At 63.5% G+C, this 55,555-nt stretch carries 57 protein-coding genes and 2 tRNA genes (2 of these 59 only partly in view); 34 read left to right on the forward strand and 25 right to left on the reverse strand.

Features of this window, described 5'->3' with window-relative positions:
- Positions 1-54, reverse strand: partial view of a DUF2267 domain-containing protein gene (locus AB7C87_RS01070; protein WP_369727551.1) — the 5' portion only. Its footprint begins 336 nt before the window's first position; the window shows 54 of its 390 coding nt (coding positions 1-54); the start codon lies at positions 52-54; the stop codon falls past the left edge of the window.
- A gap of 290 nt (positions 55-344) precedes the next feature.
- On the opposite strand from AB7C87_RS01070, the gene AB7C87_RS01075 reads away from it, so the two are divergent.
- Positions 345-800, forward strand: a complete 456-nt coding sequence (locus AB7C87_RS01075; protein ID WP_369727552.1) for a universal stress protein — start codon at positions 345-347, stop codon at positions 798-800.
- 39 nt (positions 801-839) lie between these two features.
- On the opposite strand, the gene AB7C87_RS01080 is transcribed toward AB7C87_RS01075, so the two are convergent.
- From AB7C87_RS01080 to AB7C87_RS01090, 3 genes are all read right to left on the reverse strand, one after another.
- A complete protein-coding gene (locus AB7C87_RS01080; protein ID WP_369727553.1) occupies positions 840-1,262 on the reverse strand; it encodes a universal stress protein in 423 nt (140 codons plus the stop codon).
- Between the two features lie 160 nt (positions 1,263-1,422).
- On the reverse strand, positions 1,423-1,890 hold the full coding sequence (locus AB7C87_RS01085) for a universal stress protein (RefSeq protein WP_369727554.1): 468 nt from the start codon (positions 1,888-1,890) through the stop codon (positions 1,423-1,425).
- A 138-nt stretch (positions 1,891-2,028) separates the two neighbouring features.
- Positions 2,029-2,454 (reverse strand): universal stress protein, encoded by a 426-nt coding sequence (locus tag AB7C87_RS01090; RefSeq protein ID WP_369727555.1) that lies wholly within the window; start codon positions 2,452-2,454, stop codon positions 2,029-2,031.
- A gap of 167 nt (positions 2,455-2,621) precedes the next feature.
- Here AB7C87_RS01090 and AB7C87_RS01095 point away from each other — a divergent pair, with 167 nt between their 5' ends.
- Positions 2,622-2,873 carry a DUF8015 family protein gene (locus AB7C87_RS01095; protein ID WP_369727556.1) on the forward strand — a complete coding sequence of 84 codons (252 nt, stop codon included), beginning with the start codon at positions 2,622-2,624 and terminating at the stop codon, positions 2,871-2,873.
- Positions 2,874-3,144: 271 nt separating this feature from the next.
- Entirely contained in the window at positions 3,145-3,636 is a 492-nt protein-coding gene (locus AB7C87_RS01100) for a universal stress protein (RefSeq protein ID WP_369727557.1), read from the forward strand.
- A 318-nt stretch (positions 3,637-3,954) separates the two neighbouring features.
- On the opposite strand, the gene AB7C87_RS01105 is transcribed toward AB7C87_RS01100, so the two are convergent.
- From AB7C87_RS01105 to AB7C87_RS01125, 5 genes are all read right to left on the reverse strand, one after another.
- Positions 3,955-4,374 carry a universal stress protein gene (locus AB7C87_RS01105; protein ID WP_369727558.1) on the reverse strand — a complete coding sequence of 140 codons (420 nt, stop codon included), beginning with the start codon at positions 4,372-4,374 and terminating at the stop codon, positions 3,955-3,957.
- Positions 4,375-4,517: 143 nt separating this feature from the next.
- Positions 4,518-4,922, reverse strand: a complete 405-nt coding sequence (locus AB7C87_RS01110) for a universal stress protein (protein ID WP_369727559.1) — start codon at positions 4,920-4,922, stop codon at positions 4,518-4,520.
- Positions 4,923-5,126: 204 nt separating this feature from the next.
- Complete coding sequence (locus AB7C87_RS01115) at positions 5,127-5,552, reverse strand: universal stress protein (RefSeq protein ID WP_369727560.1); 426 nt, start codon at positions 5,550-5,552, stop codon at positions 5,127-5,129.
- A gap of 166 nt (positions 5,553-5,718) precedes the next feature.
- Positions 5,719-7,107, reverse strand: a complete 1,389-nt coding sequence (locus AB7C87_RS01120) for a TIGR00341 family protein (protein ID WP_369727561.1) — start codon at positions 7,105-7,107, stop codon at positions 5,719-5,721.
- A gap of 292 nt (positions 7,108-7,399) precedes the next feature.
- On the reverse strand, positions 7,400-8,269 hold the full coding sequence (locus AB7C87_RS01125) for a universal stress protein (RefSeq protein WP_369727562.1): 870 nt from the start codon (positions 8,267-8,269) through the stop codon (positions 7,400-7,402).
- Positions 8,270-8,416: 147 nt separating this feature from the next.
- On the opposite strand from AB7C87_RS01125, the gene AB7C87_RS01130 reads away from it, so the two are divergent.
- Complete coding sequence (locus AB7C87_RS01130; RefSeq protein ID WP_369727563.1) at positions 8,417-8,869, forward strand: universal stress protein; 453 nt, start codon at positions 8,417-8,419, stop codon at positions 8,867-8,869.
- A gap of 76 nt (positions 8,870-8,945) precedes the next feature.
- Here the strand turns inward: AB7C87_RS01130 and AB7C87_RS01135 are convergent, their stop codons facing one another.
- Both AB7C87_RS01135 and AB7C87_RS01140 read right to left on the reverse strand, forming a co-directional pair.
- Complete coding sequence (locus tag AB7C87_RS01135; RefSeq protein WP_369727564.1) at positions 8,946-9,350, reverse strand: hypothetical protein; 405 nt, start codon at positions 9,348-9,350, stop codon at positions 8,946-8,948.
- Positions 9,351-9,631: 281 nt separating this feature from the next.
- The gene (locus tag AB7C87_RS01140; protein WP_369727565.1) at positions 9,632-10,114 is read right to left on the reverse strand and encodes a pyridoxamine 5'-phosphate oxidase family protein; all 483 of its coding nucleotides are present in this window, start codon (positions 10,112-10,114) and stop codon (positions 9,632-9,634) included.
- A 476-nt stretch (positions 10,115-10,590) separates the two neighbouring features.
- Between AB7C87_RS01140 and AB7C87_RS01145 the strand changes: the two genes are divergently transcribed.
- The 10 genes from AB7C87_RS01145 (at position 10,591) to AB7C87_RS01190 (ending at position 21,486) form a co-directional block, all read left to right on the forward strand.
- Positions 10,591-11,718, forward strand: a complete 1,128-nt coding sequence (locus AB7C87_RS01145; RefSeq protein ID WP_369727566.1) for a YihY/virulence factor BrkB family protein — start codon at positions 10,591-10,593, stop codon at positions 11,716-11,718.
- A 64-nt stretch (positions 11,719-11,782) separates the two neighbouring features.
- Positions 11,783-12,205 carry a DUF7988 family protein gene (locus AB7C87_RS01150; RefSeq protein ID WP_369727567.1) on the forward strand — a complete coding sequence of 141 codons (423 nt, stop codon included), beginning with the start codon at positions 11,783-11,785 and terminating at the stop codon, positions 12,203-12,205.
- Between the two features lie 34 nt (positions 12,206-12,239).
- The gene (locus AB7C87_RS01155) at positions 12,240-12,716 is read left to right on the forward strand and encodes a YbaK/EbsC family protein (protein WP_369727568.1); all 477 of its coding nucleotides are present in this window, start codon (positions 12,240-12,242) and stop codon (positions 12,714-12,716) included.
- Positions 12,717-12,929: 213 nt separating this feature from the next.
- The gene (locus AB7C87_RS01160) at positions 12,930-13,931 is read left to right on the forward strand and encodes a hypothetical protein (RefSeq protein ID WP_369727569.1); all 1,002 of its coding nucleotides are present in this window, start codon (positions 12,930-12,932) and stop codon (positions 13,929-13,931) included.
- Positions 13,932-14,291: 360 nt separating this feature from the next.
- The gene (locus tag AB7C87_RS01165) at positions 14,292-15,710 is read left to right on the forward strand and encodes a metal ABC transporter solute-binding protein, Zn/Mn family (protein WP_369727570.1); all 1,419 of its coding nucleotides are present in this window, start codon (positions 14,292-14,294) and stop codon (positions 15,708-15,710) included.
- A gap of 127 nt (positions 15,711-15,837) precedes the next feature.
- Positions 15,838-16,578, forward strand: coding sequence for a metal ABC transporter ATP-binding protein (locus AB7C87_RS01170; RefSeq protein ID WP_369727571.1), 741 nt, complete (start codon positions 15,838-15,840; stop codon positions 16,576-16,578).
- Between the two features lie 2 nt (positions 16,579-16,580).
- The gene (locus AB7C87_RS01175) at positions 16,581-17,684 is read left to right on the forward strand and encodes a metal ABC transporter permease (protein ID WP_369727572.1); all 1,104 of its coding nucleotides are present in this window, start codon (positions 16,581-16,583) and stop codon (positions 17,682-17,684) included.
- A 91-nt stretch (positions 17,685-17,775) separates the two neighbouring features.
- The gene (locus AB7C87_RS01180; protein WP_369727573.1) at positions 17,776-19,872 is read left to right on the forward strand and encodes an acetate--CoA ligase family protein; all 2,097 of its coding nucleotides are present in this window, start codon (positions 17,776-17,778) and stop codon (positions 19,870-19,872) included.
- A complete protein-coding gene (locus AB7C87_RS01185) occupies positions 19,869-21,008 on the forward strand; it encodes a phosphotransacetylase family protein (protein ID WP_369727574.1) in 1,140 nt (379 codons plus the stop codon). The genes AB7C87_RS01180 and AB7C87_RS01185 overlap by 4 nt, the downstream gene beginning before the upstream one ends.
- 184 nt (positions 21,009-21,192) lie before the next feature.
- Positions 21,193-21,486 (forward strand): PRC-barrel domain-containing protein, encoded by a 294-nt coding sequence (locus AB7C87_RS01190; protein WP_369727575.1) that lies wholly within the window; start codon positions 21,193-21,195, stop codon positions 21,484-21,486.
- Here the strand turns inward: AB7C87_RS01190 and AB7C87_RS01195 are convergent.
- The gene (locus AB7C87_RS01195; protein WP_369727576.1) at positions 21,483-22,931 is read right to left on the reverse strand and encodes a DHH family phosphoesterase; all 1,449 of its coding nucleotides are present in this window, start codon (positions 22,929-22,931) and stop codon (positions 21,483-21,485) included. The genes AB7C87_RS01190 and AB7C87_RS01195 overlap by 4 nt on opposite strands.
- Before the next feature lie 258 nt (positions 22,932-23,189).
- Between AB7C87_RS01195 and AB7C87_RS01200 the strand changes: the two genes are divergently transcribed.
- A tRNA-Lys gene (locus AB7C87_RS01200) sits at positions 23,190-23,263 on the forward strand.
- Between the two features lie 769 nt (positions 23,264-24,032).
- Here AB7C87_RS01200 and AB7C87_RS01205 read toward each other — a convergent pair.
- The 7 genes from AB7C87_RS01205 to AB7C87_RS01235 all read right to left on the reverse strand — a co-directional run bounded on the left by AB7C87_RS01205 (position 24,033) and on the right by AB7C87_RS01235 (position 31,351).
- Positions 24,033-24,539 (reverse strand): toxin-antitoxin system TumE family protein, encoded by a 507-nt coding sequence (locus tag AB7C87_RS01205; protein ID WP_369727577.1) that lies wholly within the window; start codon positions 24,537-24,539, stop codon positions 24,033-24,035.
- Positions 24,540-25,118, reverse strand: coding sequence for a DUF7342 family protein (locus AB7C87_RS01210; RefSeq protein ID WP_369727578.1), 579 nt, complete (start codon positions 25,116-25,118; stop codon positions 24,540-24,542). It abuts the gene before it with no gap.
- A gap of 66 nt (positions 25,119-25,184) precedes the next feature.
- Positions 25,185-26,294, reverse strand: a complete 1,110-nt coding sequence (locus AB7C87_RS01215; protein WP_369727579.1) for a tyrosine-type recombinase/integrase — start codon at positions 26,292-26,294, stop codon at positions 25,185-25,187.
- A 154-nt stretch (positions 26,295-26,448) separates the two neighbouring features.
- A tRNA-Gly gene (locus tag AB7C87_RS01220) sits at positions 26,449-26,519 on the reverse strand.
- 94 nt (positions 26,520-26,613) lie between these two features.
- The gene (locus AB7C87_RS01225) at positions 26,614-27,288 is read right to left on the reverse strand and encodes a class I SAM-dependent methyltransferase (RefSeq protein ID WP_369727580.1); all 675 of its coding nucleotides are present in this window, start codon (positions 27,286-27,288) and stop codon (positions 26,614-26,616) included.
- 89 nt (positions 27,289-27,377) lie between these two features.
- Positions 27,378-29,492, reverse strand: a complete 2,115-nt coding sequence (locus AB7C87_RS01230; protein ID WP_369727581.1) for a type II secretion system F family protein — start codon at positions 29,490-29,492, stop codon at positions 27,378-27,380.
- Positions 29,493-29,497: 5 nt separating this feature from the next.
- Positions 29,498-31,351 (reverse strand): type II/IV secretion system ATPase subunit, encoded by a 1,854-nt coding sequence (locus AB7C87_RS01235; RefSeq protein ID WP_369727582.1) that lies wholly within the window; start codon positions 31,349-31,351, stop codon positions 29,498-29,500.
- Between the two features lie 173 nt (positions 31,352-31,524).
- Between AB7C87_RS01235 and AB7C87_RS01240 the strand changes: the two genes are divergently transcribed.
- The 5 genes from AB7C87_RS01240 to AB7C87_RS01260 all read left to right on the forward strand — a co-directional run bounded on the left by AB7C87_RS01240 (position 31,525) and on the right by AB7C87_RS01260 (position 37,123).
- Positions 31,525-31,995, forward strand: a complete 471-nt coding sequence (locus AB7C87_RS01240) for a DUF5793 family protein (RefSeq protein WP_369727583.1) — start codon at positions 31,525-31,527, stop codon at positions 31,993-31,995.
- Positions 31,996-32,112: 117 nt separating this feature from the next.
- Entirely contained in the window at positions 32,113-33,270 is a 1,158-nt protein-coding gene (locus tag AB7C87_RS01245; protein WP_369727584.1) for an ABC transporter ATP-binding protein, read from the forward strand.
- 212 nt (positions 33,271-33,482) lie between these two features.
- Positions 33,483-34,133, forward strand: coding sequence for a DUF998 domain-containing protein (locus tag AB7C87_RS01250; RefSeq protein ID WP_369727585.1), 651 nt, complete (start codon positions 33,483-33,485; stop codon positions 34,131-34,133).
- A 121-nt stretch (positions 34,134-34,254) separates the two neighbouring features.
- Positions 34,255-34,533, forward strand: a complete 279-nt coding sequence (locus AB7C87_RS01255) for a UPF0058 family protein (protein ID WP_369727586.1) — start codon at positions 34,255-34,257, stop codon at positions 34,531-34,533.
- A 37-nt stretch (positions 34,534-34,570) separates the two neighbouring features.
- Positions 34,571-37,123: a DUF7527 domain-containing protein gene (locus tag AB7C87_RS01260; RefSeq protein WP_369727587.1), complete on the forward strand. Its 2,553-nt coding sequence runs from the start codon at positions 34,571-34,573 to the stop codon at positions 37,121-37,123.
- 7 nt (positions 37,124-37,130) lie between these two features.
- On the opposite strand, the gene AB7C87_RS01265 is transcribed toward AB7C87_RS01260, so the two are convergent.
- Positions 37,131-37,436, reverse strand: coding sequence for a hypothetical protein (locus AB7C87_RS01265; RefSeq protein WP_149079860.1), 306 nt, complete (start codon positions 37,434-37,436; stop codon positions 37,131-37,133).
- Between the two features lie 347 nt (positions 37,437-37,783).
- On the opposite strand from AB7C87_RS01265, the gene AB7C87_RS01270 reads away from it, so the two are divergent.
- The 3 genes from AB7C87_RS01270 to AB7C87_RS01280 all read left to right on the forward strand — a co-directional run bounded on the left by AB7C87_RS01270 (position 37,784) and on the right by AB7C87_RS01280 (position 40,113).
- A complete protein-coding gene (locus AB7C87_RS01270) occupies positions 37,784-39,154 on the forward strand; it encodes an adenylosuccinate synthase (RefSeq protein ID WP_369727588.1) in 1,371 nt (456 codons plus the stop codon).
- Between the two features lie 166 nt (positions 39,155-39,320).
- Positions 39,321-39,521 (forward strand): methytransferase partner Trm112, encoded by a 201-nt coding sequence (locus AB7C87_RS01275; protein ID WP_369727589.1) that lies wholly within the window; start codon positions 39,321-39,323, stop codon positions 39,519-39,521.
- A 13-nt stretch (positions 39,522-39,534) separates the two neighbouring features.
- Positions 39,535-40,113: a DUF7524 family protein gene (locus AB7C87_RS01280; protein WP_369727590.1), complete on the forward strand. Its 579-nt coding sequence runs from the start codon at positions 39,535-39,537 to the stop codon at positions 40,111-40,113.
- A gap of 1 nt (position 40,114) precedes the next feature.
- Here AB7C87_RS01280 and AB7C87_RS01285 read toward each other — a convergent pair whose 3' ends face one another.
- Together AB7C87_RS01285 and AB7C87_RS01290 are read right to left on the reverse strand one after the other, a co-directional pair.
- Positions 40,115-41,338: a DR2241 family protein gene (locus AB7C87_RS01285; protein WP_369727591.1), complete on the reverse strand. Its 1,224-nt coding sequence runs from the start codon at positions 41,336-41,338 to the stop codon at positions 40,115-40,117.
- Positions 41,339-41,340: 2 nt separating this feature from the next.
- The gene (locus tag AB7C87_RS01290; RefSeq protein ID WP_369727592.1) at positions 41,341-42,243 is read right to left on the reverse strand and encodes a CbiX/SirB N-terminal domain-containing protein; all 903 of its coding nucleotides are present in this window, start codon (positions 42,241-42,243) and stop codon (positions 41,341-41,343) included.
- Between the two features lie 322 nt (positions 42,244-42,565).
- On the opposite strand from AB7C87_RS01290, the gene AB7C87_RS01295 reads away from it, so the two are divergent.
- On the forward strand, positions 42,566-44,206 hold the full coding sequence (locus AB7C87_RS01295; RefSeq protein ID WP_369727593.1) for a methyl-accepting chemotaxis protein: 1,641 nt from the start codon (positions 42,566-42,568) through the stop codon (positions 44,204-44,206).
- 1 nt (position 44,207) lies between these two features.
- Positions 44,208-44,936, forward strand: a complete 729-nt coding sequence (locus tag AB7C87_RS01300; protein ID WP_369727594.1) for a hypothetical protein — start codon at positions 44,208-44,210, stop codon at positions 44,934-44,936.
- A 101-nt stretch (positions 44,937-45,037) separates the two neighbouring features.
- Here AB7C87_RS01300 and AB7C87_RS01305 read toward each other — a convergent pair whose 3' ends face one another.
- The gene (locus tag AB7C87_RS01305; protein WP_369727595.1) at positions 45,038-45,388 is read right to left on the reverse strand and encodes a BsuPI-related putative proteinase inhibitor; all 351 of its coding nucleotides are present in this window, start codon (positions 45,386-45,388) and stop codon (positions 45,038-45,040) included.
- Between the two features lie 123 nt (positions 45,389-45,511).
- On the opposite strand from AB7C87_RS01305, the gene AB7C87_RS01310 reads away from it, so the two are divergent.
- The 5 genes from AB7C87_RS01310 to AB7C87_RS01330 all read left to right on the forward strand — a co-directional run bounded on the left by AB7C87_RS01310 (position 45,512) and on the right by AB7C87_RS01330 (position 49,814).
- Complete coding sequence (locus tag AB7C87_RS01310; RefSeq protein WP_369727596.1) at positions 45,512-46,264, forward strand: DUF2797 domain-containing protein; 753 nt, start codon at positions 45,512-45,514, stop codon at positions 46,262-46,264.
- 167 nt (positions 46,265-46,431) lie between these two features.
- Complete coding sequence (locus AB7C87_RS01315; protein ID WP_369727597.1) at positions 46,432-47,523, forward strand: hypothetical protein; 1,092 nt, start codon at positions 46,432-46,434, stop codon at positions 47,521-47,523.
- Positions 47,520-48,032, forward strand: a complete 513-nt coding sequence (locus AB7C87_RS01320) for a hypothetical protein (protein ID WP_369727598.1) — start codon at positions 47,520-47,522, stop codon at positions 48,030-48,032. The genes AB7C87_RS01315 and AB7C87_RS01320 overlap by 4 nt, the downstream gene beginning before the upstream one ends.
- Before the next feature lie 48 nt (positions 48,033-48,080).
- Positions 48,081-48,962, forward strand: a complete 882-nt coding sequence (locus AB7C87_RS01325) for a hypothetical protein (RefSeq protein WP_369727599.1) — start codon at positions 48,081-48,083, stop codon at positions 48,960-48,962.
- A 39-nt stretch (positions 48,963-49,001) separates the two neighbouring features.
- Positions 49,002-49,814: a hypothetical protein gene (locus tag AB7C87_RS01330; RefSeq protein WP_369727600.1), complete on the forward strand. Its 813-nt coding sequence runs from the start codon at positions 49,002-49,004 to the stop codon at positions 49,812-49,814.
- Positions 49,815-49,886: 72 nt separating this feature from the next.
- On the opposite strand, the gene AB7C87_RS01335 is transcribed toward AB7C87_RS01330, so the two are convergent.
- Entirely contained in the window at positions 49,887-50,111 is a 225-nt protein-coding gene (locus AB7C87_RS01335) for a hypothetical protein (protein WP_369727601.1), read from the reverse strand.
- 115 nt (positions 50,112-50,226) lie between these two features.
- Here AB7C87_RS01335 and AB7C87_RS01340 point away from each other — a divergent pair, with 115 nt between their 5' ends.
- Both AB7C87_RS01340 and AB7C87_RS01345 read left to right on the forward strand, forming a co-directional pair.
- Positions 50,227-50,664, forward strand: coding sequence for a universal stress protein (locus tag AB7C87_RS01340; RefSeq protein WP_369727602.1), 438 nt, complete (start codon positions 50,227-50,229; stop codon positions 50,662-50,664).
- 61 nt (positions 50,665-50,725) lie between these two features.
- Complete coding sequence (locus tag AB7C87_RS01345; protein WP_369727603.1) at positions 50,726-51,220, forward strand: universal stress protein; 495 nt, start codon at positions 50,726-50,728, stop codon at positions 51,218-51,220.
- Between the two features lie 94 nt (positions 51,221-51,314).
- On the opposite strand, the gene AB7C87_RS01350 is transcribed toward AB7C87_RS01345, so the two are convergent.
- A complete protein-coding gene (locus AB7C87_RS01350) occupies positions 51,315-52,097 on the reverse strand; it encodes a methyltransferase domain-containing protein (protein WP_369727604.1) in 783 nt (260 codons plus the stop codon).
- 310 nt (positions 52,098-52,407) lie between these two features.
- Between AB7C87_RS01350 and AB7C87_RS01355 the strand changes: the two genes are divergently transcribed.
- Both AB7C87_RS01355 and acs read left to right on the forward strand, forming a co-directional pair.
- Positions 52,408-54,465, forward strand: coding sequence for a cation:proton antiporter domain-containing protein (locus AB7C87_RS01355; protein WP_369727605.1), 2,058 nt, complete (start codon positions 52,408-52,410; stop codon positions 54,463-54,465).
- A 148-nt stretch (positions 54,466-54,613) separates the two neighbouring features.
- On the forward strand, positions 54,614-55,555 hold the 5' portion of the coding sequence (gene acs, locus AB7C87_RS01360; protein ID WP_369727606.1) for an acetate--CoA ligase. 1,035 nt of this gene lie beyond the right edge of the window; 942 of the gene's 1,977 nt are visible here — the first part of the coding sequence; the start codon lies at positions 54,614-54,616; its stop codon lies off the right edge, out of view.

Here is a 55,555-nt window from a genome sequence, read left to right on the forward strand (position 1 = left end):
CTGTGCGTACTCGAGTCTGTGCTGAACCTGACCGACGAATTCCTTGTAGTTCATATCGATCGTGTACCGTGTCAGTATTCGGCTGGATCAGTTCCCACACAACACCTGTGTCACACCAACCGATCGCGGTGGGGCTACGCCCCGGGTGGTTCCGATACAGGAGCGCTACCTCGAAGAACGATATAAATCTCGGGGTGGGGGTCGCCGGACTCGCTCGATCGCTTCGTTCCGGAGCTGAGGGTCGAACTGAGCGGAAGACCAAAGCTGGAGACGTTTTCCTGGTCGCTGTTTCGCCAGACAGATGACGGATACTATTTTGGTCCGGTGGGAGGTAGAGCCCCCCGATGTCCAGAACGCTACTGGTCCCAATCGACGATTCGCCGATGTCCTGGCGCGCCCTCGAACACGCCTTCGAGACCGACGATGCCCGCGTCGTCGCGCTCCACGTCGTCGATCCGTGGGACCCGGGATACAGCGTGGCGACCGACGTCGACGTGCGAACGGAGCCACCACACGGCTCCGACGCGTGGTACGAGCGTGCGGACGCAGAGGAAAATCGGGTCTTCGAGCGGGCCCGCGAGATCGCGGACGGCTACGACGCCGAACTCGAGACCGACCACAGGTCCGGCGATCCCGCACGCGAGATCGTCGACTACGTCGAGGAGAACGACGTCGACCACGTCGTTATGGGGAGTCACGGACGGACGGGACCGACCCGACTGCTCCTCGGAAGCGTCGCGGAACTGGTCGTTCGTCGCGCCCCAGTTCCGGTCACTGTGGTCCGGGATACCGGCGGGTGACGGCGCCGTTTCGACGCGGTCTTCGTCGTCCCGAAACTGCTATCGGACGACCGTGACCGGGACGTCCGCGCGCCTGACGACGAGTTCCGCCGTACTCCCCATCCGCGCCTTGGCGACGTTTCCGCGGCCGCGAGTACCGACGACTATCTGATCGGCGTCGACGTCATCGACGGCCGCGACGATCGTCTGGCCCGGGGATCCGACCGCAGTTTCCGTTTCGACCGTTGTGTCTCCCACCTCGAGGTCGGCGAGCGCCTCGTCGAACAACTCCGCTGTGTCTTCCCGTCGATCGTCGAGCCACTGCTCGGTCAACGGCGAGAACTCGGTTTCGTCAGCCACGTCGAACGGATCGATCGCGTGAAACAGGACGATCCTGGCCCGTGGGAAGGTCTCCAGTGCGTACTCGAGGGCGCCCTGGGCGTGTGACGAGCCGTCGTGTGGGACGAGAATCGTGGGTGACATCTCGTCGTATCGGTCGGCGACGAACGGAATAAAACCATCCCAGAATCGCCGTTCGTGGGAACGATCGAGCGGCGGCTTCAATTCGGACTCAATCGTGAGCCGTACACTACTCCCAGCTCGACCGCGAGTGTCGACGGGTACAGCGGTGTAGCCGTCCGTATCAGTCGGCCGTCTCGTCAGTTTCCGGGTCGGGGACAACGATGACCGGAACCGACGCGGTTCGGACGACGCGGTCCGCCGTGCTCCCGAGCAACGCCGCCGCGGTCCTCGACTCCCCGGTTCGACCGACGACGATCAGATCCGCGTCGATCTCCGACGCGTAGTCGACGATCGTCGAAGCGGGACGCCCGCGGCGAACGGCACCGGAGACCTCCACCTGCCTCCCGTCGACTGCCTCGAGGACGTCTTCGACGAGTTCGTTCTTCGCGTCTTCTATGTCGGCGACGAGACCGGAGTCGAATCGCAAGGGATCGGTCGTCGTGTCGACGACTGCGAGGACGTGAACAGTCCCATCCACGTCGGCCGCAAGCGCCACCGCCCGATCGAGGGCGGCGTTGGCGACGTCGCTTCCGTCTGTCGGAACGAGGATCGAACGCACGGGTTCGCTCGCATGCTCGGTCGGAACCATGTAATACTCCTACGCCAACGTAGGAACGAGCGGCGGTTAACAGTTCGGCCATCGGGAACGAGCGGCGGTTAACAGTTCGGCCATCGGTGGGCGTCGATCGGTCAGAACGCTCGAGTCGACGCCGTCGATTCCGACCGATCACCGGACGACGAGGACCGGGACCGCGGATCGACGGAGGACCTTCTCCGCGACGCTTCCCAGGAGGACCCGTGAGACGCCGTCTCGGCCGTGACTGCCGATGACGATCGTGTCGAAATCCTCCGTTTCGGCGATTCGTGCGATCTCGCGGTCCGGGCTCCCCGTGGTGAGTTCCGTCGCTATCTCGTGGTCGTGTTCGGCCGCGAGTGCCGCCGCATCGTCGAGGACACTCCGTCCTCGATCCTTCGCCTTCTCGCCGCCCGGAACTCGATCGTCAGTCGATTCGAACACCGCCCAGTAGCCTTCGGGTGCAGGGACGACGTACTGGACGGTCACTGCGGGATCGGGAAACGTCTCGAGTGCGTACTCGAGGGCCTGTTTCGACGGCTCCGAACCGTCGTAGGGAACGAGGATTCGCTCGCTCATAGCCGACTGTACGTCGACAAGTGGCATAATAGTACCACCGTTGCCACGATAGAGACTGTCAGATTTGGACGAACGTCGTCGCCACTCGTTCCAGAACTTCCTGGGCGACGGGAACTTCCGAAAGCGTTCTGGTGATCGGGAACCTACCGTTCAGTAGGGTGAGCCGTATGCTCAGCTACTATGACAAGATCCTCGTCGGAATCGGGGTGAGCCTCGTCGGCGGGTTACTCATCAGTGTGTTTACCGTGGTGACGCTTAACACGGGAGTTCTGCTCGGAGCGCTCGCCGCGAGCGGCTTCGTCTATCACGCGATGTTCGAAAACCCGCCGCTTCCGACCTCGGACCCGAGGGTCGCGGCGACGGCGATCGTCTGGCATGCCGTGTTGTTCGTCCTCGTGCTCTCCGTGTTTCTCGAGTAGCGCGGCTGAAGTTACAACTGCCATCGTGAGGCCAGATTCGTGAGCACGATCGTCCGGAAGGGTACTGCACGACTCATACCACATGTTGTACCGGTGTGTTGGCGAGACCACAGGATGGGGCACGAGCACACCGGAACCGATGGATAGCGAGCCGTCTCACCGGTCCAGGCCGCTGTCGTCCAAATCGAGTGTCTGCGCCGGGAGTGACGTTCTCGGCCGTTCGAACTGGTCTCCCCTCGACGTTATTGATCGGCGGGTGGAAAGGATGTGTATGACGTTCGTCGTTCCGTTCGACGGTTCGGAACTCGCCGAAGCGGCCCTCGTGAGGGCTGTCGAGTTCGCCACCGCGCTCGAGGAAGAGGTGACGGCTGTCACGGTCGTCCCCGAGCGAAACCGCTACGCGCGTGAGAAGGGGTGGATCGAGGAAGGAGAATCGTACGACATCGACGAGGTGATCGAAACGCTTCGTACCCAGGTGAACGACCTCGCACCGGAGGCCACGTTCGACGTCGAGCGAATCCGAGAGTTTCCGCCGGAAGCCCAGATCGCCGAACGAATCGAGAGGCTGGTACGAGAACACGATCCGAGCCTCGTCTTCCTCGGGAGCGAGAACGTGGGTCGCGTCGTAACGCCGCTGACGAGCGTCGGCGTCCACGTCGCCGGCGATAGATCGTACGACGTTTACGTCGTCCGTCAGCCCCATCCGCTCGCGGTCGACGCGATCGAGTCACACGCCGACTTCTATCCGGAGGATGCCCCGTAGTCCTCTCGAACGACGATCGGCCGTCGACTCGCCGAAGCCGACGCGAACGGATCTTCCGACAGTTGTCGGAAAATTCGTGTACGGTCGTCGCCGCTCTCCGAAGACGCTACCCGGGAGTTCGTCTCGTACGGATCGCTGTCCGCCAGCACCACACGACCGTATGACGGATCGCTGTCCGCCAGCACCACACGACCGTATGACGGATCGCTGTCCGCCAGAAGATGGGATAGCGACTCGTCTCGTAGGGACCGTTGTAACTCATTGTCGGTGTAACCGCGATCCGTCTACGGTCCCGGTAAACCGCTCCAACGACCCCTATCAGACCGTCAGAACCGGTCGATCCGACGTCCGAAGGACCCGCTCGGCCACGCTCCCAATCTTGCCCGGGAGCGAGCGACTCTGTCCCTGAAAACCGATTACGACCAGGTCGGCATCCAGATCGCCCGCTTTCTCACGAACTTCGTCCCACGGACGGCCGTGACACACGTTCGACGTACACTGGATTCCGTGATCGTCGGCTTGCTCGTGTATTCCCTGGAGCAGTTCGGCGCCCGCATCCTCGAGTCGGTCCAGAACGAGTTCGGTGCTGCTCAGGGCGGGTTCCCCGTAGCGGTGGGTTTCGACGCAGTACATCGCGTGGACGGACGCGTCGTATCGCTTCGCGAGTTCGAACGCGTGTTCGACCGCACTGTCCGCCGAATCGCTTCCGTCGGTCGGGATGAGTATCGTCTCGTACATCGGTCCGACAGTATCCACACTGACCGCGTCCAAATAGTTCACACCCGCGTCGCCCGCACCCGTTCGTCAAGGGGAGTTGTACATCGTTTTCGACGCACTCGCGGCTGGGTTGTGGAACGTCGGGGCATCGACATCACCCCCAATCAAGCCGTCAGTACCGGCCGGTCGACGTCTCTGACGACGCGTTCGGCGACGCTTCCGATGTGATCTCCCGAACCACGGCCGCGATGGCCGAGCACGAGCAGATCGGCGTCGACCGATTCGGCGTAGTCGCCGATCGCTTTCGGTGGATGACCGCGACGCAGTTCGGTCGTCACGTCGACGTCTGCACGTGAGCGGACATCGTTCAGTAACTCGGTCGCGTACTCGCTCATATCGCCGACGACGTCGGCCGAATCGGTGAGCATGGAATCGCCGTATCGCCGCGTATCGACGACGGCAATCGCGTGAAGTTCGGCGTCGAACGTCGACGCCAGATCGAGCGCCTGCTCGAGTGCGCGACTCGCGGCTTCACTTCCATCCGTAGCGACGAGGATCCGTTCGTACATCACGAGGAGTGGACCACAAACGAACACTAATACCTTTCATACGGACTACTGTACGTCATTGGCGGTGCAACCGCGAGTCGTCCTGCGGTTGCACCGGTAAATCGGTACAGCAGACCGTATCATACGGTTCGCTGTACGAGTTCCGACACTCGTCGTCAGCGGTTGTCCAGACGAACTGGATAGCGGGCCGTACCGCAGTTCCTGTTAGCGCACGACGACGACTGGGATCGGAGCTCTCCGAACGACGTTTTCGGCGACGCTCCCGAGGACCAGCCGTGAAACGCCCTCTCGGCCGTGGCTCCCGACGACGATCGCATCGGAGGCGTGGTCGTCGGCGTACTCTACGAGAGCCCGGTCCGGCTTTCCCGAAACGACGTCGGTGTCGATCGCCCGGCCGTGTTCGGCCGCGACGGCCGTCGCGCCGTCGAGTACGTCCTCCGCGTGTTCGAGCGCCCGATCGCTGATGGGAAGGTCGATAGACGGACCGTCGAACACTCCCAGCTGTCCCTCCGGAATCTGGATGACGTACGCCGCCGTGACGTCAGCGTCCGGAAAGTTCTCGAGGGCAAATCCGAGAGCGGCGTCCGCGAGGGGTGTCCCGTCGTATCCGACGAGTATTCGGTCACTCATGGCTATGGGCGTCGTCTCGGTATCGATCGTTCCACGACGAGCGACTCGAGGAGGCGTCCATAGGCGGTCTTCGCCCGGCAAATACGTATACTTCACCCCCAGTCTCGAGCGATCGTCGTTCAGGTCTCGAGCCTGCCAGGGGACGACGAATCGAGGACGAGGATAATCAAGGCTCGCCGACCGGTACGTACTGCCGGTCCAGCGGTTCGATTTCCTCCTGTCCAGCCATCCACTCCTGGTCGTCGGTCTCTTCCCAGTTGGCAGGGTATCGCTCGTCCGCCACGGCGTAGCGTACTTCCACGATCGGCGGGTCGTCGACGTCCGCTGCGACGGCGTCGAAGATCAGCTCACCGAGGGTGGGGTCCGGCGAGAGTTCGTCGCTTCGGACCGTCACCACGACGCGGTCGATCGATCGAAACGGGTAGTTGTCGTCGAGCACCACCTCGACCGATTCTGCCTCGAGGTGGTCGTACCGCGGCTCCGCGAGCACAGCCTCGACCTCCTCGTCCGCGGCCGACGCCACCTGCGTCGTCTGGAACTCGATCAGCGTTATGGCGCCAAGCGGTGCCGCAAGCACCAGCAACGCTACGGCGAACACCGCGAGGTAGGTCGCAGTCTGGCGACGTGTCGGAGACACCTCGAACAGCCCCTGCGGTCGGTAGCCGGCCACCCAGAGCGTGACCAGCGCGGCGAGGTTGATCGACAGGACGTTGACGACGACGAGGGCGAACGCACCGAGGGCCGCACCGTACATCCCCCAGGCGGTCGTAATTCCGACGGCCGCGGCCGGGGGGATGAGCGCTGCCGCGATCATCACGCCGACGATTGCCTCCGAAAACCCCCGCGTGAGACTCAGAATGCCGGCGACACCGGCACCGAGTGCGACGGCGAGCGAAAAGAGGTTCGGCGATACCCGCTCTTGGAGTTCGGCGACGACCACGATGTCGACGCCCCCGGGCTCGAACCCAGCGAGCCGAGCGAGCCACGCGAGTCCGATCGATGCGACGACGACGACGGCGACGCCGACCAGCTGGTACCGAAATCCGGTCGACCGAAGGCCATCGTTGCCGGTGACGATACCGACGCTCGCGGCGAGCGCCGGCCCGAGCAACGGTGCGATGACCATCGAGCCGACGACCACTGCCGGCGAATCCGAGAGCAGTCCCGACGTCGCGACGATGGCGCTGATCAGCAACATGACGACGTAGATTCTGAACGCTGGCGTGAGTTCGTCGGCTTTCGTCTCGAGCACCTGTCTCGAGGTCCGTTCACCCCTGGTTCCGCCGTGGCTGTGGCGTTCACGTAACTCGTCGAACTCCTCGGAGACGACGGTCTCCGCGTCGATGACGACGACGCGTGCGTTAGAGAGGTCCGCCTCGGAAAGTCTGTCGAGCACTCCCTCGACTGCCCGCGTCGGAAGTGGGAATCTAACTACGGCGTCGTGTTCCTGGCGGCCGACCTCGTCGCTGACGATGTAATCGACACCTTCCTCCTCGAGAACGTCGAGGACTGCCCGGCGCTGTCCGTCCGGAATCGTGATTTCGATGTACCGCACACCCCGTCGGACCACGGACAGACGGATAGAACTACGTCGTGACGGACGGACCTGTCTCGTCGCCGCTTCCAACCCGTCTGATACGGATTACTGTCCCGATGTCCCGGCGGTGAGTCGAACCGTTTGAGACGAGTCTCGGTAGAGGAGTGCAGCGAGTCCACCGTTGCAACCGCCGCCCGGGTCGCGGTTGTGCCGGAACTGACTGACAGTAACCCGTATGAGTACTCGAGAGGCGTCAGCGAAGCGGCTCACCGTCCGATTTCGAGAGCCCCCATCCGACAATCTCGAGAGGTCAGCGGAACAGCCGTCGGACCCTTGACGGAACGGGGTCGTAACGTTTCGCCAGAATGACCGTTCCGGCGGCGTGTCTCCCGACCGCTTCGGAGATCGACCCGAGAAGTCGTCGTTGGATGAGGCCGCCTCGAGAGACGCCGAGTACCGTCAGATCGTGATGGGCGGTCTGATCCGTGATCGTCCCGGCGACGTCGGCCGACTCGAGAACGGTTCGCTCGACCGAGTCGACGCGGGCAAACGAGTCGGCGGTATCCTCGAGCACCCCCTGTGCTTCGTCTCCTGGGAGATCGGTGTCGTCGGGATCGACGACGTGGAGCAAGGTGACCGACGCGTCGTTTCGTCGTGCGATCGCGCCTGCGGCTTCGGCTGCGTACCCGTCGTGTGGTCCGCCGGCGACCGCGACGAGCACCGAGTCGATCGCCGGCGTCGGCGTCTTGACCCGTTTGACGAGTACGTCACAGGGGGCGTTTCGGAGGACCGTATCGAGGTAGCTTCCGAGGATTACGTCTTCCCGGGGCGGGCGACCCCGCCACCCCAGAAGAATTGCGTTGGCGTCGTACGCCTCCGCGCCACCGACGATGCCCGTCGCGACGTCACGGGCGATTCGAATTCGGCTCTCGACGGGAACGCCGGCCGATTCGACGCGACCTGCGGCGTCCGCCAGCAGTTGCTCGGTCTCGTCCTCGAGGAGGTACCGACGCCCGTCCTGGAGCGACAGTTGTGGCGGAACCTCGAGCACGTAGAGGAGCAAAATCCGGTAGGAGCGGTCGGTGGCGAGGTCGATCGCCGTATCCAACTGGCGAGTTGCGGTCTCGGCGTTCGCGACGGGGACGAGTAGCGTCCCGTCCGCGTTCATCGTATCGTCCATACTCTCGAGACGTCCCCCGGTTTGTTATCAGTTGCTCCGACTCTCGAGCCGACGGACACGTCGATCCGTCTAGCGATCGGTGTGTCAATCCTTTCAGTTGTTCCTATAGGCGTCCGCCTTTATACGCCGTGAGGGACAACTCCACGTATGTACGATCGAATACTCGTTCCCACCGACGGGAGCGGTCACGCCGACGCGGCGGCAGAGACCGCAATCGAACTTGCGATCGCGCTGGACGCCGCCGTCGACGTTCTCTGCGTCGTCGAGACGGGACCGCTCGGCTCGGTTTCCCTGCCCGGCGAGAACGGGAACGCCAAGGACGTCTTCGGCGAACGAGCTGGGGAGTACGTCGACGAAATCGCCGAGCGTGCTCGAGCACGCGATGTGACGGTCACGACCGAGGTCAGAGAGGGGATTCCGGTCCGCGAGATCCTCGCGTACGCCGACGAGATCGATGCCGACGCCGTGGTCATGGGGTCGAGAGGTCGCGGCGGAATAAGCCGGATGATGCTGGGAAGCGTCACGGAGGGAGTTACCAGACACAGCGAGCGGGACGTCCTCGTCGTCGGCGACGACGCTACTGCCGTCTCGGGGTCGTAATCCCCAACAGGGTTGCGGTCTCCCACAGCATCACAGTTCCCTCGAATTCGCCGTCAGTTCCGTGGCTCGAGGCGGCTTACGTCCCCTCGGAGAGCGCGTTCGAGCGCCGGCCGAGCCCCCACCCGAGAAGTGCGAGGCCGACGAAGATCGCGACGGCCTGCAGGGCGTGTGCGGCGGGGACGAACTCCGGAGTAAACCCCCAGGCGTCGAGACCGAGGCTCGCGAGAAGCGAAAGTAAAACCAGAGCCACGCCGACGTCTGCGGTTCGCATACTCGGAAGCGGCCCTGGCGAGGAGCGAAGCCGACCGATCAGGTAAAACGTACACACGTAGGGAACCCAGCCGACGACGAGGTATCGAACCGCTCGAGCGGATTCGCCGGCGAGAATCTGGCGGGGTATCACTCCGAGATAGACGATCCCGGTCACGACGACGGCCACGATCAGGAGCAGGTATCCGCTGGCGTTGTGGCGTGCTGTCATGACGTGTAAATCGAGATTCGTTCCGACGATCAATATATGGGTAGGGTACGGACCCGGGTTCCGGTACGACTGGCGTGGTTCTCACGTCCCGATGGTCAAAACCCATCTATAGTAACAACTGCACCGATTGACACACTGATCGTCGACGCGTCTGGCGAGCAGGTGTGCAATGGCGTGCAGTGGCGACGATAGTTCCTGCCACGTTTTTCACTCCCTCGACACGGGCCCCGTCCCATCGTATCGCATTCGCGTGGAGACGAGACCACCCAACCCACGACCTGCTACTCGTCCGCCGCCGCGGGATCGAGACCGGGCGGGAGCCCCTGATGTTTGACGCCGGATTGCCCCTCGATCCGAAATTCGTAGACGGCGACGTCACCGGAGAGCGACGCGGACTCGAAAATCTCCGGCTTCCACACGTCGGTCAGAACGTCCTCGAGGTCGTCCCACTCGGTTTCGGGAACGCCCCTGAGTCGGCCCGAAAGGAGGACGCTCTCCCAATTGTAGATCGTATCCACGGCGAAGACGAGAAACCTCGCCGATTCAGCCTCGTCTGATAGCGTCTTCTTCTGGCTACTCGAGCCAACGAGGTACGTAAAGTAGAGCCGGTCGCCCCCGTCGAATCCGTACGAAATCGGGAGCAGGTACGGGATCGTCTCTCCGGGAAGCCCGAGGACGCCAATCCGTCGTGCGGCCAGAAAGTTTCGGATCTCGTCGTCGGTCATTTCGTCCACCCCATACGTCCGGAGTTCGTCGATCGACATGCATACCCACTGTCCGTACCGATACGGAAAAACTCTCTCTCGAGACTCGAGACTGTTCGCTTCGCGAGTCGGTTTCGATGCGTCGATCCGACGAACCGGATCGACCGGTATCGTGCTGACACGGATAGTGGTAGAGTAACAACTGCAACGATTGACACACTGATCGCCGAGCTCACGGGTCACTGCGTTCCCCGCTCGCTATTTCGCGGTTCTCACTCATGGTTCGAAAATCGAAGATGTTCGTCATCACGAACGACCGCTGGTCGTTCGAACGACTCCGTTCGCTCACGGGTCACTGGGTTCCCCGTTCGCTTTTCCGCGGTTCTCGCTCGTTTCACTCGCTCCGAACCGCGCACGCTCCGAACCGCACTTTTCGTCTGGCGATCAGGTGTGTAATGACGTGCAGGGGCCACTGTATACTGCCTCGTTCGCCGTGCAAGGCGACTGCCTATTGGATCGGGAACCGTTCGCTCGGTATGGGTGTCGACGTACGAAACGCGATTCCGTTCGGAAAGCAAGTCGTGGCGGGAGTTCAGGAGAAAAACGTCCCGTTCATGGCCGCGAGCATCGCCTACCAGGCGTTCATCTCGTTGATCCCGCTTTTGATTCTGGTGTTCTTTCTCGTGACGATTCTCGGCGACGAGGGACTCGCCGCGGAGGTCAGCGCCGCGACCGCCGGGTTTCTCCCCGAAAGCGGCCAGCTCATGATCGAAAACGCGATCGAAGAATCACCCGCGACTGCCGGGTCGACCATCGTCGGACTCGTCATCTTGCTGTGGGGTTCGCTCAAGATCTTTCGCGGGCTCGATACCGCCTTTTCGGAGATCTACGATACCGCGGGCGAGGGTTCGTTCGTCGACCAGATTCGGGACGCGGTAATCGCACTCGGTGCGATCGGGCTCGCGTTGGTCGCGGCTGGAGTGACGAGTCTGGTTCTGGCGGTCTTTCCCGACATTCCGTTTCTCGGCCTGTTGGCCCCGTTCGCGCTCGTCGTCGGCCTGACGATCGCCTTCTTTCCGATGTACTACTACTTTCCCGACGCCGACGTCTCGGCCCGATCGGTCCTTCCCGGCGTTCTCGTCGCCGCCGTCGGCTGGACGGCGCTCCAGTCGCTGTTTCAGGTGTACGTCTCCTTCGCCGCCGACTCGGAGTCAGCCGGCCCTATCGGGGCGATTTTGCTGTTGTTGACCTGGCTCTATTTCGGGGGACTCGTGTTGCTGGCTGGTGCGGTCGTCAACGCCGTCGGCTCCGGCCGACTCGAGCCGGAGGACGTGCCGTTTTCGGTGTCCGACGACGCAGACGCCGATCGGAAACCGTTCGTCGATCGAGAACGTCGCGAACGGAGGCGACTCGACGAGCGAATCGACGCCATTGAGCGCGAGCGCGATCAGCTTCGAAACGACCTGGCGTCTCAGCGTCGCCGCCGATACCGGCTCGAGGACCGGGTGAAACGACTCGACGTGACCGCACGAGATCTCGAGGCGGAGAACCGCCGACTCCGACGCCGTCTCGAGGACGGCCGGGATCGAGAGTGGCGGAACACGGCGCGTCGGTTACTGTCGCGAGTCACCAGCGTTCGGTTCGGAACGATATCACGTCGGTAGCGAGCCGACGGGACCCGCCCGCGAATCCGGAGTTTCTTTGCCGGTCGCCGTCCCATCCCTTCCCGTGTCGCATCCGATACGGGACGTCCGACGGCGGATCCAAAGCGAACACTCGGACGTCGTCGCCGCCATCGACGACTGCGCCGACCGCGTCGCCGATCCGTGGGATACCTCACGGACGACCGATAGGTCAGCGATCGTCGACTCGTTGCGGAGCGAGCTCGAGGGCAAGGGGGTGTCCGATCGGCTCTCGGCGGTGCTCGAAGACGTCGTCGGTGCGGCCGGGTACGAACTCCCGGCCGATCCGATCGCGGCACCGCCGTACGTCGTCGTGACGAGTCGCGGACCGATGCTCCGGGCGACGATCGATCCCGGTCGGCTGGTGATCGGCTTCGACGTCTTCGAGGTCGTTCGCAACGACTCGCCCGATCGCTTGCCAACGTACCGGCGTTTGGACGGGACACGGGTGACGATCGCACTCGAGTGAACCTTTTAGGAGTGGGGCCGAAACGACTGCACCGATGCACGAACGCGCAGTGACGTTTTCCGAGCGGGCTCGCGAGCGATACGGGTTCGAACCCGAGGTGGAGGAGTTTCCTGAAGGTACGAAAACGGCGGCTGACGCCGCCGAGGCGGTCGGCTGTGACGTCGCACAGATTGCCAGTTCACTCGTCTTCGACGTCGATGGATCGCTCGTGGTCTCGGTGACGAGCGGTGCAAACCGCGTCAGCGAGGGCGCACTCGGGAACGCGTTCGACGTTCCCGCCGCGAACGTCTCGATGGCCGATCCAGACCGAATCAGAGACGAAATCGGGTGGTCGATCGGGGGCGTTCCGCCGTTCTGTCACGACCGATCGGTTCCGGTCCTCGTCGACGAGACGTTACTCGAGTACGAGACGGTGTGGGCGGCTGCGGGAACGCCGGAGGCGGTCTTTCCGATCGATCCCGAGACGCTAAAAGCGAACGCGGACGGCGAGGTGACGTCCGTCGTCGAGTGAGACGGTCTCGGGTCCGTAGCGGTGCAACCGAGAGCCGCCCCGCAGTCTCTGGAGACGATTACAGCGCACCTATCCACGGCTTCAGGCTGTGTTCCGACGGATGCGGTATCGGGAACTGTAACGATTGTTACGCGAGGAAATGGCGTTATAAGGCATTAATAATACCGTTACCTTCATTACTAACCCCTCGCAACGGAGCGATGGTGACTACGCATGACTGACAAGCCACGCCTGGCTTCCCGTCGACGCCTGCTTGCGACGACCGGTACGTTCGCTGCACTCGGTATCGCCGGCTGTCTCGGCGACGAAGAGGGCGACGAATCGGGAACCGACGACCACGACGACGATCACGACCACGATGACGATCATGATCACGACGACGATCATGACGATCATGACCACGACGACGACCACGATCACGATGATGATCACGATCACGACCACGATCACGACGGTCCCGTCTCCGAGTTCGAAGTGCTAGACCGGGATCACGACGAAGAGGTTCTCGTCTACGTTCACGGAGACCACTGGCACGACGATCCGCTCGTCGTCCCCCACGACGACAACCTCTCGCTCGGTGCCTACGTCGAGGACGACCACGGCGACGAGATGGAACTCGGTGACGGGATCGAACTCGAGGCCGCGGTCGTCGACGGCGCGAACGAGATCGTCGAGTTCGACTTCCACGGCGACCACATCCACGTCCACGGTGAGGAAGACGGCTTTACCGACATCGTCTTCAAGCTGGTCGAAGACGGCGACGTCATCTACGAGACGCCCGAACTCGAGACGGAGGTCAGCGACCACGACGACCACGACCACGGTCACGATCACGGCGACGTCGAGGAGCTGAAGATCCTCGACCGCTCCGAGGACCCCCACGAGGAGGTCGCGGAGTACCACGACGGTCACTGGCACGGCGAACTCCCACACGTCCACGTCGACGACAACGTCTCGCTCGGCGGCGAGTTCTACGACGACCACGGCGACGAGATCCACATCGGTGGCGGCGAGGAGTACGAACTGGCCGTAACGCTCGCCGACGGCGCGGAGGAGGGAATCGTCGAAATCGATCCCGACGAGCACTGGCACGGCGACCACGTCCACATCTACGGCGAATCCGAGGGTGAGACCGAAGTCATCTTCCAGCTCTGGCACGACGATCACGCCGACTGGGAGACCGAACCGATCACGATCGAAGTCGAAGATCACTAACCCGCTTCGCTGAACAGACGAATCAGACACGAGGTACACTGATTCCAGTCTCGGACGGGGTGGTCCTCGGCAACCGACGACCGCCCTCCGATGGCTGGGCCACAGCTGACTGGAGAGGACGTTGAACGGATTCAACTCGCTCGCACTCGAGCGGTCAACGCTGGTCGAACTGACCGCTGATTCGCGATCGTGAGTGCAGTGACGTTCGACGACCGCTGTCGCTCACGCAAGACGTACCGTCCGTAGCCGTGACACGCCCTCCACATCCTATTACTAACATCCTGTCACTCGCTACCACGTGTTAACAATCGAACGGGATTGGATAATAACTCTTTTAGTCGCGAGCACCTAGTGGCGGACATGGATCTCTCACGTCGTTCGATACTGAAAACCACCGGAGGTGCGCTAGCGGGGGCGGCGTTCGCCGGTTGTCTGAGCGAACCGGAGGAGGGAGACTCTGGAAACGGGGATGGCGACGGTGGCGCCTCGTACAACGGATATGCCGCGTTTTTCGCCCTCTGGGATTGGGCCGAACACGTCGGGGGCGACGCGATGACGTTCGAGAACCCGATCGAAGCCGGCGAGATGGGACACGGCTGGGAGCCGCCGGCCGACATCCAGCGCGATATCGCCGAATCGGACGTCTTCATCTACCTCGACACCGCGGAGTTCTCGTGGGCACAGAACGTCGCGACCGACCTCGAGACCGATTACGACGACGTAACGATCATCGACGCCATGGCGGGCCTCGAGGCGCAGTTGCTGGCGATCGACAGGGACCCGGAGGACGACCGCGAACCGGCGAGAGACCACGATTTCGACCCGAACGACGTCGAGGTCGCCGGTTTCGACGTCTACGACGGCCAGTCCGGGGAAGAAGTTGCCTACTGGCACGGCGACCACTGGCACGGGGAACTCCCGGAAGTGCCCCTCGAGGGCTCAGCGACCGTCGAGGGTGTCTTCGAGGACGACGAGGGGCGGGTGCTTCCGCTCGGCGACGACGAGCAGTTTCAGATCGACGCCCGGATCATCGACGGCGCGAACGAGGACGTCCTCGAGATCGAGTCCCACGGCGATCACGTCGAGTTTCACGCGCTCGACGTCGGGCGAACGCGAGTCGTCTTCGAACTCGTTGCGGACGGGGAGGTACTCTGGGATACCAGTGCCGACAACATGACGGCCGAAGTCGTCGAGGAGCTCTCCGAATCCGACGCGCCGGAGTTTTACGACCCACACGTCTGGGTCGATCCGATCATCGCCCAGGACGTCGTCGAGACGATCGCGGACGGCCTCGGCGAGGTCGATCCCGACAACGCCGAGACGTACGCCGAGAACGCCGCCGCGTACAACGAGCGCCTCGACGAGGTCGACCGCCAGTTCGAGGAACTCGCCGCGGAAGCCGACCGCGACGTCGCCGTTCTGGCGGGACACGATTCGTTTCAGTACATCGAACATCGGTACGGATTCGAAATCTACACGCCGGTCGGCATCTCCCCCGACGCGGCCGAGACGGAGTCGGACATCTCGGAGGCGATTTCGATCGTCGAAGAACACGACATCGACACCATCCTCTACGATCCGTTCGAGACACCGAACCCGGACGAAGACGTCCCGCAGATGGTCGAGGTGCTCCTCGAGAACACCGACGCCGAGGGGTACGCACCGCTCTCACCGGCCGAGGGAACTACCGAGGAGTGGAACGAACAGGAGTGGGGATGGATCGAACAGATGGAGGAGATGAACATCCCGTCGTTACGACTGGCCCTCGGCGCAGAATGAGTTCGCCCTCGAGTGTTCCCGACGACGATGTTCGTGGCGGTGGTATCCCCGATAATCGGATTCCGCGCCGACGATCGGAAGTGGAAGAACTAAGCACGCTCACCGCCGAGAACGGAGTGAGTTCACAGTGAGTTCGATCGTCGACGTCCGAAACGTGACGTTCTCCTACGGCGAGAAGATCGCACTCGACGACGTCTCGTTGACCGTCGAAGAGGGCGATTTCCTGGGGTTGATCGGCCCGAACGGGTCGGGGAAGACGACGCTGTTACACATCATGCTCGGGCTGATCGATCCCGACCACGGCTCGGTCGAACTATTTGGCCAGCCGGTCGAGGAGTTCGATCAGGGCGAGCGCATCGGCTACGTCTCCCAGCAGGCGACCAGCCGCGGCGGCACGATGCCGGTCACCGTCCGCGAGTGCGTTCGAATGGGCCGATTCGCCCACGTCGGCCACTCGAGGCTCTCCGACGAGGATCGCCAAATTGCCGAGGACGCACTCGAGACGGTCGACATCGCGGATCTGGCCGACCAGCGAATCAACCAGCTCTCGGGCGGCCAGCGCCAGCGGGCGTACATCGCTCGAGCGATCGCCTCCGAGGCCGATCTACTCGCGCTGGACGAGCCGACCGTCGGCGTCGACGCCGAGTCGCGTGATGCCTTCTATCGGTTGCTCGACTCGCTCAACGAGTCGGGGATTACGATCATCCTGATCGAACACGACATCGGCGTCGTCACCGATCGGGCGAATCGCATCGCCTGTATCAACACCGAACTGTACCACCACGGCGATACGGAATCGTTCGTCGAAAGCGACGCCCTTGGCGAGGCCTACGGCGCGACGGGAACCGTCGTCCACCACCACCACTGACGATGAGCGGACCGGACGAACACGCGACGGAGACAGCCCACCTCTCGGAGGAGCGATCGCGATCCGTCGACTCGATCGACCCGAGACGAGCCGTCGAACTCCTCGGCGTCACACTCGTCGGCATTTTGGGGGCGCTCATGATCGGATTCGTCGCACTCGACTGGCTTCGCCACTATCCTTCGCTTGGTACACTACCGACGACGGCGTTCGAGCAGTTTCTGATCGCGGGAATGTGGGCCGACTACGTTCTCGGAACCAACGTCTTCCAGCATCCGTTTATGTGGCGCTCGATCGCGACGGGCGTCCTCGTCGGCATCGTCGGGCCGCTCGTCGGGACCTACCTCGTCCACCGCCAGATGGCGTTGATCGGCGAGACGCTCGCCCACACCGCCTTCGCGGGCGTCGCGATCGGGCTCCTCGTCATCGGTCTCACCGGATTCGATGGCTCGCTGTTGTTCGTCGCACTCCTCGTGAGCGTCGTCGGCGCCCTCGCAGTCCAGTGGCTTACGGAACGAACCAGTACGTTCGGCGACGTCCCGATCGCGATCATGCTCACCGGGAGCTTCGCCGTCGGGACGTTGCTCATCAGCTGGGGTCGCGGCCACGTCCCGGTCACGATCGACATCGAGGACTTCCTGTTCGGCAGTATGGCGGTCGTCACCGCCGACGGCGCGCGGATGATGGCGATCCTGAGCGTCGCCGTCGTCGCCATCGTGGCGGTCACGTACAAACAGCTCCTCTTTATCACGTTCGACGAGCAGGCGGCTCGAGTCGCACAGCTCAACGTCTCGGGGTACAACACGTTACTCGTCGTGATGACCGCGGTCGTCGTCGTCGGCGCGATGCAGGTCCTCGGCGTGATCCTCGTCGCGGGAATGCTCGTCATCCCCGTCGCGGCCGCCTCGCAGATCGCCCGGAGCTTCCGCGAGACGCTGTATCTCTCGATCCTGATCGGCCAAATTTCGGTCCTCGGCGGCTTCGCGTTCGCGATCGGCTCAAGTCTACCCTCCGGCGGATCGATCATCGTCGTCGCAATCACCTTCTACCTGGTCGCCGTCGCCACCTCGTTGCTCGCGGGACGGTCGGCGGCGATCTCGATGCATTGACGGCCGGTTGCGTTCCGATACGCGGTTCGCGGAGCCGTGTCACGGGAATGAGGGGACGGTTTTAATTCGCCCGGGCACGACCGCTCGAACGATGGGACGGTTATCCGAGTTATTCGAACCCGAGACCGTCGGCGTGATCGGCGCGACCGACCGCGAGGGTGCGGTTGGCCGAGCGATTACGGCGAACTTACGCGAGGAGTTCGCGGGCGAGGTCGTCCCGGTCAACCCCTCACGCGATGAGGTCCTCGGGCTCGAGTGTTATCCGGACGCGACGAGTGCGCCGCCGATCGATGTCGCCGTCGTCGTCGTTCCCCCACCGGCCGTCGTCGAAGCGATCCGCGAGGTCGCCGAAGCCGGGACGGAGAACGTCGTCGTCATTACGGCCGGCTTCTCCGAGACCGGCAGTGAGGGAGCAACGCGGGAACGCCAGTTACGCGAGGTTGCCGCCGAGTACGACCTGAACGTCGTCGGGCCGAACAGCCTGGGCGTGATGGCGACCGACGTCGGCATGAACGCGACGTTCGGCCCAGAAAGCGCCCGACGAGGATCGATCTCGTTTATGAGCCAGTCCGGAGCGTTCATCACCGCCGTCCTCGACTGGGCAAACGAGCAGGGAATCGGCTTCCAGGACGTCGTCTCACTCGGGAACAAGAGCGTCCTCGACGAGACGGATTTCGTCCGCGAGTGGGGCGAGGACCCCGACACCGACGTCGTCATCGGCTACCTCGAGGGGATCGACGACGGCGACGAGTTCGTCGAGGTCGCCCGCGAGGTGACCGACGAGACGCCGATCGTCCTCGTCAAGTCCGGCCGAACCGACGCCGGCGCACAGGCCGCATCCTCCCATACGGGCGCGATCGCCGGAAGCGAACGCGCCTACGAGGCAGGCCTCGAGCAGGCGGGCGTTATTCGCGCGAACTCCGTCCAAGAGCTGTTCGACTACGCCCGGGCGCTCTCCGGGCTCCCCCAGCCGGAATCGGACGGCGTCGCCGTCGTCACCAACGCCGGCGGTCCGGGCGTGTTGACGACCGACGCGGTCGGCGACTCGAGTCTCGGGATGGCCGACTTCACGGACGAGACGATCGATCAGCTCGCCGAGGCGATGCCCGAGGAGGCAAACGTCTACAACCCGATCGACGCCATCGGCGACGCGGACGTCGACCGCTTTGGCGAGGCCGTAGAGATCGCACTCTCCGATCCACACGTCGGGAGCGCGATCGTGGTCAGCGCGCCGACGGCGGTGCTCAAATACGACAAACTCGCCGAGACGGTCATCGAAAAGCGCGAAGAGTTCGACAAACCGGTCGTCACCTGTCTCATGGGTGGTGATCGCGCACGCGCCGCCGAAGAGGTGCTTCGCGAGTTTGGCATTCCGAACTACTTCGATCCGTCGCGGGCGGTCGCCGGACTCGACGCGCTCGCACGCTACCGCGACGTCCGCGAGCGATCGGTCGACGATCCCGAACGGTTCGACGTCGATCGCGAGCGCGCCCGCGAGATCGTCGAGCGAGCGAAAGAACGTGACGACAACCGCCTCGGTGTCGAGTCGATGGACCTCCTCGAGGCCTACGGCATTCCGATCCCGGACGGCGAGATCGTCGACGATCCCGACAGGGCGAGAGCGGTCGCCGGATCGATCGAGGGAGACGTCGTCATGAAGATCGTCAGTCCCGACATCTCCCACAAATCCGACATCGGGGGCGTCAGAGTCGGCGTCAGCGACGAGGACGTCTACGACGCCTACGAGGACGTCGTCGCCCGTGCGCGCAACTACCAGCCAGACGCGACGATCCTCGGCGTCCAGGTCCAGGAGATGCTCGACCTCGAGGCGTCGACCGAGACGATCGTCGGGATGAACCGCGACCCGCAGTTCGGCCCGCTGTTGCTGTTCGGACTCGGCGGGATCTTCGTCGAGATTCTCGAGGATACCTCGGTCCGCGTAGCTCCAATCGGTGAGGGCGAGGCGCGAGCGATGGTCGACGAGATCCGGGCCGCACCGCTGTTGCGGGGTGCACGCGGCCGCGAACCTGCGGACGTCGACGCTGTCGTCGAGACCGTCCAGCGTCTCTCCCAGCTGGTCACCGACTTCCCGGCGATCCTCGAACTCGACGTCAACCCACTCGTTGCCGGACCCGACGGCGTACAGGCGATCGACCTGCGACTCACCGTGGACACGGAGGAACTATGACAGACACCGACACCGATCCAACACCGACGGACGAGAGCGAACGCACCGATAGCCGCGACGACGTCGACTCAGAAACCGAGACGATTCTCGTCGCCTCGCTCGAGGAGAGCACCGGGAAGACGGCGATCACGCTGGCGCTTGCACGCCTCGCACAGGCCAACGGCGAGGACGTCGGCTACATGAAACCGAAGGGAACCCGCCTGCAAAGCAACGTCGGCAAGACGTTAGACGAGGATCCGATGCTCGCACGCGAACTGCTCGATCTCGAGGCGGAGATGCACGACTTAGAGCCCGTGGTCTACTCGCCGACGTTCGTCGAGCAGGCGATCCGCGGGCGCGAGGACCCGGCCGAACTCCACGAGCGCGTCCACGAGGCGTTCGAGAGCCTCGCCGATGGCAAAGACCGGATCTTCCTCGAGGGCGGGGGCCAGTACGACATCGGCGGGATCGTCGACCTGACGGACGTCGACCTCGCCGAGTTGCTCGACGCGCGCGTCCTGGTGGTCGCCCCGTACGAACGCCCGATGGACGTCGACGACGTCCTCGCCGCGGTGGACGCCTTCGGCGACCGACTCGCGGGTGTCGTCTTCAACGACGTCGCCGACGCGGCCTACGACGGCCTCGAGACGGACGTCGTTCCCTTCCTCGAGGGACGGGACGTTCCGGTACTCGGCGTCCTTCCCAGAGAACGGACGCTCTCGGGCGTGACGGTGGCAGATCTCGCCGACGAACTCGGCGCCTCGATGCTCGTCGAGGAGGGGTCCGACGGATACGTCGAGCGGTTTACTGTCGGTGCGATGGGCGCCGACAGCGCGCTCAGACACTTCCGGCGCACGAAAGACGTCGCCGTCATCACCGGCGGCGACAGGGCCGAGATCCACACGGCGGCGCTCGAGGCACCGGGGGTTCGCTGTCTCCTCTTGACCGGCGGCCACCGGCCGTCGGGGGCGATCGTCGGCCAGGCCGCCGAGAGGGGCGTCCCGATCCTGTCGGTGCAGACGGACACGTTGACGACCGTCGACCGCGCCGAAGACGTCGTCCGCAGTGGCCGCACGCGAGACGCACAGACGATCGACCGAATGGAGTCGCTGTTGGCCGACCACGCGACGGTCGATGGGATTCTCGGAACGGAGTAATCGCCGGAATCGAGCGATTGACACCGAGAAACGGTGACTCCGCCTCGAGCACTCGACCGTAATTGGGGGCCGGCCGTCACTCGGAGTCGCCCACCACTCTAAGGGGCTTCTTCCAACACAGTTTGACCCTAGTGACTGTCACGTCTGACCAACAATTAAGAGCCAGCCACGCATGGACCGATACATGGACGACACTCCACAGGAGATCACCTCCCTCGTCGGACGCGAGGTCTACTCGAACAGCGGCGTCTTCGTCGGCGAAGTCGAGGATCTACAGCTAAACTTAAACGGCGAGGCCGTCGTCGGGCTCGCACTCGGCGACCTGAATCCGGAACTGTTTTCCGAAGAAGCCCGGACAGAACAGGGCGTTATCGTCCCCTACCGCTGGGTCCGCGCGGTCGGTGACGTAATTCTGGTCAACGACGTCGTCGAACGCGTCCGCGACCCGGACGAGGAACGCGACGAAGTACTCGCTTAACTCCCGTTCGATCCTTCCGTTCCGTCGACGCCCATCGCGTCGAACAGGGTCCGCTTGACCGCCTCCTCGGTCAACTCGAGCAACGTGTCCCGGGTATCCTCCGAGATCTCGATCCCGGTGAAGATACCGAGCGGAATCTCCGCGCTGGCCTGCGTCGAGTGGCCGGCCGTCTCACCCATCTCGCCGTAGGCGTCGTCGAGCACTTTTCCGATGTTGATCCGGATGTCCTTCGAGCGGCCGGCGAGGAAGATGGTCTCGTCCGCGATGCCGAAGACGGCGGTGGTGGTGACGCCCTCCAGGTTCAGCAGGTGACTCGCCGCCTGCGTCAGCGCTTCGCGGTCGCGGACGAGCCCGGCGTTCGAGACGAGGTGACTCCCCTGGACGTCGCGGTTGGCGATCGCCTCCGCCAAGACGTCGAGCGTTTCGGGGGACATCGACGGTGACTCGACTTGCTCTAGGGTGTCGTGGTTCGCGAACGGATAGAGGTAGGCGGCGGCGGTGAGATCGGCGGGAGTCGTGTCGCGTTTGAAATCGAGCGTCTCCGCGCGGATCCCATAGAGCAATGCGGTCGCGACCTCCTCGGAGACGTTCATGTCGAACTCCTGGATGTACTTCGTGACGATCGTCGACGTCGAGGACATGTTCGGCCGAATGTCGACGAACTCGGGTTCGTACTCCGTGTCGGCCTCGTGGTGGTCGATGACCGCATCGATCGCGAGATCCATCTCGGTCGACGTGGCGTGGTCGACCAACGCGACGGTGTCGTAGATCGATCGATCCTCGAGTTCGTCCCACTGGAGCAGATCGATCCCGAGTAAGTTGACGAACGCTCGATTCTCCTGGTGGCCGACGTCGCCGAGATAGATGATGTCCGACTCGATTCCGAGGTGCGTCGCGATCGCTTGCAACGCCGCCGCGCTCGCGATCGAATCCGGATCCGGACTGTCCTGTGTGACGATCGCCAGCCTGTTCGAGGTCTCTTCCAGAAGCTGGGCTAACTTCCCGGTGTTGTACTCGAGTTCGCCCGACTCGAGTGCACGAAGTGCGGATTCGGCGATCACCGACGACGGGTTGATGACGATGTCGGCGCCGAGGTCGGAGAGTTCGTCACCCGAGACGGGATCGCTCGCTCGAGCGACGACGAACTGGTCGTCGTTCTCGTCGCGGATGTGCGAGACCGCCTGTTTGTTCGACTCGACGTCGGAAGCGAGGATCAACACGACGTCGCGATCGGCGACCAGATCGGCGGCCTCCGGTTCGCGAATGTCGGCGGTCCGCGCGTCCAGGTCTTGATCGCGAAGCGATTCGACGCGACTCTCGTCGCGGTCGACGATGAGCACGTCTTTTCCCTGCTCGACGAGCTCCTCGGCGACGGCGTACCCCACGCTTCCACAGCCGAGAATCGCGTAGTCAGAAATCGACGAAATCGTAACCCCCGTACTCATTAATCGTGTGGTCGGACCGACCACACTTAACGGTCCCGAAGATTGGTACGTCACGAAAATTCTGAACGTCAGTTTGAGAGGGTCTACTCGAAGCTGTTTCCGGGAGGGTCGTTTCGAGACGGCGATCCCACCGGTACACCGTTATAGCAGTCCGTCCGAGAGGACGGGACAGATCGCTCGAAGGAGCGCGTGTCGTGCGTTCCCACGCTGGAACCCAAGGGAAACGTATTTCACTGCCCGTCGAAAATTCGGAGGTGAGGGCCGGTAGCTCAGTTAGGCAGAGCGTCTGACTCTTAATCAGACGGTCGCGTGTTCAAATCGCGCCCGGCCCGTATTCTCGCCGCGAGCAACTCCGCGAGCGGCGAGTATCGGAACCGGCGCGATTTGAACGCAGGGAGGTTGCGCGCAGCGGAGCGAGCACATCCGACCGTGTGTTCAAATCGCGCCCGGCCCATCCCCATAACTCACTTGACCACTCTCGGCAGCAATGGGCGAACCGGGATTTGAACCACGTCCGAGAACCTGCTCACTCCGTTCGCAGAACCTCAGTCTGATTCAAATCCCTCGGACGATTGCTTCGGCTCACGAGTATGTTCGCCGAAGCAATGCGCGGACCGGGATTTGAACCCGGGCCATGAGCTTGGAAGGCTTCTGTCACAATTCGTGTGATTTCACCCATCAAACAGGGGTCAAATCGACGTCGAACGACACAGACTCAACGACCGTTTCGACGGTCACCCCGCCTCCGTGTTGTATTTTCCCTCGTCAGCGTTCCTGGTTTCCTCGACTCGTAATACTATCTAGGATATTATAAAGACCGGTGTCGTGAGCTTCGGGGCTTACATCCGTAACACGTACCATCCAGTCTACCGCTGTTTTCAGTCGATCACGATCTATCATCGCTACGGGAGATTTCAGTGATCGGTCCGAACGATTACCCGAATGTGAAGGCAGACTACGTGATCACTGATTCTGATTTCTCGACCGACGACCACTCGAGGACATGACACCTGATCCGGTTCGTGAGCGAATGCTGCGGTTCATCGGACGACGCGACATGGACCGTCACTGGGAGATATACGACGCGGTAGCCGACGAATCCTAAAACTTCGTATCAGGATCGTACCGAGCCCGGATGATCCTTGGAAGTCGCGTTCGCGTCACTTCCCACAGTAGTCCGATGGGAGTGTCTTCCAGAAAGTCGATGCCCTGGTACTGATAGTCGCTCTCCGGCGAGGCCCGCTGCTGAAAGTGGTCGAACGGGATGTCCGACTCCTCCGGATGCGGTTGTCGGTGCCAGCCACAATCGTAGCCCGTCGACTCGACGTAGTGGAATTTGAACTGGTCGTCGATTCTGGCCGGGTGCGTCCACCAGTTGATCTCGAGTCTGGCTTCGTCCGCGTCGACCAGCCCATCGATCAGGATCTGCGTATCGAAGTGAGCGACGAGTTTCCGATCTTTCTGGTCGCGTGTCGGTCTGACGACTACCGTCTCGGCCGCGGGATGGTGGTTCAGATTAACGCGTAACTGCTCGAAGATCCGACCACGACGACCGGAGAGGCCGATCGGGTCGGATCCGCCATCTGCCAGCAAAGCGCCGAGAGACATTTATACAGCAGAATCTACCGGCGGTTGGTAGTGCTCGCTGAATTTCTCGTATCGCTCGAGCGCTTCCTCTGCTATCGAGACCATATGCAAGTGCGAGTCCCACTCAGAGGCATTTCTGAAGTACTCCCGCGCCTCCGTCGAGGAGGTACCTTCGGCCGTCGCGAGTTTCCGTAGTTCATCCGCGCTCTCGACACCGTACGTTTCCCTGAGCTCCTCGATGTCTTCCTTTGCGGTGACCGCTATCGTCTCGATCTCGCTGCGAGTGTGTTCCTCGATCAACTGTGATACTTCTTTGAACCGCTGGTACGCGGCATCGGGGTAGTACGTCTTCGCACCACGCTGTTCGACTGCACTCAGGATATGCAGATCGACCAACCGCTCGAGGTGACTCCGTGCCGTCGTCGGTGATACCTCCGCTTGCTTCGCGATCCAGTCCGCCGTCCGCGGTTGCTCGATCGTCAACGCGACCGAAATCACGCGGTCGACTCCCGGCATCTCCTCCGTCCATTCGTCGGTGTGTTCTGCCTCGTCCCCGATCTCGATCGCTTCGGGTGGTGCCAGAGATTCGTCGTCAGCCATATCTTGACCGATTATTTGACCTCGAGAACAATAACCTTGTGCGTGCACTAATTATTTGAATGGAGATTACCCCATCTGCTCGAGAGCCGCCTTTCGTTCCTCGATCGGCGCTTGATCGTACCGCACCGTAGATTTGATCGATCGATGGCGCAACTGCGCTGCGGCCGCCTTCACCGTCAATTCGTTCGCCATGTACGTCCCGATGCTGTGACGCATCGAGTACCACGTCAAGTCGCGATCCGTCACTGTGATTCCGGCTTCCGCACAGATCTCTCGAAATATTCGGTTCAATGATCCAGTCGAGTACGGGTTTTCGAACCTGGTGAGCCAGAGTTGCTCCGTGCCCTCGTATTTCTCTCGATATCCGCGCTCTTCGAGCCACCGTTCGACTGCCATCACCGTTCGATCCGACAAGCTACACCGCCAGTGCTCCGTGTTCTTCGCCGAGTCTTCCTTTGGAATCCGTACTACGCTGTTTGCCGCGTCTATCCACGATGTCGTCGCTCGCCGCACTTCGATCGGACGCAGCCCGACGTCCAGCGTCGTCCACAGTAGCGACGGTATCTTCCAGCTGTTTGCGGCTTCCCATTCGTCTACTGTTATATCGTCCTTCGGCTTTCCCAATCGCTGTGCGAGATACCGCCACCAGTGCTCACGCTCATCCGGTGTAACGGTGTTGTAATCGGGAATCCCACGATATTCGAGCGCGGCTTCCCGGACGCGCTCCCGTTCGTCACGCGTGAGGAAATCGCGCGGACCGTGGAGCGATCGCGATGCAAACGATAGTTTCGGTTCCCATTCGACCGCGCTATCGAACTCGTGTCGCTTCCACTTGAACAACGTCTGTACCGATTTCTGACAGCAGTGTTTGTAGCTCTGGGAGTAATCCGTCTCCGCCAACTCTTGCATCCAGGCGTCCGCGTGTGTGGGCGTGATCTTCTCTGTGTATCGATTCTCTGCCTTCCACGTTTTTCGGTAAAGCGTATCGAGGCGGTACGCCCGTTGACGAGTCGTCGAAAGGGCGTAGCCGGTCGATCGCTTCGGATCCTTTCCCTCCGATAGCATCCAATCGACGAGCTTGCGTCGATGGTCTCGGTAGGAAACGCGCTGTCGAGGGTTGAGATGTTTCGCTGACGGTTCGGGTACGAGGACGATGTTCTCGGTTTCTTCACTCATTGGTTGATGGACCGTGTACTATCTACGTGAGGAAACCCGGAAACCACGAGCTACGTCTCGTCCAGTTTTGCGTGAACCCTGTTCGTGGGTCGCTGTCTTACTGCACTGAGATGGTGTTCGCTCGAACCGGCGTTACTGATGCGGAGAACGGGGATGCGCGGACCGGGATTTGAACCCGGGCCATGAGCTTGGAAGGCTCAGGTCCTACCACTAGACCATCCGCGCTCGGTCTTCGATTTCGGCTCCACGTTTAAGGCTCTTCCTCTTCGGAACGAGCGTGGGTCCACTCGAGTCGGGCGGTTTTCATCGCTGGCTCGAGTCACCCGCTCGAGCCGGCGACCGTCGCATAGCAGTTGCCACTCGAGAGCTCCCACTCGAGAAGCTCGAGGTCGCTGTCGGTCACGTCGGCTTCGAACTCTTCGGGTGCGTAAATGTGGTAGAAACGGTCGACGGTGGTGTTCCCGGGGAGCGTCCACTCGACGGTCGTATCGAATCCCTCGGTCTCGTCGAATCGGTCGTGGGCCGTCGACCACGCGCTGACGAGCGCCCGACCGCCGGGAGCGAGTACGCGTGCGAGTTCGTCGAGACTCGCCACGCGCGTTTCGCGAGTCGGAAGGTGATGAAGTGTCGCGACGTAGACGCCGACCGACACGCTGTTGGCGGCCAGCGGGAGCGCCGCCGCGTCGGCCTGACAGAGGTCGACGTGGAACCCGCGGTCGGTCGCGCGTTCTCGGCCGGTCTCGAGCAGTCCGCGGCTGACGTCGACCCCGAGAACCGACTCGACACCCGCGCCGGCGAGTAACTCCGCGTGTCGACAGTTGCCACAGCCGAGGTCGAGACCGGCGCCATCGGCGGAGGAACGGACGTGGTCGTCGACGAACGACTCGACCTCCGGCCAGGCGTATTCGCGCGTGGACGCGAAGTGGGTCGCGATCCGGTCGTAGGTGTCGCGGACGTCGGCTCGTCGCGCTCGCTTGCCGTCGTCGTCGGCCATCGTCGGTGATCGGCGGCCGACTCGCAAAAAGCGTTCGACTGCGGGCGAGCCACCGTCCGGGACGAAAACGGCGGCGGACTCCGAGTCGTTCACACCACGAGCGCGAACAGTGCGAGCGCGAGCGCGGTCATGATCGCGGCGTGTTTCGCTCCCGCCTTGACGTCGCCGGTGCTCAACTGTCCCGCGATCAGCCCGGAGAGCATCCCTTGGACGAGCGCCGCGTGGTAAAACAGCGTCCCGTAGGCGTCGGCCGCGTCCTCGGAGAGGCCGCTGAACGAGCCCGCCGCGCCGCCGCCTGCGACGTCGGCGCCCTCCGTCGGGAGGTTCGGCAACAGGTACGCTCCGAGTACGGCGATGATGAACAGGAAGACGAGAAACGAGACGTAGACGACGACCATGTACTCGACCATCGCCTGGGCGCGTTCGCGCTCGAGTCGCCGATCCGCCGCGGCCTGTCTGGCGGCGATTCGAAGCACCGTGGCGAGATCTCCGCTCGCGTTCATCGATTCGGTGAGCAGGGTGACGACGCGAGAGACCGAACGCGTCCGGACACGGCCCTCGAGACGGCCGAGCGCGGTCTCGAGGTCGGCGCCCCACTGCACGTCCGTCCAGACGTGCTCGAGTTCGGCGCCGAGTGGCCCGAGTTCGGACTCGCGGACGTGACCGATCGCCGAGACGATCGACATGCCGGCTTCGTTGACGCTGGCGAGGCGGTCGAGCAAATCGGGAATCGCCGCCTCGATCGCCCGGATCCGTTGCCGGTGAAGTTCGTAGGCGATCGCGAACGGGACGAGGACGACGAGCAAGCCGATCGCGATCGTGTCGTCGATCGCCCCGGGGTCGAATCCGTCGGCGGCCAACACAGACCAGAGGTGCCAGGCGACCGCACCGCCGGCGAGCGGAACGGTGATCGCGAGCGTTCGAATCGGGCGCTCGAGCAACGCACCGATCGGGTCGCCGAACCGTTCGTCGAGGGCTCGGAATCGACGGTAGTGGCCGAGTCGCTCGACGTTCGCTCGTACCCTCTCGCCACGGTCGGAACCGCCACGATCCGAGTCGAGTGGTGCGCCCACGACGCCGCCGTCGGCTTCCGCCCGGCGTCCGGAGCCCGCGAGTTCCGACCCGCCGTCTGCGGCGCCGTCCGGGGAATCCGCCCCGGGAACGATCGCGTCGGTGACGATGCTCAGATAGATAATGAACGCGAGGTTGCCAAGCGGCAGGATCAGGTAGATCAGTGCCCGTAGCGGATCGAGCGTATCGCCGACGGCGATGCCGATGACGACGAGTATCGTGATGAGAAACAGCGGACCCGCGACGAGTACCGTGACGTACGCCTCCGCCAGGGTACTGAGTGTCTCGAGCGTGCGTTTCTGTTGTGTTTCGGCTTCGTCCCGAAAGTCGTGATACTGGCGCTCGAGGAACTCGGAGAGGCTGTGGCCGCTTTGCATGACGCTGACGAGGTTCTCGGTGAACTCGCTGAACTGCGCGCTCGGCGACCGCCGCCCCATGGTTTGTAAGGCGGTGACGACATCGGTGCCGAACGTGTCCATGTGTCGGACGGCGACGTCGAACTCGGCGGCGGCTTCGCCGTAGGTCTCCTGATGACGAGCGACGATTCGGACGACGGTCGGAAACGACATGCCGCTTCTCGAGAGCGCGTAGATGAACGAGATCGTCGTCGGGAGCGCCGTCTCGATCCGCTGGGCGCGGGCGTCGGCGACGTAGCTCGGATACCACCAGCGAAGCCAGTACGTTCCGGTACCGGCGAGCGTGCCGAGCGTGAGACACGCGAGGACGAACAGGCCGAACAGTTCGACCGGCGACAGCGCCGGCAGACCGCCGAGGTTGGCGAGGAACCCGAGGGCGCCGGGTAGCGCCTCGCGCATCGTCTCGGGGTCGACCGCGAGCACGAGCAAGAGGAGCCAGATGGCGTAGATGCCGACGATCGAGCCGGAAACGGCGAGCACCGCCGCGTACAGCATCGTCTTCGAGCCGTACTCCCGGTAGGTCGTCGGGAACTGCGCCGCCCGGAGCGCCGACTGTCTCGACGGGTGCTCGCGTTTGAACTCGTCGACGTATCGACCGAACAGGCGGATCGCACTCCGGGTGAGCAGGCGATCGACTCGAGCGTGATATCGGGATAGGACGATCGGAAACAGACAGCAAACCGCAATCGCGAGCGGAACGAAGTTCGCGTACACCATGGCGATCAACGACGGTCGCTCCCGATCGGCGAACGGCCCTCGACTTCGCGTTTCGGTCGGTCTCTGTCCCCGTGTTCGGGCTGATCCTGATGCTCTTGTTCTGGCTGATTCTCGGACTCGTGTTCTGCCTTACCCGTGCGCTCCTCGAGTGCGACGTCGGGTTCCTCTTCGGTGCGGGCTCCGTCGGTCCTCTCGTCCGCTCGGGTTCGTTCGGCGGCTGATCCGCCGCCGTCGTCCGTATCGTCGACGGCCGGGGGATCGACGACGTCGATTCGCTCGAGTGCGCCCTCCCGGTCGGCGTAGTACTCGTTGACCAGGGCGGTAAACCGGCGATAGTCGGCGATGTCGTTCTCCTGGAGGTACTCGAGGAAGCGCTCGCGGTTTCGCAACTCCGCGAGCAGTTCGGTTCGGTTCCAGCCCCGTTCGTCGCGAATCTCCGCCAAGAGCTGGCTCCCCTTCGACTGGAAGGAGTCGGTTTCGCCGTCCCACGTGAAGGCGGTCGAGTAGTCGAGTTCGCCCGTCCGCTGGTCGATTCCCTCGATTTCCGCGAGCACCTTGTTTCGACGAACCCGCCCGTCATCGAGGCGAGTGAGCGTCTGGATCGAGAGTACGTCGAGGCTCTGGACCATCGGCCGCGGGACGTTGATTGGCTCGTTCTCTAAGCGATTGATCACCGTCTGGACGGAGTCGGCGTGCATCGTCGAGTAGGTTGTGTGGCCGGTGTTCATCGCCTGGAAGAGCGTGATCGCCTCCTCGCCGCGGACCTCGCCGACGACGATGTACTCCGGGCGATGACGGAGTGCGGATCGCAACAGGTCGTACATCGTCACGTGTTTGCCCTCGTGGGTACTGTCGCGCGTCACCGAGGAGAGCCAGTTGTCGTGATAGAGCTGGAGTTCGCGGGTGTCTTCGATCGTCAACACCTTCGATCGCGGCGGGATGAACATCGAGATGGCGTTCATGCTCGTCGTCTTGCCCGAGGCGGTCCCTCCGGCGAAGATCAGGCTCCGGTTGTGCTCGATGACGAGCCAGAGGTACGCCATCTGCTCGACGCTGAACGTGCCGTACTCGATAAGGTCGATCGGGGTAAACGGCTCGTCTGCGTACTTGCGGACGGTAAAGGCCGACCCTCGTGGCGTGACCTCCTCGCCGAGTGCGAGTTCGGCTCGCGAGCCGTCCGGCAGGGTCGTCTCGACCATCGGATCTCCGATCGAGATGTGTCGGCCGGAGTGTTGAGCGAGGCGGACGACGAACCGATCGAGTGCGGCCTTCTCGAAGGAGACGTTCGTCTCGACGTCCGTGTACTCGTCGTGGTAGACGAAGATCGGGAGACCGTAGCCGTCACACGAGACGTCCTCGACGTGGTGGTCGTGCATGATCGGATCGAGTCGGCCGTACCCACGGAAATCTCGGTAGAGATAGTAGAACAATCGATAAAGCGACCGGGTATCTAGTTCGGCACCGTAGCGCTCGAGGTACTCACAGATCGTCTCGGCCAGCACCCCCTCCACGTCCTCGCGGTCGTCCTCCCGGTAGAGGAGCGGATCCTGGACGTCCTCGAACAGCGTCTCGAGCAACGCTCGCTCGTCGGCTCGTAACGTCGGCTCGATCACGTCGTAGCGGTGATGGTTCGTCTCGGGGTCGTAGCCGATGACGACGAACGAAAACGGCGCGTTGACCCAGTAGCGTTCGACCTCGGTGACGCCGTCGATGCCGTCGAACTCGACGATTGGACCGTGGATCGACGGCTCGTACTCGACGAACTCGACTCGCGACCCGCGAAGCGTCTCGACGAGTCGCCGAACCGTTCGGCGAACGGCCCCGACCGTCGACGCTGAGTCCGCAGTTCGTTCGGACATCGATCTCTCGAGGAACCCGCTCGGTTCTGCCCGATATCGGAACGGACGACTCTTAAATCGGATGGCCGTTTCGGAATCGTCTGCCGGCGTCACGGCTCTCTCCGAATAAGTCAGATATTCGACTTTCCGTGCGTTACGTTCATACGGTGGGAGCGCTAACCGGCGGGTACGGAATGAGGCGCGAGCATTTCACGTTAACTGTCAGCAATATCGACTGGGTCGAAACCGGCGGTGAACCGAGTAAACCCTCGGTATCGATCGACTTTACCGGCCCGGCGACGATGCTTCGTGAGCGCCTTACCGGTCCCGACGGCGACGCACTCGAGGCGACCGAAACCGACGTTGCCCTCCGACTTCAAGAGCCCTTGGAGTCGGACGCGTCGGGCGTCGTGAGCGTTACGAACCGGATCACCGGGGAATTCATCCTCGAACTCAACGAGGAAGCCGGCGACGTCCTGCGATTCATCCGGGCCGCACGCGGCTACGGCGAGGACGCCTCGGAGGACGACGGACGGTACGACGTCGAGATTACTCTCGAGGGCGAACACTTCGTCACCTACGACAAGCGAACGTTTCTGGTGTACGACGACGAAGGGAATCTCCTTCGCCAACACAGTCTGATTCCATCGGGCGTGGAGTTGTAACTCCGGAATCCGTGGGTCGAGCTGTCGTTCCTACCCCTCGGGAACGGACCGGCAATTATAAGTGTTTTAGGCACTCCTAAATCGAATGTACGCCGGCCGACGCCGGGGGGCTCGACAATGGCGAACGGAGACTTACTCACGACGACTGACGAACCAACCCGAGAACCCGATTCGACGTTCGACGACGTCGTTCTCGAACTCGAGAACGTCGCGAAACGCTTTGGAACCGAGGACGTCATCTCGAGTCTCTCGCTGTCGGTTCGTGATGGCGAAATTCTGACGCTCCTTGGTCCGTCCGGCTGTGGAAAGACCACGACGCTCCGGCTGATCGCCGGCCTCGAGCGCCCGAGCGGGGGTCGAATCCGGGTGGACGACAGCGCCGTCGCGGGTGATGGACGGTTCGTCCCACCCGAAGAACGCGGAGTCGGGGTCGTCTTCCAGGAGTTCGCCCTCTTTCCCCACCTCACGGCACGCGAGAACGTCGCGTTCGGCCTCCAGGAGTGGTCCGACGACCAACGCGACGCACGCGTCGAGGAACTGCTCGAGTTGGTCGGCCTCGAGAGCCACGGCGAACATTACCCAGAAGAGCTCTCGGGTGGTCAACAACAGCGGATCGCCCTCGCCAGATCGCTCGCCCCCGAACCGGAGATGCTGTTGCTCGACGAGCCGTTTTCCAACCTCGACGTCGACCTCCGCGTCGAGATGCGCGAGGAGGTTCGTCGGATCATCAAGGAGGCGGACGTCACGGCGATCTCGGTCACGCACGATCAGGAGGAAGCGCTGTCGATCTCCGACCGCGTCGCCGTGATGCACGATGGAAACATCGAACAGATCGACACACCCGAGCGCGTCTTTCAGGACCCCAAATCGCGGTTCGTCGCCGGCTTCCTCGGTCACGCCAGCTTCCTCTCTGGCTCGGTCCACGGCGACCACGTCGACACCGCCCTCGGCCGCGTGCTCCGTGACGACGTCAACGGTCTGGCCCACCAGTACGACGGGACGGACATCGACCTACTCGTCCGACCGGACGACGTCACCGCTTACCCGGCGAACGGACAGAAGGCCAACGGACGCGTAGTCTACCGCCGGTACCTCGGCCCGACCGTCCTCTATCGGGTCGAACTCGACTCCGGGGAGACAATGGAGTGTATGCACAATCACTCAGACCGGATCGACCTCGACGAGCGCGTCGCCGTTCGCGTCACGGCGGACCACGAACTCGCCTGGTTTCCCGGTGGCCAACGCGACGGTGACGTCCGGGTCGCCGCCGACTGATGCGGTTTCCTGTCAGTCAGTTCCGGCGCAACCGCCGCCCGGGTCGCGATTGCAACGGTGGACTCGCTGCACTCCTCCACCGAGACTCGTCTCACACGGTTCGACTCACCGCCGGGACATCGGCACAGGAATCCGTATGAAACGGACTACTGTAGTCGATTACGCCGCCGGTAAACAGTCAGCTTGATGTACGGTTCGGCCGACCTCGCGCTATGGACCGACGGGACTGGAGGGGTTTCGCCGGCGTCTGTGGCTTTGTCGCACCCGTCAGCGTGTTGGGTGCAATCTTCCTCGCGACGGTACTCGCGTCCCCGGAGACGTTTACCTGGCGCGGGCGGGCGCTTTCGCACATGGGCCACTACGAGACGAGAACGTTCTGGCTGTTCAACGGGGGACTGATCGTCGGTGGAGTCATCGGATTACCGTTCACCTGGCGGCTCTGGATCGACGGACAGGACGTGTTCGAACGCCTCGGTATCGTCGTGCTCGTCGTCTCGCTCGTCGGGATGATCGGCGTCGGCATCTTCTTTCTCGGTCACCCCGCCTACTATCTCTCCGTCGGGTTACACAACCACGCCGCGGTGACATACTTCGTCGCCGCGCCGTTTGCCCAGTGGATCTACGGAACCGGGTCGATTCGTACCGGACGGATCACCCTCGGCCTCGCGTCGATCTGGCTCGGCATTGTCCATTCGTTAGCCTGGGTCAGCTGGCTTCTGTACCGCTCCGTCGCACCGGATCCGATGGCTTGGTTCGCCGTCCCCGAGTTTCTCGCGGCGCTTTCGTTCGGCATCTGGATCGTCGTCCTCGCCACAGACGTTCGACGGCGCGAGAGACGTTCGACAGCGCGAGGGCAGTCGTGATCGACACAGCTGATGCGGATTACAGACCGAGATATCGAACGGCGACGCGGATCGATCGTCGGCCTGTAATGAGAGAGGGGTGCACACAATCCTTAAGCCGAGACCGTTCGTACTCGCGTCCATGCACAAAGACGAACTTCTCGAGTTACACGAGGAACTCGTCATCATCATGGAGTACTTCGCAGACCGCGAGGAGGTCGACGAGGAACTCTTCGAACCGTATCGGCAACTGGACGTCGACCCCTCACACGTCCACAAGTCCAAAAGCGAGCACAAACACGCCGTGTTCGTACTCGGCAACGCGCTCGCGTCGGCGATGAGCAAAGACGAGTTCTCGAGTGCGGGTCGGATCGGCAAGCGAATGAAAGAACTCGCCGAAGATGCGGAATCGAAAATCTAGGCGAAACGTATTTGTTGTGCTTCCCGCTTGTTAAACTATGCACTCGCGCACGAAAAAGCGCGTCGAGCAATGGGATTCTCGCCCGTTCAGCGGGGGTTACGATGGCCTTTCTGATCTCGCTGATAGCGGCTTCTCGGGAGCGGTTTCCGGAGCCGGAGCCTGGCTGTTCATGCTCAACGGTAGGATCGTCGGCGCTTTCGACGGCCGCGTCGACGACTTCGAGAACGCCTCCGGAACGATCTACCAGGCACCCCATCCCTCGCTCCCGTTGCTCTGTTCTATGGAAGAACACGGCGGCGAAACGCGTGCCAACTACTACACGAACGAAACGCCCCTCGAGGAGGTCGATTCGACGCTCAAGGAGGGATCGTTCACGGGCTACATCGAACTGAGCGAGAACGTCCTGAGCGGGGACTACTACGCCGTCTACTACGGCGGGCGACGGATGGCCGCCGCGTACATCGGAAACGCCGAGCGACTCATTACCGGCGACGAGGCGTTCGACCGGGCGAGCGACGAGGTCGGCATCTACGAGGTCATCAACGTCGACCTCGAGGTCACCGACGTTCCCGAAACGGACCGCGGAGGAGCGACCTCGGCGGACGCGGGTTCGGATACCTCGTCTTCGGCCGGCGGTGATTCCTCGCTCAACTCCCTGTCGGCCGGCTCGGGCGAGGGCTCCGAAACGGAGGACGATTCGGGATCGGCGATCGATCCGATCGACGTCTCCGGCAGTAGTCCATCCGAGACGGCGAGCGGTTCGTCCGATTCGACCCGTCGCTCCGGAATCGAGGGAATCACCGCTGACGACGGAACGCTGGCGATCGAATCCGAACCCGAGGAACCGGCCGGAATCACCGACGATTCGACTACCGACGACTCGACCACCGATTCGGTGTCGACCGGCGATTCGAGCCCGGAACCCGCGGTCGACCCGTCGGAGAGAGCAGACCCCACACAGTCACACGACCTCGAGTCCGCCCCATCCGCCGGCGAATCCGCGGACGAGACGACGAGCGAAGCCGGTGCCCGCTCGAGCACCGCGTCCGACGGGGTCGACGACGCCGACGACGCTGACGGCGAGTCCGCACTCGACCCCGACGAAGTCGAGGCCGCCGCAGAGGAGTTGGATCGAAACGACATCTCCTGGACCGAAGACGACGTCGACGACGGATCGGCGGACGAGCCGGTGACGATTCGTGACGACGATCCGAGCTCGCCTGCGAAACCGGACAACGACCCGCGTCCTCCCGGGAAATCGGACACCGATCGACCGACCGATCAGGAACCTGCCGAGGAGGGCCTCGAGGAACGCTTCGAGGAAGAACAGCAGTGGCGGTCGACACGACGGATCCCGTCGATCGATCCGGACAACACCGAGGCGGAGGGTTCGAGCGCGGAATCGCCACCGCAGTCCGGACGTTCCGCCTCGAGTGGCGGCCGGGTCGCGGGCGGTCGAGAGTCGAGGGACCCCTCGACTCGGCGATCGAACTCGCGGTCGACCCAGTCGTCGAACGCCGCCTCGAGTTCGAGTAAATCGAGTGTGTCGCGGTCCCAAACCGCGGCGGAATCGTCCTCGACTGCCTCCCAAACGAAGGCGTCCAACTCTTCGAACTCCGCGGGCCAGGCGAGATCGAATCGAGCGACCGCCAAACTCAAAGACCGTCTGGAGGCGCTGGAAGAACGTCGTGACAAACTCGAGGCGAAGATGACCACACTCGAGTCCGAACGCGACGAGCTTCGGTCCGAGAACGAGGAGCTCTCGAAGACCGTCGAACGACTTCGGTCGCGCATCGGCGAACTCGAGGCGGCGCTCGAAACGGCCAGAGAGCAAGAGGATTCCACGGACGCCCCGACCGCGTCGACACAGTTGTCCCCGGGCGAGGCTCTCTCACGGACGAACCTCTTCGTTCGGTACGGTTCGAAGAGCAATCCGACCCTCGAGACGGCCCACGGCGACGGTGCGAACCGCGAGGAGGTAACCTCGAACCTGCGGATCGAACACCACACGGAGTTCGACGCCGCCGACACCGCCGTCGACGGCCAGCCCTACGAGGAGTTTCTCACGTCCACGATGGAGTATCAGTTCGTCGACTGGCTCACCCACGTCCTCCTCTACGAGATCCGCGATACGGGCCACGCGAACGGGCTAACGGACCTCTACGATGCCCTCCCGCGGATCGACCGGGCGGAACTGGACGCGACGATCTCGCTCGAGGACGACGATACGGAGAACGTCCCCGACGAACTCACGTTCGACGTCGTCGCGTTCGACAAGATGGGGAACCCGCTGGTCCTCGTGAGTCTGAACGACTCGCGGGAGCCGGCGACACGGGAGATGCTCGTCCAGATGGAAGAGGCCGCATCGGCTGTCAAAGCCAACTATCCGGATCTCGCCGCGGCGATAGCCGTCACCTCGAGTTACTTCGACCCCGGGGCGCTCGAGGTGACCGAGCAGGCGACGTCCAGCGGGTTCCTCAGTCGTGGCTCGAAACAGAGTTACGTGAACCTCTCGCGAAAACAGGGGTATCACCTGTGTTTGGTGGAATCTCGATCCGAGGGATTCCACATGAACGTTCCCGAACTCTGAGAGAAGATTAACTTTCGATCTCGGCGACGTCTTCGATTTTCATCCCGTCGAGCTTGTCGACGATGTCGTCGAGTTTCTCGTCGAGTTCGTCGACGAACTCGGCGGTGCGCTCGGTCTTGATCGCACCCTGGCTGGAGGGTTCGATCAGGTTCTCCTCTTCGAGGACGCGAAGCGAGTATCGGACTTTGTGATGTGGGTAGCCCGTCTCGTTCGACATCTTGACGATCCCGATCGGTTCGTTCTCGATAACCATCTTCAGGACCTGCAGATGTCGTTCCAACATATCCACTTCCTTCTCAAGTCGGTCTATCATGGCATTTGTTAACTTGTCTTTGGACCTTTTAAAAGTTACTCTCGCAGAGTGAAGGGTTAGCGCCCAACTCGAGGCTCTTTCGTGGCAGTAGTTAACACTTCCGTTCCTGGCGACCAGTTCGGGGAACGCGGTCGCCTCCGAGGAGTCTGGCCTACTGACGGCAGTGTCTGGCGACGAACCGTCGAACTGTCTGGCCCGCTAACAGCAATCTCCGACGGCGAGTCGCCAAACGAATCCGTTCAGCCTGGCCGTTTGCGCCGCGTTCGATTCACCCGGGCGACCGACTCGAGCGACGTCCCGCGGAGACCGTAATCTGTTTATCGACCCGGCAAGAACCGGTCGCTGTTATGACCGTCACAATCGTCGGGTCGCAACTCGGCGACGAAGGCAAGGGTGGCGTCGTCGATCTCTACGGCGACGCCGTCGACGTCGTCGCTCGCTATCAGGGTGGGGACAACGCAGGACATACCGTCGTCCACGACGGTGAGAAGTACAAACTCTCGCTGGTCCCCTCGGGGGCCGTCAGGGGAAAAGTCGGCGTGCTCGGTAACGGCTGCGTCGTCAACCCCGAGACGCTGTTCGACGAGATCGATACACTCCGAGACCGAGACCTCGAGCCCGACGTTCGGGTCGCCGAGCGGGCACACGTCATCCTCCCGTACCACCGCGCGCTCGACGGCATCGAGGAAGACGAGAAAGAAGACCTCGCCGCGGGCACGACAGGGCGAGGGATCGGGCCGACGTACGAGGACAAGGCCGGTCGCCGCGGCGTCCGCGTCGGCGATCTGCTCGATCCAGACGTGCTTCGGGAGCGACTCGAGTACGTCGTTCCCCAGAAGCGGGCGCTCGCCGAGGACGTCTTCGACAAGCGCACGGGCGAGGAGTTCGACGTCGAGCACCTCTATGAAACCTACCGCGAGTACGGCGAGCGCCTCGCCAACGAGGGGATGGTCGTCGACTGCGGAACCTTCCTCCAAGAGCGCATCGACGCCGGCGAGAACGTGATGCTCGAGGGCGCACAGGGGACGTCGATCGACATCGACCACGGGATCTATCCCTACGTCACGTCGTCGAATCCGACTGCCGGTGGCGCGAGCGTCGGAACCGGCCTCGGGCCGACCGTCGTCGGCCAGGGCGAGGTCATCGGCATCGTCAAAGCCTACCTCTCGCGCGTTGGAACCGGCCCGCTCCCGACGGAACTCGGCGGCGTCGAGGGACAGACGCCCGACTACGACCCCGAGGAGGGTTCGGACGACGAGGAAGAACAGCTTGCGACGTACATCCGCGACGAGGGTGGGGAGTACGGCACCGTCACCGGCCGCCCGCGTCGGGTCGGCTGGCTCGACATGCCGATGTTGCGCCACGCCGCCCGCGCGAACGGCTTTACGGGACTGGCGATCAACCACATCGACGTTCTCGCCGGCTTAGAGGAGGTAAACGTCGGCCACGCCTACGAGTTCGACGGCGAGGAGATCCTCACGATGCCGGCGACGACCGAGAAGTGGGGTCGGTGTGAGGCCACGTTCCGCTCGTTCGACGGCTGGCCGGCCGTCGACTGGGAGTCCGTCGCCGAAGATGGCTACGACGCCATCCCGGAGAACGCACGCACGTACCTCGAGTACGTCGCGGCCGAACTCGAGGCGCCAATCTACGCGGTTGGCGTCGGCCCCGGCCGTGAGGAGACCGTCGTCGTCGAGAACCCCTACAGTAACAACTAAACCGAGGTACACGCCGACTGCCGGCCCGCCTGGCGATCAGGTGTACAACGACGTGCAGTGGCGACGAGACGAGTAGCGAGGGGACGCGACGCCGAGACCCGAAGTGTCTCGCGCTCGCTCGTTTCGTTCCCGAAACCTTTTGCTTCATGCGGCCAGCCTACGTACTATGAAGGAGTCGTTACTGGAGATTCTCCGTTGTCCGCTCGATAAACACGAACTGGAACTCGAGGACGCCGAGTACGCCGACGACGGCGAGGACGTGATCTCCGGGACGCTCGTCTGTTCGGAGTGTGGCGAGCGGTACCCGATCGAGGATGGGATTCCGAACCTGTTGCCGCCAGACATGCGCGAGGAGACGCCGGCCTGAGGCGTGATCGACCGTGCGCGACACCGAGATTACCGTCCACGTCAACCGTGGAAATGCGAACACGCTCGAGGCGGATTTCGAGTCCCTCGAGACGCATCGGCGGATCTCGGTCGTCTTACGCGGTCACGAACGCCCCGCTCACGTTCACTGTCGACTCGCTGGTGACCTCGATCGGGCCGCGTCGATCGGTACGCCGAACTACTACATCGAACCGGACGACGTCACCGTCGTCCCGATCGCCGTCGATTCGGACCGCATCGACGAGCCGGTTGCCGGCGAGCTCGAAATCGTGACCGGTTACGGCTCCGAATCGCTCGGGATCGATCTGACGATCACCCCGAGTCCGCCCGACGTCGAGATCGACGACACGCTCACAAAGCCGAATCGTCCCCGGCCGGAGTCGACGGTCGCCACGCGGCTGACGGAGGCGATCGGTCTTCGGGCACCCTCGGGAGCGGTGCTCGCACTCGGTGCCCTCGCGCTGGTCATCGCCGCGACGACGGCGGCGACGATCGGCGGCCCCGTCGCGGTACTCGGCCTCGGGATCGTGGTGGGAGGCGTACTCGTTGCACTCTGGTTGCTTCTACAGTAGTTCACTCCGGGCGCTTTCGCGCCTCGAGGCCGTCGTCGTCGAACCGTTTCGCTCGAAGGTACCGCGCTCGGTACCGGTTCGCGCCGTCTCCCAGGTCGGCCTCCCGAATCTCCTCGATCCGTCCGTCCGCGACGGCGTCGATCAGCTCGCCGAGCTGGTTGAACTCGCTCGTCGTCAACTCGAGTTCGTACGTTCGTTCCGATTCGGACTCGAGGATCGCCCACTTGCGGGCGGCGGCGACGACGAGCGAACAGGGCTCTCGACAGGGGAACGAGCCGTCGCCGGCGGCGACGTCGAGGTCGTCGCCCTCGTCGTACCCCCACTCGCGACGACGGAGACACTGCGAGTCGACACAACACGCGTCGGCCATCCACTCGACGGCGTCGCGAGGGAGTTCGTCGACGACGTCGTAGATGCCGGTCTGGCGTTCGGCGGTTTCGAGCCAGTGGTCGACGTCGAGTTCGTCGAGTCGCTCGCGGTGCCAGTTCGCGATCGTCGCCGGGTAGAAGTAACCGACAGTTTCGACGAGTTCTGCCCCCGACAGCCCGGTGAACGCCCACCCCGACGGGAGCGTCGGTGCCGTCTTCAACGGACGATACCGACCGTCCGCGTCCGTCGTCGCGATTTCGCGGGCGTCTCGTGGATCGTCGTACACCTCGAGGTCCGCGACGTCGGTGTCGGCGTCCTCGACGTGCCAGAGGTCGTAGACGCGCTCGCCGTCGGGTTCGTCGACGTCGACGAACCGGGTGGTGATACACAGCTGACCCCACTCGCGGTCGATACCCTCGCGGAGCGCGTCGTAACGTTCCGGCACTGAGATCGTCGATGTCCTTCCCACCTGTTCCGACTCGTGGCTCGTCGCGGTCTCGAGCGTCGTTTTATTACCGGCGTCTCCCCCCTCGCCGTCTTCGAGGGAGGCTCGCTCACACCAGCGCAGAAACGCTCGGCGAGCCGTCCCCTCGCCACCGACGCGTTCTTGCCAGTAGTACCAGTTCGTGACGTACTCCTCGACCGCCTCGAGGACGTCCTGAAGCTCCGGTCGGCCGAGTTCCGATCGGTCGAATCCCGGCGTCTCGAGGGCGAAATGGACGCTATTACCGTCGGAAGACGACTCGAGTCGAAGCCCATCGAACGCGATTTCGACGTCAGAATCGGCCGCGGTAAGCAACGCGTCGATGGGATCTGTGCGTTCGGCGGCCTCCGTTCGATCGGATTCGTCGACCACGGTTAGTCACCCGTCTCCGTCGGTCTCGATGGGCCGTCCGCGGCACTCGAGAGGCTCGCGTCCGTCACGATTGCGTCGATGGCGTCGCCGAGATCCGCCCCGGCGTCGGCCGCACGCTCTAAGATGACGTCTGCCATCAGCTCCTCGGTGCCGACGGCGCCGGCGTACCAGATCCGGTGGCCCTCGACCTCGGCCGGAACCGTCCATCCCAGCCGGAAGTCCTCGGTCAGGCCCATGTCCTCGGGAATGTCCTCCTGGGTATGGTAGCCATCCGCGATGAACAGCGGGACGACGACGATATCAGCGCTTTCGAAGAAGTCGGTGACGTCGTCGACCTCGGGTTCCTCGTCCATGAACAGCGACTTCACCTCGTCGAAGCGGCCGCGCTCGCGGATGCGCTCGGTGTGGTACTCGATCGCCTTCGCCGAGTTCTCGTTGCGCTCGGTGCCGTGGCCGACGACCGCGAGACCGAACCCCTCTCCGACGTCCGGATCCTCGGTGACGCGTTCGGCCCGCCCGACGATCACGTCCGTCATCGCGTCGTGGGTTCCCACCGGCCCGCAGTAGTGAACCGTCTTGTCGACGTCGCCGGCCTCGAGGGTCACCTGCGAGGCGCTCGTTCCGTCCGACTCCCACTTCTGGGGGTCCCACTCCTCGAGGCGCAGTTCTCGCGGGATCACCTGCTCGGTGAAGTAGCCCTCGCTAATAAACAGCGGGACGACGAACACCTCCTCGGACTCGAGGGTGCGAATCACCTCGCGGAAGTGTGGCTCTTCCTTCCAGAACGCCTCGCGGACCTCGTCGAACGCGCCCGTCTCGCGGATGGCGTCCGCGTGGGCATACGTCGGGTCGGAGGCGTCCGGATTCAGGTGCGATCCGTGTGCCGCGATGACCAGCGCTTGCATACGAATCCATTGGGAGAGGATCGGTTTATACCCTCTGACAAAGCCGAAGGAAACTCGCGTCGTACCAAAAAGGATCTCCGGTTCCGGTAACTGAAGTTATCGAAACCCTCACCGCTTTGATCGATCGGGAGCCAGAGAGACGACACGACAACTCACGATCGACGGCAACCGTCTGGCGACCGTGATCGCAGAAATTGTCTGACAGTTCGGCATAATTGTAATCGTATATGGTCTTGTAAGGCGCGGAAACACCCGAAATCGGCGACAACAGTTATGACATAGCTCTCCCCAAATCCGGACGATAACTCGTGGTGACACCAGTATGACCTCGGGAACCGCAACCGTCGTTCCCGATCGGTTTCGCGATCAGTACAGTTCGAAGATCAACGGGATAATCGGCGCCGTGTTCGTCGTCACGGTCGCGTTCGTTTTGCTGTTCGGACGGCTCATCAGTTCGGCACCGGCGGAGTCGGTCGACACGGTCGCGATTTCGTCCCTGTTCGCTCTGACCATCATCACGCTGTTGAACCTAGGCGTTCTCGCCATCGTCCTCGGTGGCAACGTGGCGCTCTCGCTTCAGCGTCTCGGCGAACGGACCGAACGGATCGGAAACGGCGAGTTCGACGTCGAACTCGAGACCGACCGAAACGACGAGATCGCCGATCTGTACGCCTCGATCGGCCGAATGCGAGACTCCTTAGAGGAGACGCTCGCCGATCTGGAATCGGAACAGGAACGCGCCCGACGGGCCCAGGCCGACGCCGAAGAGCGAGCCGAACAGCTCGAGACCGAACGCGAGCAACTGAAGTCTACGCGCGACGCCGTCGAGCGACAGAACGAGCGCTTGCTCGAGGAGGCGGAACACTTCTCTACGGTGATGGATCGATGTGCGGCTGGCGATCTGACCCAGCGTCTCGAGCCGGAGGTCGACGACGAAGCGATCGAGGCGATCGCGGACTCGTTCAACGAGATGATCGACCGAATCAACGGAACGGTCGCGGACGTCCAGGCGACCGCCGACACCGTCGAGACGAACTCGATCGAACTCGACGAGTCGAGCCAGGAGATCCGTCTCGCCAGCCAGGAGGTCGCCGAGTCCGTCCAGGAAATCGCCGACGGAGCCACCGATCAGACTGGGGACCTCGAGACCGCGACCACCGAGGTGAGTGATCTCTCCGCCTCCGTCGAGGAAGTCGCGTCGACGACGAACGAGATCGCCGAGCAGTCCGAGTACGTCGATACGCTGACCGACGAGGGGCGCAATGCGGCAAGAGAAGCGGCCACCAACATCGACGAGTTGGCCGAGAAGACGGAGACGGTCGTCGACACCGCGGACGCCCTCACCCGCGAAACGGAACAGATCGAGGAGATTATCGCGCTGATCGACGACATCGCCGATCAGACGAACCTGCTCGCGCTGAACGCGTCGATCGAAGCCGCGACCGCGGGTGAGGCCGGAAGCGGATTCGCGGTCGTCGCCGACGAGATCAAAGCGCTCGCCGAGGAGACGATGACGGCGGTCGACGACATCGAGGGGACACTCAATTCGATCCGCGAACGCACGCAGACGACCGCCGACGAGATCTCAACCGTCGATTCGAGTATGCGAACGACGGCGACGATCGTCGACGACCTCGAGTCGAAACTCGAGACGATCGCCGACGAGATGGAACACGTCGACGGGAGCATCCAACAGATCGCGACGACGGCGGACGATCAGGCTGGTTCGGCACAGGAGCTCTCACAGATCATCGACGACGTTGCGGCGGTCTCGACTGAAACGAGTGACGAGGCTCACCAGGCCGCCTCAGCCTCGGAAGAGACGAGCGCGACAATCGATTCGGTCACGTCGACAGCGGGCGATCTCGGCGATCACGCACGCGAGTTGAACCAGCTCGTCGGCGCCTTCGAGACCGACCAACGGGCGGAACCGGCGACGGCGAAACCGTCGAGGGGTGACTGAGATGGAGCCACCGGTTCTCCTCCGAGCAGTGGCCGCTCTCGCATTCCTGTCGATGGCGATCGGCGTCGGCTGGTGGGCTCGCTCTCTTCCCCGGGCCGCCCACAAATTCTGTTACACCGTCGCCGCAGCGATCGGTGTAATGGGTGTCATGTTCGCCTTCGAGAGCGTCTACGTGTACACGACCGGGGCCGAGACCGCGCTGACCAGCATCGGATACGGAATCACGTGGATGCTCATCGCGCTCGTCATCAGTGCGGTCGCCGGTGCGGGGCGGGGGCTAACGCTCGCGCTCGTCGGCGTTGCTGGCGGCCGGTTCTCGCTGATGCTCGTCGCGACGTACGGGATCGGCTCTCTGGGAGAGGCACTCGTGGGCATCGTCTTGCTCCTCGCGCTCGTCGGTTCCTTGCTCGTATGGCTCTATCTCCTGTTGGGCCCGCTCACTCGAATCGGAACGACCCAGTCTCGAGACCGGATGCTCTTCTTTACCAAGCTCAAGTACTTCGCCGTTCTCGCGTGGCTGGTCCACACCGCCTCGATCGGAATGTTCGGCGCACAGGTGATGGTCGGCATTCCGGCGGACGTCACCCGGATCTACCTCGACGTCATCATCTTGATCGGGATCGCAGGCGTCACACTTCGAAGCGCCGAGGCACTCGAGGAAACGGCGACCGAGACGACCCTGCCGTGGTTCGAGTTCGAGCCCGGTCGGGCCGCCGAAGCCGCGGACTGAGGCGGATTGCTGTCCCGATGTTCCGGCCCACCACCCCAGGGATCGCGGTTGGGCCGAAACTGACCGACAGTAACCCGTCTGAAACGGACTGGACTCACCGCTCACTCCGGAACGTCGAACTCGGTTCGCGCCTCGCAGTCGTGTTCTCTCGCTCTCAACTCGGCGACAGCGGTGTAGGAACCGGTCATCGGATCGTCCCATTCGCCCTCGTAGCTCGTCGATTCGCCGGCGGCCAGCCGCTCCGAGCCGAGCATCTGTGCGAACGCGCGTCCCTCGGTGAACCGCCAGACCTCACGTCCCTCGTCCTGGACGAGGAACTCCGCTTTCGCCGCGTCGGCAAACTGCAATTCGAGTGGGTCCGAGCCAGCGTTCGTAGCGGTGAACGCGAACGCGACCGTCCGCCCGCCGCCGTCCGTCGATACCGTCGCCTCGAGCGAGCCTTCGAGCGTCATGGATCGACACTCGACGGCCGAGCGTAAAGTGATTGGTGAGCCGTCGGCGAGCGTCGCCCCTCATAGCGTTCACGCTCGACTCGAGGCGAACGCTATATCGGTCACCGGAGCCAACCGGGTACCGTGCAACTGGTCGGTTACGAACCGAGCGGGCGGGGTTCGGCGCTGATGCTCGCCGAGGACGGGGAACTCAGCCGTCGCGCCCTCGAGCCCGGCGAGTCGCTGTCGTACACGCTCGGCACGCGTCGGTGTGCCGGCACCATCGACGGCGGCGAACACGTCGCCTGCAACCGACCGTCGGCTCCCTACTGCGAGTTCCACACGAGTACGTGGGTCTGTGCCCGCTGTACGGGGACCTGCCTGAAAGACGAGATGGACTGTTACGAGGAACACGCCGTCTACGTCGCCGCGTTCGCACCCGAGACGTTCAAAGTCGGCGTGACGAAACGCCGGCGACTCGAGACTCGCCTCCGCGAACAGGGCGCCGACCGGGCGGCCCACGTCCACACCGTCTCGAACGGGCGCATCGCCCGCGAACTCGAGGCCGAGATCGCAACTCGGCTCGTCGATCGGGTGCGGACGGACCCGAAAGTCGAGTCGCTCGCGAGCGAAGTCGACGAGGACGCCTGGGCGGAGACGCTCACCGAGTTCGACGTGATCGACCGGTTCGCGTTCGACTACGGATTCGACCTCGAGAGCCGACCCGTCCGAGAGACGATCGCCTCGGGCACGATCGTCGGCGTGAAGGGGCGACTGCTCGTCCTCGAGCGCACCGGGACGACTTACGCCGTCGACATGCGTGATCTGGTCGGTTACGAACTCGAGCGAGGCGAAACGAGTCGGTCGTTACAGTCGTCGTTCGCGTCCTTCGAGTGACCCATATCCGTTTGTTCCGTCGGTAGTCGGTAGCCGGTACCCGTTTGTTCCGTCGGTGACCGTCACCGGTTCTGATTCGTCCGACCCGTCAACGGCCCATTCCTGATTTGAGTCGCATACGCAAGGCCAATTACAACAACCCTGTCGCTGGTGGATGTTCTCGGATAATGACAGCGGGACCAGGACACGATGGGGACGAGGAACTCCTCGAGGATCGACTCCCGCCTGACCGCCGTTACCGGGCGGGGGACGCGAGCGAGCGCTCCCGTCGCGTGCTCCCCGACGGCGGTCAGGCGGACGAAGTGGAATCGAGCGACGAATCCGAATCGGACGAGGACGTCGACGAGAGCGAGGCGGAGTCGGACGGGGAGGACGCGTCGGACGACGAAGAACAGGAGACAGAGGCGGAAACCGGCGACGAAGAGGACGAAGAACAGGAGACAGAGGCGGAAACCGGCGACGAAGAGGACGAAGAACAGGAGACAGAGGAAGAAAGCGAGGACGAAGAGGAAGAGGAAAGCGAGAACGAAGCCGAACCCTCGGCCGAAGACGAGGACGAGGAGGAGGGAGATGAGGAATCCGCTGACGATGATCGCGAAGAGGGTCACGCCGATGACGCCGAAGACGTCTACGAGAGCGAGGATACCTCCGGCGTCTTGCACCTCGACCTCGACGGGTTGTTCCTCGATCTGCTCGGCCTCGAGGTCAACCTCAATCCGGTCACGCTCGACGTCTCGGCCCGGCCCGGAGAGAGCAACCTGCTCGGGAACCTGTTGTCCGCGGTGAGCGGACTGCTCGACGCTCCCGGCTCCGCGCTCGAGAAGGTAACGTCGGTGCTCGGGAAGCCGAAATCGTGGCTCGGCGGCATCTGGAATCGGATCACCGGTTGGGTCTCGAATCTGGTCGGCAAGCCGCGGGAGTTCCTCAGCGGACTCGTCGGCGGCGACGAACTCCTCGAGGATGAAGAAGAGATGGAAGGAGATGAAGAGACAGAGGGTGACGAAGAAGCGGAAGGCGAGGGCGACTCCACCGGCGGCATCCTCTCGTCGTTCGTCGGGTGGATACGCGGACTGTTCTCCTCGGCGGCGAGCCGGCTCAGGGAGGGACTCGCCTCGCTCGTTCCGAGTCTCCCGATCGAAGAACTCGTAGCGACGGTCGTTCGCGAGATCGTTCGTGAGCTCATCGAACGGCTCGAGCCGGAGGGAGAACCGGGCGACGGAGCCGAATCGGAGGCCGAGCAGGCGGAGGCAGGATCATGAGTCAGGAATCGACAGCAGAGTCGGGATCGGACGCGGAGTCCGGCTCCGACTCGTTGACAGGAGGGATCGACTATGAACGCATCACAGAGAACATCGACGTAGGCGAACTCGTCGAGGGGACCCAGTGGGAAGAGAAGATCGACGAGGACGAGCCGCTGGGCCAGGCCCTCGGCGGGGTGATCGGGGCGGCGGTCGGCCGGATGGTCGGCGAACGCCTGGGCCGAACGATCGGCGAACTCGTGATGGACGAACTGCTCGGGACCGAGGACGATGCGGAGGGCGGTGAAGACGAAGAAGGTGAAGAAAAAGCCGAGGAGGAGGCCGAAGACGAAGAGGAAAGCGACGAGGAAGAGCAAGCGGACGAGTCGGGCTCCGAGGACGAGGCGGACGAATCGGCGACGGAAGGCGAGGAAGAAGCCGACGAATCGGAAGCTGGTGACGAAGCAGAGTCGGACTCGAGCGGCGAGGACGAAAAGGAGAGCGGGGACGACTCGGAGGACGAGGAATAACCGTGAGCACACCGTGTTTGGGCCACTGCGTGCGACGAGGTGGTGGCGATGGCTGAGGGGTCCGGACTTCGGGAACTCGTCGTCGACGAGATGACCGAGCAAGTAGACGTCGCCACTCTGCTCGGCGACGGCTCCCTCGAGGACGAGGTTGACGGCGCCGAGATCGGCGCCTCGGTCGGTCGAACGGTCGGGGAACGCATCGGTCGCGAACTCGGGTCTTCGATCGGTCGCAACGTCCACGAGGCGCTCGCCCGCGGCCTCGAGGACGAGGAGCGGGACTTCGGCGACGTCCGATCGGACGTGGCGAACGCGGTGAGCGACGCCGTCTCGGAGACGGTCGAGGGAACCACCACGCCGGATTCCCTCGAGTCGGTCGGCGAGGAGGTAGCCGAGGGAGCCCAGTCGGCGGGAGAGACGGTTACCGAGGGAGCTCAATCGGCAGGAGAGGCAGTCACCGAGGAGACACCTCTCGAGGGCGTCTTCGAGGAGTCGGACGACGAACCGGAGGACGAGGAGTCCGACGTCGACGAAGCTGACGGCGCGGCCGAGGACGAAACCGAAGGCGTCGAGGACACTGAAGCGGCGGAAGACGATTCCGAGGTGGCCGATGACGAGTCGGAGTACGCGGCCGAGGACCTCGAGGATCTCAGGCGGGAGACCCTCGAGGACTTCCTCGGGGTGTTGTCGTACCAGGATCTCCAGTCGATCGCCAAGGACGTCGACGTGAAGGCGAACCTGAGCCGCGAGGAGATGACCGAGGAGATCGTCGAGACGGTGACGACGGAGTCGGCAGACGACGCGGGTTCGAACGGTGAGTCGGACGCCGACGGCACGGAAGCCGAAGACGGCGCGGAAGCTGACGATGGGAGTGAGACCGATGCCGACGCGGAGGCGGATGCCAACGGCGAATCGAACGCCGAGGCCGACTGAATCGGAGCGACGGTCGCGGCTAACCGGGAGATAACGACAATGACAGGTGAACTGACGGAACGCGTCGACGACGTACTGGAACGGGCCGACGCGGTTGGCGGAGCCGTCGTCTCGGGCGACGGCGAGTCGACCGAACCGCTCCTCGAGGCGGCCGACGAGGCGGACGAGATACTCGCGTCCGCGGAGCCATCGGCGGTCCTCGAGGCTGTCGGGTTGGATCGTCTACCGGATGGATCGGAGCCGGATTCCATCCCGGCCGCGATCGCCCACGGGGATCCCGACGACGTCGAGGCGCTCGAGCGACTACTCTCCCTCGCGAAGCTGTCGGATCGGTCGAACGGGGAGTCACTCGAGACGGCGGTCGGCGGGCTCCGGGAGGCGATCGAGAGTGGCGAGGACGAGACCGACGAAGAATCACCCGCTGGTGATGGGGCGGGTGGATCTGAAGGAAGCGAAGCAGACGCGGACGATGGGAATGGGGACGACGGAGACGCGGACGAGGCCGGCGATTTCGGGGAGATGCTTCGTTCGGCCATGACCGGATCGTTCGAGGAGTTCGGTGACGAGGTTTCCAAGCTTCAGGAGCGCCTCGAGGAGGCAGGTTCAGAGACCGCCGCCGAACTCGCGGACGACGAACGCGGGAGGGACGGAGACGAGGACGAAGTGGACGGGGGCGAAGCGGACGAGGAGAAAGCGGAGGACGACGGATTCCTCGAGCCGGATCTCGGCTCTGACGGTGATCGCGGTGGGGGCGGAGGCAGATCGGGGCGTTACTCCACGGTCGCCCCGTCGCCGTCGGACCGGGCCGATATGAAGGCGGTCAAGCGGTACTCGACGATGCCCGATCGGTAACCCTCCGCGGCGCACTCGAGAGAATCGATCGATGGGACGAGTATGGGCACCGATCAGGCGTACAAAGGGGTCTTACTCCTCGTCTTCTTCGCGCCAGTCGTCGACGAACAGCCGTAGTCCCATAACGGGGATAAACAGGAAGAACGCGAGCAACATCGTCGCGACGAAGACGACATTTGCGAACTGGGGTGTGAGCTCGGGCGTCGTCAGGACCGACGCGAGCACGACGCCGCCCAGCACCGAAACGACGGCCAGGATACCGACGTCCGCTCGCTTCACCGGTACTTCCTCGGACATGGTCGGTCGTTGGTCCGGCGGGATATAGTAGTCGTTGAAACGAGACAGGTGCTCTGGAGATCAATGTCCGCTGATCGCCGACAACCCCTTTCCCCTCCTCTACGTACGGTGGCCCATGTACGAGTCGATTCTCGTCGCGACGGACGGAAGCGACGGTGGCGCGCAGGCGGCGGATCACGCAATCGAACTCGCGCGACAGTTCGGCGTTCCGTTGTACGGCGTCGCGGTCCTCGAGACGCGAACCGAATACGACAACGCCATCGTCGACCCCCAGGAAGTCGAACGCCGGCAACGCGAGCGTGCGGAAGATGTGCTCTCGAGACTCGAGGCCCAGGCCGACGACGCGGAGCTGTCGACCGAGACGGAGATCCGTTCGGGCGTCCCACACGAGGAGATCCTGGCCGCCGCCGACGAACGCAACGCCGGCGTGATCGTCGTCGGCGCCCGCGGCCGGTCGTCGCTCAAAGGCGCGTTGCTGGGGAGCACCGTCGACCGGCTCGTCAGGGTCGCGAACCGACCAGTGCTGATCGTCGGGGACGAAACGCCACGGTAGGGCCTTCAGGGACCGCACCTCGGCCGAACATTTACTTCGCCCTGTCATGTGAGCTAGGGGTATGACGCTACTCGTCCCGTTCGACGCCTCGCCGCTTTCGACGAACGCCCTCGAGCGAGCGGTGACGTTCGGTGACTGCCTCGAAGAGGAAGTCGTGGTTTTGACGGTCATCCCCGACGATCCGGGGTACGCTCGCGACCGGGGGTGGATCACCCGCGGCGAACCGTTCGACCCGGAGACGACGGAAGCGGGACTCCAGTCGCGGGCCGAAGCGGTCGCGCCGGAGGCGACGTTCCGAACCGAGCGGGTCGACCCCGAGGAACCGACCGCGACGTCGACGACCGAGGTCGTCCGCGAGATCCGACGCGTCGCGAGCGATATCGAAGCCAGCGTCGTCTTCATCGGCTCGGAGAACGCGGGATCGGTCATCGCGCCGCAATCGAGCGTCGGGAGTCCCGTCGCGAGCGATCACCGTTACGACGTCTACGTCGTCCGTCAGCCCGACGAGCCCGCCGATCCGGAGGATCTCACCGACGTCGACTCGATGACGGAGTGACCGGGCCAGAAGGCGATTCGGACCGTCGTTTCACAGTGTCGATTCCCCCTCCGTGGATCGAATGAGGCCGTCGTTTCGGGCCCGGATGAGGCCGTTATGCTGGGGATCGAACGAGGTAGCCGTACTGCGTGAGCGAGAAGAACGTCCCTCCGGTCGCCTCGAGCGCCCGGAGATCCTCGATCCACGCCTCGGCCATGTCGGGGTCGACGGCGTCGCGGTCCACGACGTACTTCGCGACACCCTCCATCAGGTGGTACGCGAAGGTCCCCTCCTCGAGTCGGGTGTCGAGGAGGCAGTTCGGCTCGACGCGGTCGACGACCAGGCCGCCCTCGCGAAGCGGTTCGGCGAGTTCCGACCCGAGGTGCGGGCGCGGACAGTGCTCGAAGAACGCCTCGAGAACTCGTTTCGCCCGCGCCCGGTTCGTCGACCGCCACACGAGTGAATCCCAGTCGGTGTGATAGACCATCGCCCGACCACCGGGGCGGAGCACGCGGGCGAGTTCGTCGATCGCGGCCTCGAGGTCGTCGACGTACTGGTAGACCTGGACGACCGTCGCCGCGTCGGCCGATTCGTCGGCGATCGGCAGGTCGGTCGCATCGCCCGTCGTGAGAGTCACGTTCGGACTGTCGTTGCACCGACGGCTCGCGAGTGCCAACATTGCCTCGCTTCGGTCGACGCCCACGACCTCGCCGTCCACGATCGGTGCGAGCTCGGCCGGTTCGAACCCAGGGCCACAGCCGATCGAGAGTACCCGCTCGTCGCCCTCGAGGTCGAGCGCTTCCCTCACGAACCGACGCCGGTCCGCCGCCTCACCCGTCTCGTAGATCAGTTCCTCGTGTCGTGCTTCCGCCTCGTCGTACTCGATCGTCTCCGCCATTCGTTCTCGGAAGTTGCTTGCCGTGGCGTATCAGGGTGTCGGAATTCCAACTCGTCCAAGTGGTCGGTAGATTCGGGGCGGACGGCTGTCGTACGGTGGGCGACCGGTCCGATCTCGTGTCTGTCACCGAAAACGATCACAGCCGGTTTGTAGCTGGACGTAGGCATCGCCAATAGCGACACGCACGATCCCTCGAGCCTGACGAAAGAACTTCCCACCGATCAAATCGGGACCGTTCCCTGACGACGTCGACTATGTACCTGCCCGCCGTTTCTTCGCACAACTCGAACGCCCCCTCACGCGATCGGCGATGACAGTAGCCGGGCCGACACTCCCCGTCGACGATCCGATCCTCATCTTCGGAATCGCGACGTTCGTCTTCCTGACGGCGCCGCTCGTCCTCCAGCGATATCGTCTTCCGGGGATCGTGGGCATCATCCTCGTCGGCGCGGCGATCGGCCCGAACGGGCTCGCGGTGCTCGACCGCGGTGAGACCATCGTCTTGCTCGGCGAGGTGGGACTCGTTTACCTGATGTTCGTCGCGGGCCTCGAGATCAACCTCACCCAGTTCGTCGAGTATCGGGAACGGAGTCTCGTCTTCGGCTTGCTCTCCTTTATCGTCCCGCAAGCGGTCGGGACGGCCGTCGGCTACGCGTTGCTCGACCTCTCGCTCGGAGCGGCCGCGCTGTTCGCCGCGATTTTCGCCTCCCACACGTTGCTCGCGTATCCGATCGTCACCCAACTCGGGATCGCGAAAACGGAGAGCGTGACGGTGACGATCGGCGGGACGATCATCACGGACACCCTGGCGTTGCTCGTCCTCGCGATCGTCGTCGCCGCCGAAGTTGGCGATATCGGGCCGACGTTCTGGCTCGAACTCGTCGTCGGACTCGCGATCTTTTTCGTCGGCGTCTGGGTACTCGTCCCGCGAATCGGGCGCTGGTTCTTCCGGAACGTTCGCCAAGAGAGTTACTTCGAGTTCCTGTTCGTGATGACGATCCTGTTCATCTGTGCCTACCTGGCAGAACTCGCCCAGGTCGAACCGATCATCGGTGCATTCCTCGCCGGACTCGCGCTGAACAGACTGATTCCCGAACGCGGCCCGCTGATGAACCGCATCGAGTTCGTCGGGAACGCGCTGTTCATCCCCTTCTTTTTGCTGTCGGTCGGGATGCTCGTCGACGTCCGCGTCCTGCTGGCGGGCCTCGAGACGGCGACGATCGCGGTCGCGTTTCTCGTCCTCGTCGTGGCGACGAAGTACCTCGCGGCTCGATCGACGGCGGCATTCTACGGCTACTCCCGTGAGGAGACGATGACGATGTTCGGCCTTTCGGTGGGACAGGCCGCCGCGGCGCTCGCGATCGTCCTCATCGGATTCGAGGTGGGGCTGTTCGGCGACGCCATGCTCAACGCCGTCGTCGTGATGATCCTGGTAGTCAGCGTCCTGAGTCCAGCGGTGGTCGACCGCTATGGGCGCCGGCTCGTTCGCGCGGCCGATCGGTTGGCCGCTCGCCCATCGCTCGCGCCCGAACGGATCATGGTCTCGTTCTCCCGGGAGTCACAGTATCGGGATCGACTACTCGATCTCGCCGTGATCGTCCGCGAACCCGAGGACGAACAGCCGCTGTACACGGTGACGGTCGTTCGGCCGGCCTCGGGCGTCGATCCGACCGCGATCGAGGCTGCGGTCGCCGACGTCGAATCCGCACTCGCGGACGCCGAAGCGTACGGTGCCGGCTCCGAGGTCCCCGTCGAGGCTCGAACGAGCGTCGAGGGCGACGTCGCATCGGGGATCGTTCGAACGGCGGTCGAGAACCGAATCTCGACGCTGATCGTGGGATGGGACGGCCAGCCCTCTCGAGCCGGCGCCACGTTCGGTACCGTGATCGATCGCGTCGTTCGGCGAAGCCGACAGCTCGTCCTGATCTCTCGCGTCCGATTGGCGCTTCCTGCGACGAGCGAGGTCGTCCTCGCGGTTCCGAAGGGGATCGACCGAAACGCGGGGTTTTACGGCACAGTACGGACGATCGACAGGATCGCAACGCAACTCGGCGCGCCGATTCGGGTCGTCGTCGTCGGCGACGACCCGGCCCAGTTCGAGCGCCTCGTCGAACTCGTCGATCCCGACGTCTCCGTCTCGTTCGAACGCGCCGCGGACTGGACCCAGTTACTCGGACGACTGCGAGACGACGTCGACGAGACGGATCTCTTCGTCACGCTGTCGGCGCGACGCGGGACGAGGGGGTGGGATCCGGAACTCGAGACAGTGCCGAGGCGACTCGCCGAGCGACTCGACGGAAACTTCCTCGTCGTCTACCCCGCGGTCAGAGACCGCGACGACGATCGGCAGTTCCTTCGGCTCGAGTGATCCGCGTTCCTTGCGGGGACGTCTCCCGGGTGGTCGCGTCGGCTTCCGATGCGTGTCCGTATAGGCTTTCGATGCGGGGCCGCGTCGGCTTCCGATTCGACGATGCAGGAACGTTTATTCCGCTGACTGACCTCGATCGGAACGAGATATGGTCGATCGGAACGGGTGGGGAGCGGATCGACCGATTCCCGCCGGTACGTCTCGAGATCCGCCCGCGCGGTTCGTCGAACAGGCGAACGTCTTCGATCCGGCGATCTACGACGAGTTCGAGGAGCGCTGGCCGGAGTGTTGGGAACGAGCGGCGGCGTTGCTCTCGTGGAACGAGGAGTACGATACCGTCCTCGAGGACGAGGACGCTCCCTTCTATCGCTGGTTCACCGGTGGAACACTGAACGCGGCGGAAAACTGCATCGACCGCCACCTCGAGGCCGGGCGAAAGACCCACACGGCGATTCGGTGGGAGGGAAAACACGGGGATCGGCGAACCTACACGTACCGCGATCTGTACGTCGCGGTCAACGAGTTCGCCGCGGCCCTGCGCGACCTGGGCGTCGAAGCCGACGACGTCGTGACGATCTATCTGCCGATGATCCCCGAACTCCCGATCGCGATGCTCGCGTGTGCCCGTATCGGCGCGCCACACAGCGTCGTCTTCGCCGGCCTCTCCGCCGACGCGCTCGCGACTCGCATGGACGCCGCGGGAAGTGAGTATCTGGTCACCTGCGACGGCTACTATCGACGCGGCGACGCGTTCAACCAGAAGTCGAAAGCCGACAACGCCAAACTCGCGCTCGAGGCCGACGTACGGACCGTCGTCGTCGACCGACTCGGCGAGGAGCTTCCCCACGTACTCGGCGAGGACGAGTGGGACTACCACGATCGCCGCGAGGAGTTTTCGGGGGAGACCGTCGATCCAGTCGCACGCGACGCGGAAGATATGCTGTTTCTGATGTACACCTCCGGGACGACCGGCGATCCGAAGGGCGTCGTCCACTCGACGGGGGGGTACCTCGCACACGTCGCCTGGACGACGCGGACGGTCCTCGACGTCGAACCGGCGGACACCTACTGGTGTGCGGCCGACATCGGC

Origin of the sequence: Natrarchaeobius versutus (genome assembly GCF_041205745.1) — an archaeon.
GTDB classification, from domain to species: Archaea; Halobacteriota; Halobacteria; order Halobacteriales; family Natrialbaceae; genus Natrarchaeobius; species Natrarchaeobius versutus.

What these genes read in the sequence shown, in the direction of transcription:
- AB7C87_RS01290 (WP_369727592.1), bottom strand. Translation starts at nt 42,243, where the DNA reads ATGCAAGCGCTGGTCATCGCGGCACACGGATCGCACCTGAATCCGGAC.
- AB7C87_RS01345 (WP_369727603.1), top strand. Translation starts at nt 50,726, where the DNA reads ATGACGCTACTCGTCCCGTTCGACGCCTCGCCGCTTTCGACGAACGCC.
- AB7C87_RS01180 (WP_369727573.1), top strand. Translation starts at nt 17,776, where the DNA reads ATGGGACGGTTATCCGAGTTATTCGAACCCGAGACCGTCGGCGTGATC.
- AB7C87_RS01175 (WP_369727572.1), top strand. Translation starts at nt 16,581, where the DNA reads ATGAGCGGACCGGACGAACACGCGACGGAGACAGCCCACCTCTCGGAG.
- AB7C87_RS01300 (WP_369727594.1), top strand. Translation starts at nt 44,208, where the DNA reads ATGGAGCCACCGGTTCTCCTCCGAGCAGTGGCCGCTCTCGCATTCCTG.
- AB7C87_RS01130 (WP_369727563.1), top strand. Translation starts at nt 8,417, where the DNA reads ATGTACGATCGAATACTCGTTCCCACCGACGGGAGCGGTCACGCCGAC.
- AB7C87_RS01350 (WP_369727604.1), bottom strand. Translation starts at nt 52,097, where the DNA reads ATGGCGGAGACGATCGAGTACGACGAGGCGGAAGCACGACACGAGGAA.
- AB7C87_RS01255 (WP_369727586.1), top strand. Translation starts at nt 34,255, where the DNA reads ATGCACAAAGACGAACTTCTCGAGTTACACGAGGAACTCGTCATCATC.
- AB7C87_RS01155 (WP_369727568.1), top strand. Translation starts at nt 12,240, where the DNA reads ATGCACGAACGCGCAGTGACGTTTTCCGAGCGGGCTCGCGAGCGATAC.
- AB7C87_RS01165 (WP_369727570.1), top strand. Translation starts at nt 14,292, where the DNA reads ATGGATCTCTCACGTCGTTCGATACTGAAAACCACCGGAGGTGCGCTA.
- AB7C87_RS01295 (WP_369727593.1), top strand. Translation starts at nt 42,566, where the DNA reads ATGACCTCGGGAACCGCAACCGTCGTTCCCGATCGGTTTCGCGATCAG.
- AB7C87_RS01075 (WP_369727552.1), top strand. Translation starts at nt 345, where the DNA reads ATGTCCAGAACGCTACTGGTCCCAATCGACGATTCGCCGATGTCCTGG.
- AB7C87_RS01090 (WP_369727555.1), bottom strand. Translation starts at nt 2,454, where the DNA reads ATGAGCGAGCGAATCCTCGTTCCCTACGACGGTTCGGAGCCGTCGAAA.
- AB7C87_RS01095 (WP_369727556.1), top strand. Translation starts at nt 2,622, where the DNA reads ATGCTCAGCTACTATGACAAGATCCTCGTCGGAATCGGGGTGAGCCTC.
- AB7C87_RS01195 (WP_369727576.1), bottom strand. Translation starts at nt 22,931, where the DNA reads ATGAGTACGGGGGTTACGATTTCGTCGATTTCTGACTACGCGATTCTC.
- AB7C87_RS01305 (WP_369727595.1), bottom strand. Translation starts at nt 45,388, where the DNA reads ATGACGCTCGAAGGCTCGCTCGAGGCGACGGTATCGACGGACGGCGGC.
- AB7C87_RS01275 (WP_369727589.1), top strand. Translation starts at nt 39,321, where the DNA reads ATGAAGGAGTCGTTACTGGAGATTCTCCGTTGTCCGCTCGATAAACAC.
- AB7C87_RS01115 (WP_369727560.1), bottom strand. Translation starts at nt 5,552, where the DNA reads ATGAGTGACCGAATACTCGTCGGATACGACGGGACACCCCTCGCGGAC.
- AB7C87_RS01135 (WP_369727564.1), bottom strand. Translation starts at nt 9,350, where the DNA reads ATGACAGCACGCCACAACGCCAGCGGATACCTGCTCCTGATCGTGGCC.
- AB7C87_RS01265 (WP_149079860.1), bottom strand. Translation starts at nt 37,436, where the DNA reads ATGATAGACCGACTTGAGAAGGAAGTGGATATGTTGGAACGACATCTG.
- AB7C87_RS01355 (WP_369727605.1), top strand. Translation starts at nt 52,408, where the DNA reads ATGACAGTAGCCGGGCCGACACTCCCCGTCGACGATCCGATCCTCATC.
- AB7C87_RS01145 (WP_369727566.1), top strand. Translation starts at nt 10,591, where the DNA reads ATGGGTGTCGACGTACGAAACGCGATTCCGTTCGGAAAGCAAGTCGTG.
- AB7C87_RS01320 (WP_369727598.1), top strand. Translation starts at nt 47,520, where the DNA reads ATGAGTCAGGAATCGACAGCAGAGTCGGGATCGGACGCGGAGTCCGGC.
- AB7C87_RS01210 (WP_369727578.1), bottom strand. Translation starts at nt 25,118, where the DNA reads ATGGCTGACGACGAATCTCTGGCACCACCCGAAGCGATCGAGATCGGG.
- AB7C87_RS01260 (WP_369727587.1), top strand. Translation starts at nt 34,571, where the DNA reads ATGCACTCGCGCACGAAAAAGCGCGTCGAGCAATGGGATTCTCGCCCG.
- AB7C87_RS01325 (WP_369727599.1), top strand. Translation starts at nt 48,081, where the DNA reads ATGGCTGAGGGGTCCGGACTTCGGGAACTCGTCGTCGACGAGATGACC.
- AB7C87_RS01240 (WP_369727583.1), top strand. Translation starts at nt 31,525, where the DNA reads ATGAGGCGCGAGCATTTCACGTTAACTGTCAGCAATATCGACTGGGTC.
- AB7C87_RS01085 (WP_369727554.1), bottom strand. Translation starts at nt 1,890, where the DNA reads ATGGTTCCGACCGAGCATGCGAGCGAACCCGTGCGTTCGATCCTCGTT.
- AB7C87_RS01110 (WP_369727559.1), bottom strand. Translation starts at nt 4,922, where the DNA reads ATGTACGAACGGATCCTCGTCGCTACGGATGGAAGTGAAGCCGCGAGT.
- AB7C87_RS01340 (WP_369727602.1), top strand. Translation starts at nt 50,227, where the DNA reads ATGTACGAGTCGATTCTCGTCGCGACGGACGGAAGCGACGGTGGCGCG.
- AB7C87_RS01315 (WP_369727597.1), top strand. Translation starts at nt 46,432, where the DNA reads ATGACAGCGGGACCAGGACACGATGGGGACGAGGAACTCCTCGAGGAT.
- AB7C87_RS01205 (WP_369727577.1), bottom strand. Translation starts at nt 24,539, where the DNA reads ATGTCTCTCGGCGCTTTGCTGGCAGATGGCGGATCCGACCCGATCGGC.
- AB7C87_RS01330 (WP_369727600.1), top strand. Translation starts at nt 49,002, where the DNA reads ATGACAGGTGAACTGACGGAACGCGTCGACGACGTACTGGAACGGGCC.
- AB7C87_RS01250 (WP_369727585.1), top strand. Translation starts at nt 33,483, where the DNA reads ATGGACCGACGGGACTGGAGGGGTTTCGCCGGCGTCTGTGGCTTTGTC.
- AB7C87_RS01160 (WP_369727569.1), top strand. Translation starts at nt 12,930, where the DNA reads ATGACTGACAAGCCACGCCTGGCTTCCCGTCGACGCCTGCTTGCGACG.
- AB7C87_RS01185 (WP_369727574.1), top strand. Translation starts at nt 19,869, where the DNA reads ATGACAGACACCGACACCGATCCAACACCGACGGACGAGAGCGAACGC.
- AB7C87_RS01190 (WP_369727575.1), top strand. Translation starts at nt 21,193, where the DNA reads ATGGACGACACTCCACAGGAGATCACCTCCCTCGTCGGACGCGAGGTC.
- AB7C87_RS01225 (WP_369727580.1), bottom strand. Translation starts at nt 27,288, where the DNA reads ATGGCCGACGACGACGGCAAGCGAGCGCGACGAGCCGACGTCCGCGAC.
- AB7C87_RS01105 (WP_369727558.1), bottom strand. Translation starts at nt 4,374, where the DNA reads ATGTACGAGACGATACTCATCCCGACCGACGGAAGCGATTCGGCGGAC.
- AB7C87_RS01230 (WP_369727581.1), bottom strand. Translation starts at nt 29,492, where the DNA reads ATGGTGTACGCGAACTTCGTTCCGCTCGCGATTGCGGTTTGCTGTCTG.
- AB7C87_RS01245 (WP_369727584.1), top strand. Translation starts at nt 32,113, where the DNA reads ATGGCGAACGGAGACTTACTCACGACGACTGACGAACCAACCCGAGAA.
- AB7C87_RS01100 (WP_369727557.1), top strand. Translation starts at nt 3,145, where the DNA reads ATGACGTTCGTCGTTCCGTTCGACGGTTCGGAACTCGCCGAAGCGGCC.
- AB7C87_RS01270 (WP_369727588.1), top strand. Translation starts at nt 37,784, where the DNA reads ATGACCGTCACAATCGTCGGGTCGCAACTCGGCGACGAAGGCAAGGGT.
- AB7C87_RS01140 (WP_369727565.1), bottom strand. Translation starts at nt 10,114, where the DNA reads ATGTCGATCGACGAACTCCGGACGTATGGGGTGGACGAAATGACCGAC.
- AB7C87_RS01080 (WP_369727553.1), bottom strand. Translation starts at nt 1,262, where the DNA reads ATGTCACCCACGATTCTCGTCCCACACGACGGCTCGTCACACGCCCAG.
- AB7C87_RS01125 (WP_369727562.1), bottom strand. Translation starts at nt 8,269, where the DNA reads ATGGACGATACGATGAACGCGGACGGGACGCTACTCGTCCCCGTCGCG.
- AB7C87_RS01335 (WP_369727601.1), bottom strand. Translation starts at nt 50,111, where the DNA reads ATGTCCGAGGAAGTACCGGTGAAGCGAGCGGACGTCGGTATCCTGGCC.
- AB7C87_RS01235 (WP_369727582.1), bottom strand. Translation starts at nt 31,351, where the DNA reads ATGTCCGAACGAACTGCGGACTCAGCGTCGACGGTCGGGGCCGTTCGC.
- AB7C87_RS01215 (WP_369727579.1), bottom strand. Translation starts at nt 26,294, where the DNA reads ATGAGTGAAGAAACCGAGAACATCGTCCTCGTACCCGAACCGTCAGCG.